Consider the following 57671-nt stretch of genomic DNA (forward strand, 5'->3'; position numbering starts at 1 on the left):
TACCAGTCGAGCGCCTCCTGCCGGTAGTCGAGCAGGGAGGTGGGGTGCGAGTCCTGCTCGCTCGCCCACCAGGACTCCCAGTCGTAGAGGATGCCGACGGAGGCGGTCTCCCGCTCCGAACCGGCCACCGGGGCCAGGGCCTTGAGGGTGGCGCCGAGCTCGGCCACCGCGCGGAAGACATCGCTGTCCCGGCCGGCGTGCGGGACCATCGCCGAGTGGTACTTCTCGGCGCCGGCCGCCGACTGGCGCCACTGGAAGTAGCAGACCGCGTCCGCGCCGTGCGCCACGTGCAGCAGCGCGTCCCGGGCCAGGTCGCCGGGGCGCTTCGCCACGTTGACCGGCTGCCAGTTGACGGCGCTGGTGGAGTGCTCCATCAGGAACCACGGCCGGCCGGCCGCGATGCCGCTGGTCAGGTTGGCGGAGAAGGACAGCTCGTCGCGGTCCTGCGGGCCGGGGTGGACGTAGTGGTCGTTGGAGACGAAGTCGATCTCGTCGGCCCAGTCCGGGTAGTTCATGCCCTTGGTGTTGCCCATCACCATGAAGTTGGTGGTGACCGGGATCCCGGGGGTGATCTCCTTGAGGATCTCCCGCTCGGCGATCAGATGGTCCTTCAGGGCGTCCGAGGAGAACCGCTTGAAGTCCAGCTGCTGGGTCGGGTTGGGGTGCGAGGCGGCCAGCCGCGGCGGCAGGATCTGCTCCCAGTCGCTGTAGCGCTGCGACCAGAACGCGGTGCCCCAGGCGTGGTTGAGGGCGTCCAGCGTGCCGTAGCGGGCGCGCAGCCAGAGACGGAAGGCGCGGGCCGCGTCGTCGGAGAAGTCGTAGACGTTGTGGCAGCCCAGCTCGTTGGAGACGTGCCAGGCGACGAGGGCCGGGTGGTCCTGGTACCGGGTGGCGATCTCCCGGACCAGCCGCAGGGCGTGCTCGCGGAAGACCGGCGAGGTGGGCCGCCAGTGCTGGCGGGCGCCCGGCCAGAGCGTCTCGCCGTTCGCGGTGACCGGCAGGATCTCGGGGTGGGCCGTGGTCAGCCACGGCGGCGGGGAGGCGGTGGCGGTGGCCAGGTCGACGCCGATCCCGCCCGCGTGCAGCAGGTCCATGACCTCGTCGAGCCAGCCGAAGTCCCAGGTGTCGGGACCCGGCTGGATCCTGGCCCAGGAGAAGATCCCCACGGAGACGACGGTGACGCCGGCCTCCTGCATCAGGCGGACGTCCTCCTCCCACACGTCCCGGGGCCACTGCTCGGGGTTGTAGTCGGCGCCGTAGGCCAGACGCGGAGCGGGGTCACCGTCCGCCCCGCGCAGCATGCGGGACTGGAGGGTGGAGATCATGGCGGTCCTTCCGAAGGTGGTGCACGGGGGCGGCGCGGCCCGGGTGCCGCGCCGCCCGGCGTTTGTTCCTGCGTGCCGGCGACTGGTGCGCGCCGGCTGCTGTCCGTCGTCTACTTCTCGACGGTGAAGCCCTGCTCCTCGCCGTACTTGATCGAGGCGTCCTGCCAGGCCTTCAGACCCTCGGCCAGCGTGGTGCCGGAGACGTAGGCCTTGCCGACCGTGTCGTTGAAGATCGAGTTGGCGTACGGCTGGAACGGGAGGTACGACCAGTCGCTCGCCACGTTCGCGGCGGACTCGGCGAAGATCTTGTTGGCTTCCTGGCCGCCGAAGTAGTCGAACTTCTTGCTCTGGAACGCGGGCGACTCCAGCTCCGCCTTGGTGGCCGGGAAGGCACCCTCGCCGACACGGGTGGCGACACCGTCACCGGCGTTGGCGTACTCGGTGAAGGCGTAGGCGAGTTCCTTGTTCTGGCTCAGCGCCGGAACCGTCAGCGAGCTGCCGCCGTTCTCCGCGCTCGCCTTGTCGCCCTGGGTCCAGGCGGGCATCGCCGCGGCGCGCCACTGGCCCGTGGCGTTCGGGACGCCGGAGACGAAGTTGGCGGGCATCCAGGCGCCGGTGGCCAGGGTGGCGATGGTGCCGTCGCCCAGACCCTTGTACCAGTCGTCGGTCCAGCCGCTGACCGGGGCGAGCAGCTTCTCGTCGATCAGCTTCTGCCAGACCGTCTCGAACTTCTTGGCGCCCGCGTCGTCGAAGTCGATGGCGACCTTGGTGCCGTCGACCTTGTAGGGGCGCGAGCCGGCCTGCCACAGCAGGGAGGTGGTGAAGCCCGCGTCACCGAGGTCGTTGGCGATGTAGGCCTTCGGGTCGGCCTTGTGGAGCTTGCGGGCCGCGTCCAGGTACTCGTCCCAGGTGGTCGGGACGGCGATCTTGTACTTGTCGAAGACCGTCTTGTTGTAGAACAGCGCCATCGGGCCGGAGTCCATCGGCAGGCCGTAGACCTTGTCACCGTCGCTGACGGCGTTCCACGGGCCCGGGGTGTACTTCGAGGCGAGCTTGTCCGCGCCGTAGGGGGCGAGGTCGCTCAGGCCCTTGGTGAGGGAGTACTGGCCGAGCGCGAAGTACTCGACCTGCGCGACGTCCGGGACGCCCTTGCCGGCCGAGATCGCGTTGGACAGCGCGGTGTAGTGCTTGTCGCCGGAGCGCTCGCTGACCAGGTTGACCTTGACCTTCGGGTACTTCTTCTGGAAGTCGGCGGCCACCGTCTTCAGGGTGGGCTCCCAGGCCCAGACCGTGATGTCGCCACCCTTGTCCAGGGCGGCCTGGATGTCGCCGGCGGAGACGGCCTTGGTGTCGGAGTCGTCGTCCGAGCCACCGCAGGCGGTGACGCCCAGGGCGAGGGTGGAGACGAGGGCGATGCCGCGCAGGATGCGGCTCGTTGTTCTGCGCATGGGGCTTCCACTTCTTCGTGGGTGGGACAGGTGAGGGTGGGGGTGGTGCCGGTGGTGCTCAAATGTGGGGCTTGGGGGCGCGGCCCTCGTCACTCCTTGACACTTCCGGCGGCGAGGCCGGACTGCCAGTACTTCTGGAGGAACAGGAAGGCGGCGATCAGGGGAAGGATCGTGAGCAGGGACCCCGTGATCACCAGGTTGAAGATCACGTCACCGCCGATGGTCTGTGCCTGGGAGCTCCAGGCGCTCAGACCCAGCGTCAACGGGTACCAGTTCGGGTCCTTCAGCATGATCAGCGGGAGGAAGTAGTTGTTCCAGGTGGCGACGGTGGTGAAGAGCAGCACGGTCACGATCCCGGGGGCCAGCAGCGGCAGCGCGACCTGGAAGAAGGTCCGCACCTCGCTCGCCCCGTCCATCCGGGCCGCCTCCAGCAGCTCGGTCGGGATCGCCTCCGCGGCGAACACCCACATCAGATAGAGGCCGAACGGCGAGACCAGCGACGGGATGATCACCGCCCAGGGAGTGTCGGTCAGGCCCATCTTGCTGAACATCAGGAAGGTCGGCACCGCCAGCGCCGTACCCGGCACGGCGACCGCGCCGATCACCACGGCGAAGATCGCACGCTTGCCGGGGAAGGCGAACTTGGCCAGCGCGTACCCGCCGAGCACGGCCAGCAGCGTCGCGCCGCCCGCGCCGAGCACCACGTACAGCAGCGTGTTCAGCAGCCAGCGGCCGAAGATGCCGTCGTGGTAGGTGAACGTGTCCCGGATGTTGTCCCACAGGGCGAAGTCGTGGGCCAGCCACAGGCCGTTCGAGTCGGCCAGGCCCGCCTGGGTCTTCGTGGAGTTGATGACCAGCCAGATCAGCGGCACCACGGTGTAGAGGACCATCAGGGCCATCAGCGCCGTGAGCAGCACATTGCGCTTCGGCTTGCCCGGGGTGTGCTTCTTGCGGGGGGTCCGCAGCTTCGGGCCGGTGCTCTTCGCGGGGGAGGCGGTGACAGAGGTGCTCATCGGGTCACGCTCCCTTGCGCATGCCGCGCAGCTGGACGGCGTAGGCGACGATCATCGTGATGAGGCCCATGATGATGGCCACCGTCGCGGAGTAGTTGTGCTGCTGGCCGTTGAAGGACAGCGAGTAGGTGTAGAAGTTCGGCGTGTAGTCCGTGGTGATGGCGTTCAGCGCCAGCGGACGCAGGATGCTCGGCTCGTTGAAGAGCTGGAAGCTGCCGATGATCGAGAAGATCGTCGCGATGACGATCGCGCCCCGGATCGCGGGCAGCTTGATCGAGCGGATGATCCGCCACTGACCGGCGCCGTCGATCTCCGCCGCCTCGTACAGCGAGGTCGGGATGACCCGCAGCGCCGAGTAGAAGATCAGCATGTTGTAGCCGACGAACTCCCAGGTCACGATGTTGCCGATGGAGGCGAGCACCCAGTCGGGGGAGAGCAGGTCGGGCAGGGTGACACCGAACGCGGAGTTGATGTCTCCCACCAGGCCGTACTTGGTGCCGTACATGAAGCCCCACATCAGGGTGGCGACCACGGCGGGCACGGCGTACGGCAGGAAGATCGTGATCCGGAAGAAGCTCTTGCCGTAGAGCCGGCCGCTGTCCAGGGCCAGCGCCACCAGCAGGGCGATGCCCAGCATGATCGGCACCTGGACGGCCAGGAAGAGTGCCACCCGGCCGACCGCCGACCAGAACGCGTCGTCCTGGAGGGCCCGTGTGTAGTTGTCCAGGCCGACGAACTGGTTGCCGCCGATCAGCTGGTCGCGGAAGAGGCTCAGATAGATCGAGTACGCGATCGGGGCCAGGAAGACCAGGGCGAACACGGCCACGAAGGGACCGATGAAACCCCACCCCGTCCAGGAGCGGCGGTCCCGTCGCGACGGAGGGGGTGCCGGCCGCGGCTCGGCGGCCGCCGGCGGTTGCAGCGTCGTCATGTCGTTCCTCGCTCGTGCGGTCCTGGAACCCGGCGGTGGTGCGCCCGGCTGTCCGAGCGCCTCACCGCCACCCATGATGTTTACGTAAACATCAGCCACGCAAGAACCCTGAGCGAGCTGTTATGTTTACGTAAACATCTGATGGCGGCATGTCTACACTGCCCTGATAACGATGGTCAAGGGTCCTCTGCGGAGACCGTGACGCCTGCGCGGACAGAGAGGTGGGGACACCCGTGGACATGGCTGAAAGAACCCCGGTGAAGGGGCCCAGACGGCCGCGGGCCACCGCCTCCATGGCCGATGTGGCCCGTCTGGCGGGAGTCTCCTCGCAGACCGTCTCCCGTGTCTCCAATGGTTACGCCGGGGTGAACGAGGAGACCCGCGAGCAGGTGCTCGCCGCCATGAAGGAGCTGGGGTACCGGCCCAACAGCGCCGCCCGCGCCCTCAAGCGTGGCGAGTTCCGGACCATCGGCGTGATCACCTTCTCGCTGTCCAGCACGGGCAATGTGCGCACCCTGGAGGCCATCGCCACCTCGGCCGCCGCCGAGGGCTACGCGGTGACCCTGCTGCCGGTCGCGGTCCCCACCCAGGACGAGGTCCGCGGCGCGTTCAGCCGCCTCGAGGAACTGGCCGTCGACGCGGTGATCGTCATCATGGAGGTCCACCTCCTGGACGCCGCGACCATCATGCTCCCGCCGTACGTGCAGGTCCTGGTGGTCGACTCCGACGCCGGCGAGCACTACACGGTCGTCGACACCGACCAGGCCGGCGGCAGCCGTACCGCCGTCGAGCATCTGCTCGGCCTCGGCCACCACACGGTGTGGCACCTGGGCGGACCCGAGGACTCCTTCGCCGCGCAGCGCCGCACCGACGCCTGGCGCGCCGCCCTCGCCGAGGCCGGCCGCACCCCGCCGCCCCTCATCCGGGGCGACTGGTCCGCCGAGTCCGGCTACCGGGCCGGCCTCGAACTCGCCGCCCAGCAGGACTGCACGGCCGTCTTCGCCGCCAACGACCAGATGGCCCTCGGCCTGCTGCGCGCCCTGCACGAACGCGGGCGGCGGGTCCCCGAGGACGTCAGCGTCATCGGCTTCGACGACATCCCCGAGGCCGGCTCCTTCCTGCCCCCGCTCACCACCGTCCACCAGGATTTCGCCGAGGTCGGCCGGCTGTGTGTGCAGGCCGTGCTGCGCAAGGTGCGCCAGGACGACCCGGAACGCGGCACCACCCTCGTACCGACCCGCCTTGTCATACGTGAGAGCACGGCGCCGCCGTCGTCGCCGGGTCGGTAGGTGTGCGGAGCGGGTGGATCTCCGGACCGGTGGTTCCGTCGGCCGGTGGTTTTCCGGTACGGGGGGCCGGAGTTACGACGGAAGCCGCTCGCCCACCGCACGGGCCGCCGTGCGCCAGGCGGTGGTGACCGCGCTGCGCGCGGCGGCCGTGCCCCGGTCGGTCTCCGCGGGCAGCCGCAGCGGCGCACCCAGATGGACATGGCAGTGCGGCCGCCGGACCGGGGCCGTGAGCGTGCCCGCGAGCTGCTTCGCCGCCGAACCGGAGGCGATCCGCCGGGCACCCGCGTGTCCCACCGGCACCACCAGCGCGCCGGACGTGCGCGCCAGGCGGGCCAGTCCGGTGCGGAACGGCTCGGGCGCGGCGGCCGCGGCGTCCCTGCGGCTCGGCAGCTTCCCCTCGCCGTACAGCAGCACGTGCCGGCCGCCGGCCAGCGCCTCGGCGGCCGCGTCCAGCGCGAGCGCCGCGTGGGCCGTGCCACGCGAGACGGGTATGTGTCCCGCCCGGGTCAGCGCCCGGCCGAACAGCGGGATCCGCCACAGCCCGGCGGCGGCCAGCACCACCGGCTCCAGGTCGTACCGGCGCAGCGCGGCCATCACGACGGCCGGGTCCGCCAGGGAGTCGTGGTTGGCGACGAACAGGGTCCCCGCGGGCAGCCGCAGCTTGATCTCGCTCGTGGTCGTGAGCCGGCCGAAGAACGGCGTCAGGGCGATGACGGTACGACTGAACACGCTCGGGCCTCCCTGGGAACGCTGATGTGCGCCCAGTCTCGCCGCCACGGGTACGGCGGCACCTGAGTACGGATACTCAAACCTTGTCCGGTGCGGGAGTTCACGCCCCGGCGGGCCCTCGCGGGCCCCCGCCGCGGCGGGGGAAGATGGACCGGCAAGCCAATGGTCAACCGACATGGAGGAGCGGGCACATGCAGCACGAGCGAGCGGGCCGCCCGGCCGGCCCCGAAGACCTCGTCGACGTCGCCCGGCTGGTCACCGCGTACTACGCGCTGCACCCCGACCCGGCCGATCCCGCCCAGCGCGTGGCGTTCGGCACCTCCGGGCACCGCGGGTCGTCGCTGAACACGGCGTTCAACGAGGACCACATCGCCGCGACCAGCCAGGCCATCTGCGAGTACCGGGCGGCGCAGGGCACCGACGGCCCGCTCTTCCTCGGCGCCGACAGCCACGCCCTGTCCGAGCCCGCCCGGGTCACCGCCCTGGAGGTGTTCGCGGCCAACGACGTGACCGTGCTCGTCGACGGCGCGGACGGCTACACGCCCACCCCGGCGGTCTCGCACGCCATCCTCGGCCACAACCGCGGCCGCGCCACCGGCCTCGCGGACGGCGTGGTCGTCACCCCCTCGCACAACCCGCCCGCCGACGGCGGCTTCAAGTACAACCCGCCGAGCGGCGGCCCGGCCGGCTCCGCCGCCACCTCGTGGATCCAGGACCGCGCCAACGACATCATCGCCGCCGGCCTGAAGGACGTGCGGCGCGTTCCGTACACCCGGGCCCTCGCCGCGCCCACCACCGGCCGCCACGACTTCCTCGGCACGTACGTCGCCGACCTCCCGAGCGTCCTCGACCTCGACGCGATCCGCGCCGCCGGCGTCCGGATCGGCGCCGATCCGCTCGGCGGGGCCTCCGTCGCCTACTGGGGCCGGATCGCCGAACAGCACCGCCTCGACCTGACCGTGGTCAATCCGCTCACCGATCCCACCTGGCGTTTCATGACGCTCGACTGGGACGGCAAGATCCGCATGGACTGCTCGTCGCCGTACGCGATGGCCTCGCTCATCGGACAGCGGGACCGGTTCGACATCGCCACGGGCAACGACGCCGACGCCGACCGGCACGGCGTCGTCACCCCCGACGCGGGCCTGATGAACCCCAACCACTACCTGGCCGCCGCCATCGCCTACCTCTACGCCCACCGTGAGCGGTGGCCCGCCGACGCCGGCGTGGGCAAGACGCTGGTGTCGTCCTCGATGATCGACCGGGTCGCCGCCGACCTCGGCCGACGGCTGGTCGAGGTGCCGGTCGGCTTCAAGTGGTTCGTGGACGGCCTGGTCGACGGCTCGCTCGGCTTCGGCGGCGAGGAGTCGGCGGGCGCCTCCTTCCTGCGCCGCGACGGCTCCGTGTGGACCACCGACAAGGACGGCATCATCCTGGCGCTGCTCGCCTCCGAGATCACGGCGGTCACCGGGAAGACGCCGTCCGAGCACTACACCGCCCTCACGGACCGTTTCGGCGAGCCGGCCTACGCCCGGATCGACGCCCCCGCGACCCGGGAGGAGAAGGCGCTGCTCGCCCGGCTCTCGCCCGCGCAGGTCACCGCCGACACGCTGGCGGGCGAGCCGGTCACCGGGGTGCTCACCGAGGCACCGGGCAACGGCGCCGCCGTCGGCGGTATCAAGGTGACCACCGCCAACGCCTGGTTCGCGGCCCGGCCCTCGGGCACCGAGGACGTCTACAAGATCTACGGCGAGTCGTTCCTCGGGGCCGAGCATCTCCGGCAGGTCCAGGACGAGGCCAAGGACGTGGTCATGGCGGCGCTGGGCGGCTGACGGAGCGTGCGGCCCCGACGGGGTCCCTCGGCTTCGGGGGACCTTTCGGGCTCGGGCGACGGCGAACCGGGACGCGCCGTCGCCCCGTCTGCGTCCGCCGTCGCTCGCCCGTCGGTGTCTGGCGGCGCCCGTCGCGCCCGTCGCCCGTCGGTGTCCGGCGGCGAGGGCCCGGCCGCCACTCGATCGCCCGCGCGCGCCGGAACGGCCCGGCGTACCCGGACGGTCCGTGCGTGCACGGCCGCCGGTTCGTGCGTGGACGGCCGCCGGTTCCGCCCGCGCACGGTCGTCGGTCCGCCCGCGCACGGCCTCGTGCCCGTCCCGGTCGGGCCGGGTGCCGCGGGGCGCGGACCGGGACCGGGGGACCGGGCGGGGATCGGTGGCCGACGGGGCACGTCCGGCTCTCGCTATGATCCTCTCAGGCTGAAATAAGAGTTTTGCCTGAAATGGATGCCTGTCGCTGTCACGAGACGGCCGTGTCCGCCCCGAGGCCGCCGTTCCCGCCGGAGTGATCCATGTCCCGCAAGCGCCCCCCGGACGAGGGCGACGAGCTGCTGGCCAGGCTCGGTTCGCTGACCGCCCAGGCGCGCGAGCGCGCGGAGCTGCAACGCTCCCGCGTCGAACTGGCCCTCGCCCTCCAGCGCGGCATGCTGCCCAGGGACCTGCCCGTCGCCCCCGGCTTCCGGCTGGCCGTCCAGTACGCCCCCGCCTGCCACGGCCTCAACGTGGGCGGCGACTGGTACGACGCCTTCACCATGCCCGACGGCCGGATCGGCCTGTCCATCGGCGACGTTCAGGGCCACAACATAGAGGCGACCGCGTTCATGGGTCAGGTACGGGTCGGCCTGCGCGCCCTCGCCTCCGTCACCGGCGAACCCGGAGAACTCCTCGCCCGCACCAATGACCTGCTGCTCTCCCTCGGCAACGACCTCTTCGCCACCTGCACCTTCATGCGGCTCGACCCCGCCACCGGGGTCCTGGAGAGCGCCCGTGCCGGACACATCCCGTGCGTCTGGGCCACGGCGGACGGCAAGTCCGGCATAGCCGAGGACGAGGGCGGACCGCCGCTCGGTGTCGTGGCGGGCATCGACTACCCGGTCACCCGCTACCGCCTCACCAAGGGCGGGGTGTTCGTGCTGCTCACGGACGGGGTGGTGGAGGGGCCGTCGCTCTCCGTCGACGAGGGGCTCGACCAGGTCGTACGGCTCGCCGGTATCGCCGCCGTCGCCGGCCTGGCGGCGGGCTCGCTCGCCGCCGCCGTGATCAAGGGCGCCGAACAGGTCGGACACGAGGACGACGCGGCGGTCCTGGTGGTGGGACACGACGGACTCCTGACGCAGGGGGCGGCCGGGTCCGGCATCGGGTCCGGTATCGGGTCCGGCATCGGGGCCGGGGGAGAGCGGCCTCGGATTCAGCCATAGGGCCGGACGGCGGGCCTCCCGCCTCGCCGTGGGCGGCGGGGCGGTGTCTGATGGCTGCTGTGGTGGGTACCCCGGATCCGGAGCTGCGGCGCACGGCCGTCTTCGCCCTCCAGACGCTCGCGGTCGCCGTCGGCTACTACGTCGCCGGGCGCCTGGGGCTGGTGCGGCAGCTCGTCGTCGAGGGCGCGGTGTTCACCCCGATCTGGCCGCCCACGGGTGTGGCGGTCGCCTGCCTGCTGATCTTCGGGATCCGGTCCTGGCTCGGTATCGCCCTCGGGGTCCTCCTCGTCATCCTGTCGATCACCCCGCTCCGGCCCGTGGCGCTGGTGATCGTGGCGGGCAACACCCTGGCGCCCGTCTGCGCCTATCTCCTGCTGCGCAGGGTCGGCTTCCGTGCCGACCTCGCCCGGTTACGCGACGGGCTCGCCCTGGTCTTCCTGGGCGCCCTCACCGCGATGCTGGTCAGCTCGACGGTCGGCGTGGGCCTCCTCGTCCTCACCGACCGGCTCGCCGCGGGCAGCTTCTGGGCGGTGTTCCTGGCCTGGTGGGTCGGCGACGCCATGGGTGTCCTGATCGTCACCCCGGTCCTGCTCATGTTCCACCGGGCGCAATGGTCCCAGCGGCCGACCCGGTGGAAGGAGGCCATGGGCCTGGCCCTCATCTCCCTGGCCGCCGTCCCGTTCGCCACCCGCAGCCCCATCAGCCTGCTCTTCCTCGTCTATCCGCTGCTGATCTGGGCGGCGCTGCGCTTCCAGCTCGCCGGCAGCATGCTGTGCGCGCTGTTCACCTCGGTCATGGCCACCGTCGCCGCCACCGACGCGGTCGGCCCCTTCGCCCGGATGAACCGGGTCGAGGTGATGATCAAGCTCCAGGCCTTCAACGGGACCATGGCCCTGACCGCGCTGCTCCTGTCCGCCGTGATCATGGAACAGCGCAACACGCGGCGCTCCGTGGAGCGCGCCTGCCAGGAACTCGTCGAGGTCCTGGAACACCTCACCGCCGACGACAACCGCCCGTCCCCCTACGATCCGCCCCCGTTCGGCCGGGACGGCCCGCACAAGCGGGACGGCTTCCCCTGACGCGTCACCCGTGCCCGTGAGGCTTCGGTCGAACGTTCGGATACGGCAGTTTTCCGGTTCAGGAACGCCGGCCTCCCCTTCTCGCGGACCATGGGCAAGCCATGACCGCGCACCCACTCCGCCGTGTCCGGCCCGGCCTGCCGCACCGTGGCGGAGCGGCGACCGGGGCCGCAGTGCTGCCCGCAGCCTCCTTCGCCGCCGTGGCGACGGCGCTGGCGGCGGCCGGTCACCATCTGGTCTTCGCCGGTACGGCCTCCGCCGCGGAGTGCCTGGTGGCGGCGGTCCTCCTCTTCGGGGGCGCCCTGCTGCGCGGGCCGGGCCGCGGATCCCTCCCGGGGGACCTCGTCGCCCTCGTCCTCGCGCAGGTGTCCGCCTGCGGCTGGTTCACCGGACTCAGCCCCGCCCCGACAGCGCCGGGCGCGGCCCTGCACGGTGAGCTGGGCGGCGCGCTCTACCTCGCGATGACCCTGGTCACGGCCGGCGTGCTGCGTGCCGCGGCCACCTCCCGCTCCCCGCTGTCCCTGGTGCTCCAGGAGCGGCTGCGGGCCTTCGCGCACCGGCTCCGCGCCCTGATGTCCGTGCGGATCACCGCCGGCCCCGCCGCAGCCTCGGGCCGGTCCGCCGGCGGCCGTGGCGGCAGGGACGAGGACCCCTGCTCGGAGGCGCTGGTGACGGGCACGGTCGGCCGCCGGGGCCCTCCCTGACGCGCATGGTTCCCCGTACCTGAGACCCGTCACGTCGGCGACCACCGGGCGCCGACGCCCCACGCCCCGTGCCGTCGCCCCGACCCCCAATCCGAGCCCGAATCCGAGTCGAGCCCGAATCCGAGCCCCAATCCGCGCCCGAGTCCGCGCCCCAATCTGCGCCCGAGTCCGCGCCCCAATCTGCGCCCGAGTCCGAGCCCGAGTCCGCGCCCGGCTCCCCGGCCGTACGCCGGCGCGCGCCCTTCGCCACGCGGCCGGGCCGCTTTCCCCCCACCCGCCCCTCGCGACATCTGGAGCCCCCATGACCGCACCACGCATCGACATCGTGCACCCCGCCGATCTGACGCCCACGGACCTCGACCTGTGGAACGACCTGCGCAGCGCGACCGCCACCGCGGCCAACCCCTTCATGAGCGCACAGTTCAGCCAGGCCGTCGGCCGGGTGCGGCCCGACACCCGGGTGGCGGTCCTGCGCCGGAGAAGGAAGACCGTCGGCTACTTCCCCTACCAGCGGGGCCGATGGGGCTGCGGCCGGGCGGTCGGCCTGGGCGTCTCCGACTGCCAGGGCGCCGTCCTGCACCCCGGACTGCACCTGGACCCCCGTCACCTCATGAGCGCCTGCTCCCTGAACGCCTGGGAGTTCAACCACCTCGAGAGCGGCCAGGACCTCTTCCTGCCCTACGCCACCGGCCAGTTCGCCTCACCCGTCGTCGATCTCACCGGCGGCTTCGCGGCGTACGAGCACCACCTGCGCGACCACGCCCGCGGCTTCCTGAAGGCGGCACGCGCCCAGGAACGCCGTATGGCCCGCAACATCGGCCCGCTGCGCTTCGTCTTCGACGACCCGGACCCGGCAGCCCTGCGCGCCCTGGTCACCTGGAAGTCCGCCCACTACCGCCGCACCGGACGCCGGGACCCCTTCGCCCAGCCCTGGATCGCCCAGCTCGTCGAACTGCTCTCGGCGACCTCCGCACCGGACTGCTCGGGCATCCTGTCGGTGCTCTACGCGGCCGACCGGCCGGTCGCCGCCCACTTCGGCCTCCGCTCCCGGACGGTCCTCTCCTGCTGGTTCCCCTCCTACGACCTGACCGTCGCCACCTACTCGCCCGGCCGCATCCTCTACCTGCACATGATCGAAGCCGCCGCCGCGTCGGGCATCGACCTGGTCGACTTCGGCAGGGGCGAGGCCGCCTACAAGAACTCCTTCAAGACCGGAGACCTCCTCGTCCACGAAGGAGCCCTGCGCACGGCGGGTCCCGGGGGCGCCCTGCACTGGCTGCGCCGGGAGCCGATGCGGGCCGCCCACCGGCTGGTGCGGGACCATCCGACGCTGAAGAACGCGGCCGTACGCGCCCTCAGGACCGTCGGCACGATCCGGGCGCGCTGAGCGGCCGTCCCGTACTGCAACCGGGGGAGGAGGGGCGAGGCGGTTGCCGTGCCGCCCCGGCGCACCCCGCATCCTGCATCCTGACGTCCCTCCCGCGCGGCCGCCCGGTGATGTCCGGCGAGGCCGCCCCACCAGCGCGGTCCCCGCACCGCCCGGCCCCTACGGAGAACCATGGCCGACCCCGGTCCCGAGGCCCGCGCCGCCGCCCTGCTGCGCCGCCCCCAACTGTGGCTGGTGCCCACGGTCCTGACGGGCCTGCTCGCCCTGCTGCTGTCCCTCCTCTACATGGGCGGCATCGTCAACCCCAACGGCGACCTGCGCGATCTGCCCATCGCCCTGGTCAACAGCGACACCGGCAAGCCACCCGCCGGGCAACGGCAGAACATCGGCACCGAGATCAGCGCGGCCATCGCCACCGACACGGCCGGCGGCAAGGCCGACTGGCGCACCCTCACCCGTGCGCAGGCGCAGGACCAGCTCGACTCCGGCAGGGTGTACGGCGCCCTCGTCATCCCGGCCGACTTCACCGACTCCGTCACCGCGCTGGCCACGACCGGCGCCACGAAGCGGCCGACGATGACGGTGCTCACCAACCCCGGCAAGGGCAGTCTGGGGTCCTCCCTCGCCTCGCAGATCACCACCCAGGCCGCGCGGCAGTCGTCCGTGGCCCTGGGCAAGCGGCTCGACGCGGCCGTCACCACGGCGGACTCCACGACCAAGGTGCTCCTTGCCGACCCGGTGGAGGTCGTCACCCAGGTCGGCCACCCCATCGGCACCCACAGCGGCCTGGGCCTGAGCGCCTTCTACTACACGCTGCTGCTGGTCCTGGCCGGCTTCATGGGCGGCAACGTCATCAGCAACGGCGTGGACACCGCGCTCGGCTACGCCGACAACGAGATCGGCCCCTGGCACACCCGCCGGCCCACCGTGCCGATCAACCGCACCCAGACCCTGCTGCTGAAGATGGCCATGACGGCGGGCATCACCCTGGTCAGCGCCTCACTGGTGCTGCTGGCCTGCGTCGGCATCCTCGGCATGGACGCCTCCCATCTGCCGCTGCTGTGGATCTACTCCTACTGCGCGGCCCTCGCCGTCGGCCTCGGTGTGCAGGCCATCAACGCCGCGTTCGGCGGGATCGGCCAGCTGGTGTCCATGTTCGTGTTCATCGTCCTGGGCCTGCCGTCCTCCGGCGCCACCGTCCCGCTCCAGGCGGTGCCCGACTTCTACCGCTTCCTGTCCCACTTCGAGCCGATGCGCCAGCTCAGCGACGGCGTGCGGGCCATTCTCTTCTTCGACGCGCGCGGCGACGCGGGCCTCACCCACTCGTGGATCATGATCGCCGTCGGCACGGCCCTCGCGCTCGCCTTCGGCTTCGGGATGACGACGTACTACGACAGGAAGGGCCACAAGCGCCTCACCCCCCAGCCCGCGTGACCCCTGCTACGAGCGGGCGGGCTGGTCGGCGATCAGCAGAGTGAGGCCGGCGGGGCGGAAACCCAGGCGGGCGTAGATCCGGGCGACGGAGTCCTGCGCGTAGGCGAGGAAGACGGTGGTCACACCATGCTCGCGGGCGTCGGTGACCAGGGCCGCCGTGACCGCGGCGGCCAGCCCCTGCCGACGGGCGGTGGGCAGGGTGCCCACCCCGCCGATCTCGGTCGTGCCGCCCGCCGGGTGGTAGTGACCGGCGGCCAGCGGGACCCCGTCCGGGGCGAAGGCGGCGAGCAGCCGCTTGTGCCCGGCCGTCAGGGTCGGCCGGACCGCCGCCACCGTGCCGTCCGCGAGCAGCTCCCCGGCCACGGCCGACAACGCCTCGGCGCCGCCGGTGCTCCCCGGTGCGAAGGCCAGCCGGGGCAGCGCGAGGACGGCGGGCAGCGCGGGGTCGTCGGCGTCGACCGCCCGGATCGTCACCCCGTCCGGCAACGGCCGGGGCTCCATGGGCCGCTGCGGATCCAGGATCATCAACGGCCGTTCCGCCACGGTCAGTCCGGCGGCCTCGATACGTTCCCGCAGGTCCGGCGCCGCCTCGGCCAGCCATTCGAACGCCTCCGGCACGCCCAGCTCCCGCTGCCGGGCCCGCACCCGTGCGACATCGGCCCCGGTCACCCGCCCGGCCGCGGCCCCGACGGGCTGAGCATGCCCCGGACCGCCGTAGTACGGCGCACCCGGCTCCTTCCGTACGAACAGCCGCAGCGGCCCGAACTCCTCGGCGTCGGAGAACAGCAGGGGAACGGTGGCGTAGTACCGCTCGATGCGTGCGTGCAGCGATTCGCTCATGCGGGGCATCCCACCACGGCGGGCCGGGGCACCGCACTCGCGGGTTAATTCCGGGGATAAATCCGTGGCTGATCATTGCTAGTCTCCGAGGTGGAGGTGGCCTGTGGCGACGGAGGAAGAGCTGTTCACGGCGGTGGACGAACTGCTCGCGGGAGAACCGGAGCTGCCGGAGCCCGAGGAACGCGCGCGGCTGCGGGAGGCGGCCGGGGTGACGCAGGCCCGGCTGGCCCAGGTGCTGCGGACCACCGCGCAGACGGTGAAGAACTGGGAGAACGGCCGCTCCGAGCCACGCCCGCCGCGCCGCCAGGCGTATCTGCGGCTGCTGACGGGGTGGGCGGCCAAGTATCCGGTCGAACAGTCGGTCGAAAGCCCGATCGCGCACCCGGTCGAGCAGCCGATCGCGCACCCGGTCGAGCAGCCGGTCGGGCAGCCGGTCGGGCATCCCGCCGGGGCCGAGGTCGAGGCCGAGGTCGAGGCGCGGCCCCCCGTTGCGAACCGCCCGGCCCCCGATGCCGTCGCCCCGGACACCGTCACCGCGAACGCCCTGCCGACCCCGCCCCCGGCCCCGCCCACGCACCCCGGCGCCGCACGGCCGAGCCGCACCCGCACACCGTCGTCCACCTCCCGACGCCCCACCGCTCCCACCGCTCCCGCGTCGCCCGCCGACCCCCGGTTCACGAACGGCCCGCTCACCGTGGTGGACGGGGACGGCACGGCCCACTGCCTGGGCGGAGTGGTGCTGGAGTGCCCGGCGACCACCCTCCCGCAGCTGGTGGAGTGGACGCTGGCCGAGTCCGGGGTCGGCGCGCCGCGCCTGCACCGGCACGGGAAGGACTCCGACCCGCTGGTGGTGCTGACGGCCTCCGCCGCCGTCCGGTTCGGACTGCCGGAACGCCTGGAGGACCGCCGGGGTCTGCGGCTCGCCCACGACCACCCCGTCGTCAAGCAGCTGACGCGCGCCAAGTGGCAGCTGACGCAGCGCGGTTTCGGCCCGTGGGCGCGGATCTACCGGCCCGCGCAGCACGGCCGGCGCCAGTGCGTCCAGCTGGCGGTCCTGCCGTGGGAGGCACTGGACGCGCGGACCTGGGGGGAGGCGGACCGGCTGCACCCGGCCGATCTGGCCCGGGTCCTCGGCGTGTTCGCCTCCCGGGTGCTGACCCCGCGCGGTTCGTCGGCGGTGACCGGTCTGGAGCTGATGACCGCGCTGCGGCCGCCGACCCGCCCGGTCAAGGACGAGGCGACCGGCGAGTGGGTGTCCGGCCCCAACCCGGGCGCGCTGAGCAGGCCCGTGGACCCGGCGCCGCCGGAGGCCCCCGCCGAGCATCCGGTCGCCCAGGGCTGGCGGGGCGGCTTCCTCGACGAGGAGGCCTGGCAGTGGGGGCGCGAGGCGGATCTGCTGTCCGACGAGGAGTGCCTGCTGCCCTGGGCGGTCGGCATCGACATCAACACGGCCTTCCTGGCCGCCGCGTCCCGGCTCACGGTCGGCCTGTCGGAACCGGTGCACGTCGGCGCGCCCGCGTTCGACAAGAAGACCCCGGGCAGCTGGCTGGTGGACCTCTCCGATTTCGAGCTGGACCCGCGACTGCCGAACCCCTTCACCCCGACCGGCCTGCGCCCCGAGGGACCCGCCTGGTACAGCACCCCGACCCTGGCCTACGCCGAGGAACTGGGCTGCGCCGTCCGCCCGTCCGAGGCCTACGTACGGCGCGAGACCGGCGCCTACCTGGACCCCTGGCACGACCGGCTCAAGGACGCCTACCTCACCACGAGCGCGGACATGGGCATCCCGGTCGCGAAGGACGCCGATCCGGCCGGGTACCTCGACGCCATGGCCCTCCACCGCACGTACGCGGCCGCCGACGAGGACGATCTCGACGCGCTGCGCGCGGCCCTGCTGCGGCTGCCCCTGCACCACGGCCGCCCGGCCGAGGCGGGCGACGCGCGGCTGGTGGCCGCCGTGCGCCGGCACCGGCAGGGCGCGATGGTGCTCTCGGCGATCAAGGCGACGGTCAAGGGCGGCATCGGGAAGCTCCGGGAGCGGCCGCAGGGCCACACCTACCGGGACGGCGAGCGCTGGCCCGCTCTCGAACGCCCCACCTGGAGCCCCCACATCCGCGCGGCCGTCATCGCCAAGGCGCGGGTGAACACCCACCGCAAGATGGTCCGACTCGCCGCCCTGACGGGCCGGTACCCGCTGGCGGTGCTCTCCGACTGCGTCGTCTACGCCGCCCCGGGCCCCTCCCCCCTGGACTTCCTGCCGACGAACGACGACGGCACGCCCGTCCACGGCACGTTCCGTATCGGCGTGAGCCCCGGCCAGTGCAAACTCGAGGGCGTCCAGGAGACCGCCTGGGCCGTGGACCTGCTCGAACAGGGTCACAACCCCGCCCGTCACATCAAGGGCGGCGACGCCGTCGTCGACGAAGGAGAGTGACCGGTGCCGGGAGAGATCGACGACGCCCTGGAACGCGGCGGCCGGGCCCATGTCACCAAGCCGCCGCCGAAGAGCGCGTCGGCCCAGATGCGGCTGCTCGTCCGGGCGGAGAAGGGCTCCACGAAGGCGGTGGCCCGCCGGCTCGGCATCTCCCAGCGGCAGGTGGAGCGCTATCTGGCCGGGACGGCCAGACACCCCCGGCCGGCGCTGCGGGGGGCGCTGGAGCGCGAGGTCGCCAAGGCGTGGCAGCCGCGGGTGCGGCAGCGGGCCCGCAGGAAGGCCGCCGCCCACACCGGCATCACCATCGAGACCCGTGCCCGGTTCGGCTACAGCGCGCCCGTCGGCACCACCGACGACCCGCGCATGCGACGCCTGACCGTCCATCTGCCGCCGGAGTACGCCCGACGCCTCTTCGACGCGGCTCAACAGGGCGCGGGTGACGCCCGGTTGCGCGGCATCGTCGCCGAAGGGCTGCGGGACGTCTACTTCCGCGACGGCGGCCGCCGTGCCGGGAACCTCGACGTGGACCTCACCGACATCGACTACATCGACGTCTCCTTCTGAGCCTCCCGCCCTCCGGAGCGGCATCGTCGCGGTGGCCGTGGCGCCCGCCGCCGCGTTGTCCGAGGCCTCGGCTAGAGTCTCGCCTCATCCTCGGTCGGTCGTTCTGCCCCGGGGACGCGCTGGGGGTACGGCAGAGGGAGCCCGACGAATGGAACTGCCCGGTTACGAGATTCAGGGTGTCCTGGGCCAGGGGGGATTCGCCACGGTCTACCGGGCCCGGCAGCTGGCCGTGGGCCGGGAGGTCGCGCTGAAGGTGGACAGCAGGCTGCTGGCCACACCGCGCGACCGGCAGCGCTTCCTGCGCGAGGTCACGGCGGCCGGGCAGCTGTCCGGGCACCCGCACGTGGTGCCGGTGTACGACGCCGGGGTCCTCGCCGACAACCGCCCCTACATGGTGCTGGAGTTGTGCCCCGGCGGTTCGCTGGGCGAGCGGCTCGTCCGGCAGGGCGCCCTGCCGCCGAAGGAGGCCCGCGACATCGGGGTGGGCCTCGCGGACGCGGTGGCGGCCGCTCACGCCGCCGGGGTGCTGCACCGTGACATCAAGCCGGGCAACGTCATGATCAACCGGTACGGCGGGGTGGCCCTCACCGACTTCGGGCTGGCGGCGATGCCCCGGCCCGGACAGGAACTCTCCGTCACCCGCGAGGCGCTGACCCCAGCGTACGCGCCGCCCGAGGCCTTCCACATGGCCGAGCCCGGCCCGGCCGGTGACGTCTACTCGCTCGCCGCCACCCTCTACGCCCTGCTGCGGGGCCGCCCGCCGCACCATCCGGACGACGGCACCCAGCTCAGCCTCGCCGAACTGATCGTCCGGCACACCTGGCCCTACCCCGACCTGCCCGGCATGCCGGCCGCCCTGAACGCGGCGCTCCGGCAGGCCCTGGCCCCGGACCCGGCGGAGCGCCTGTCCGACGCGGGCGCGTTCCGGGACGCCCTGGCGGCGGTCGACCTGTCCGCCCCCGTCGGCTTCGGACCGGCGCCCACCGTGGCCACCGTGCCCGCGCATCGAGACGCGGCCCCCGCGACGGTGGTTCCGGGCCCGCCGGGCCGGGCGGCCGGCGGGACGACCGCGGTCGTCGCGCCCGGCGGCGACGGCGGCGGGGCCGCGGGACGGCGCCGTCCCGCGCTGATCGCGGCGCTGGCCGTGGTGGCGGTCTCCGTGAGCGTCACCGTCGGCGTCGTGACGTACCGGAACGGGCAGCGGGACGGCGGGGACACGGACTCCCGCTCGGCCGCCTCGTCCTCCGCCTCGTCCTCCGCCACGGCGGACGGCGGCGTGTCCGGCTTCGGGGTGGCGACCCGCACCGAGAACTGCCCCGCGACGGGCGTCGCCGGTGTGGGCGGCCGGTGCGTCGCCACCCCCGAGTGCTGGAGCGGGATCACCGACATCTCCGGGATCATCACGGTCAGCCGTGCCGACTGCCAGACCAGGAACGTGTGGGAGACCTTCGCGATCGCCCCGCTGCCGAAGGACGGCATGACGAACAACGCGCGGGACCTGATCAGGCATCCCGACGTGAAGGCGCTCTGCTCGCAGTCGGTGATGTCCGAGTCCATGAGCGCCGACGGCCGGGCCGTCGCCGACGAGTGGAACGTCGACATCATCCCGCCGACGGCGTCCGAGTGGGACAAGGGGCTGCGGGTCTTCCGGTGCGTGGCGGCGGCCGTCACCGAGGACGGGGAGAAGACGGGGAGCCAGTTCGCCGTACAGGGCTGACGGCGGGCACGGGCGGGCACAGCAGGCCGGACCGGCCGGACCGGCCGGTCGGCCGCCCGCCACGCTCGCCTCAGTCCGTCGGCCAGGTGTGCGCCGGAGCGTTGAGGTGCATGTAGTCGATGTACAGCTCGGTCATCCGGCGCAGTGCCTCGTGGCGGTCCGGGTGGGTGGCGGCGAGGCGGTGGAAGGTCTCCTTCTGCCAGACCGCGCCGTTGCGGACGGTCACGCAGCGCTGCTCGATGACGCCCAGCAGCGGTTCGCGCCACGCGTCGTCCATCCCGGACAGCTCCAGGCCCCGGTGGGCCAGCGGGAGGAGGCGCCGCAGGACCAGCTCGGGCACCGGCACCTCGCCCATGCCCGGCCAGTACAGCTGGCTCTCGATGCCGTACCGGGCGGCCGTGTGCAGATTGTCCTCGGCGGCCTGGAAGGACATCCGCGACCACACCGGCCGTTCCTCGTCCACCAGGGCGCGGGTGAGGCCGTAGTAGAAGGCACCGTTGGCGAGGGTGTCGGCGACGGTCGGGCCGGCGGGCAGACAGCGGTTCTCCACCCGCACGTGCGGGGTGTCCTCGGAGACGGCGTAGACGGGGCGGTTCCAGCGGTAGATCGTGCCGTTGTGCAGGGTGAGTTCGCCCAGCTCGGGGATGCCGCCCTCCTCCAGGGTCCGGGCGGGGTCCTGCTCGTCGAGGAGCGGCAGGAGCGCGGGGAAGTAGCGCAGGTTCTCCTCGAACAGGTCGAAGACGCTGTTGATCCACCGTTCCCCGAACCACACCCGGGGCCGTACGCCCTGCTCCTTGATCTCCTGCGGGCGGGTGTCGGTGGCCTGCTCGAACAGCGGGACCCGGGTCTCGTGCCAGAGCTCCCTGCCGAACAGGAACGGCGAGTTGGCCGCCAGCGCCACCTGCACGCCGGCGATCGCCTGCGCCGCGTTCCAGTAGCGCGGGAACTCCTGCGGGGAGACCTGGAGATGGAACTGGGTGCTGGTGCACGCGGCCTCGGGGGTGATCGTGTCGGCGTACGTCCGCAGCCGGTCCACGCCGTCGATGTCGAGCCGCAGATCCTCGCCACGCGCCGCGAACACCTGGTCGTTGAGCAGCCGGTAGCGCGCGTTCTCGGACAGCGCCGACTCGTCGACGTGCTCCTGCCGCAGGGTGGGCAGGATGCCGACCATGATCAGATGCGCGCCGACCGAGCGGGCGCGTTCGTCGGCGTGGTTGAGCGCGTCGCGGATCGCGGACTCCCAGGCGTCCGGGCCGCCCTCCGTCAGCCGGCGCGGCGGAACGTTGATCTCCAGGTTGAACCGGCCCAGCTCGGTGGACCAGGCCGGGTCCGCGATCGCCTCCAGCGCCTCGGTGTTGCGCATCGCCGGCTCGGCCCGGTCGTCGACCAGGTTCAGCTCGATCTCCAGCCCCACCCGGGGCCGCTCGGACGCGAACCGTGACTCGCGCAGCATCTGCGCGAACACCTCGAGGCACTCCTGCATCTTGATCCGGTACCGGCGGCGGTCCTCGCGGGTGAAGACCAGCGCCGGGACATCACGTCCCATCGGCCCTCCCGGCTCGTTCCATCTCGGACGCTCCTCCCTCCAGCGTCGCACCACCGGGCACTCCCGACCATGCGGGGGCCCGAGGTGCGGGCCGGGCCGCACCGGCGGACCCTGGGGGCATGCGGCGCAAGGGTCCCGGGGACGGCGGACCGCAGGACGTGGAGACGGTCCTCGACGGCCTCTACACGACACCGCCGCCCGCCTTCGTCCCCCGCCGTGAGGAGCTGGCCGCCGCGGCCAGGACCGCCGGGAACGCGGACGACGCCCGTCGGATCCATGCCGCCCGCCGCCCCATGCTCGCGGCCTGGGCGGCCAATCTGCTGCTGCGCGCCGCACCGCAGGAGAGCCGGCGGTTCCTGGAGCTGGGGACGGCGCTGCGGGAGGCCTACCGGACCCTGGACGCCGACGGGGTGAAAGAGCTGTCCGACCGGCGCAGGAGCATCGTCGCCGCGCTGACCCGGCAGGCCGTCGTCCTCGCCGAGGGGGCCGGGCACCGGCTGTCCGGCACGGCCCGCCAGGACGTCGAGTCCACGCTGCGCGCCGTGCTCGCCGACCAGCGGGCGGCGGACCGGTGGGCCACCGGGCGCCTCGAAGGCCCCCTCACCCCACCGGCGGACTTCGCCGCCGGCCCGGCGGCCGCCGTGACCGGGCCCGCCCCGGCGAAGACCGCGTCGCCGGCGCCGGCCGCCCGGGCCGCGGACGACCTCGCCGAGCGGCGCCGCCGCCGACGGCGGGAGCAGGCGGAGCGGGCCCGCCGGGAGGCCGAGGCCGCCGACCGACGGCTCCGCGACCGGCGGGCGCAACAGGAGGACGCCGCCGCGGACCTCGAGCGGGCCCAGGAGCGGGTGTCCGAGGCCGAGCGCCGCGTGGAGCAGGCACGCGAGCGCCTCGGGCGGGCCGAGGCGCAGCGGCAGGAGGCCGAGGACCGGCGGCGCGCCGCCGCCGACGCCGTGGCCGGCGCGGAACGGACGGCCCGCGAGGCCACGCGGGACGCCGAGCGCCTGGCCGCCGCCGTCGAACCGTGACGCCGTCCCGGACCGGGCCGGCCCCCGCTCGTTCACCAGCTGGGTCGGGCGGCATCGCCGTAGGACCGGCCGGGGCCCTTGGACAGCTCGAGGTGCAGGTGCGGTCCGGTCGAGTTGCCCGTGCTGCCGACCTCGCCGAGCTGCTGTCCGGCGGTCACCTTCCGACCGCCGAACGGACGTTGGACAGGGCGGCCATGGCGGCTCGGTTCCCTTTCTCAGGTCCAGGGGGTGACGGTGAGCCGGACGCGCGCGTCGGCGCCCAGGATCTTCCAGGTGGTCTCGGGCAGCGCGATGTCCGCGACCCACTCGCCGAGATCGGGGTCCTGGTCGGTGAGCACCGAACCGGTCGGGACGTACTCGCTGATGGGACCGTCGATGGTGGAGTTCCAGGTGGACCGCAGCGCCGGTGCTCCGTTCTCGGAGCCGATGTCGACGACGAGGATGTCGTCGAAGTCCGCGGTCTGCTCGATGTGGTCGCGGAAGTCCAGGAGACCCCCGTCGCGGGTCCGCAGGGACAGGATCCGCAGGTGCAACGCGTAGCGCAGGGCGCCGGAGCCGTTCGCGCCGGCCAGGTTCTCGCACAGGAAGGTGTGCACCAGCGGCACGGCACCGTTGGGGGGCGTGCTGTCGCCCAGCTGGATCGGGCACCACTGCGCGCTCTTGCGCTCGTGCATCACGATCGGCAGACCGCGGATCGACAGCGCGATCTCCGCCTGCCAGGCGGTGTCCTTCTCCCGCGGCAGCCGGTGGTCGACGAGGGCGGCCTCGACCTTGAGGTCGCCGAACAGGAACCGCCGCAGATTCTGGTAGCCCTCCTCGGAGTTGACCAGTCCGTAGCGGCCGCTGTGGCTGCGGTGCACATAGGCGCGGTGGGCGCCGGGGACGTAGGCGTTGTCGATCTGGACCAGGCCGTCACTGCGGGGCCCGACGACGGCGGACGAGAGGCCGGCCGCCGCGTCGTAGTCGGTCGGGTCGGTCCCGACCAGGCAGAAGACCTGGTTGAGGGGGAAGGCGAACTCGCCCTGATCGGGCATCACGCGGGGATCCCAGCCGTCCGGCGGGCTGTCGTCGTCGGAGGCGCCCGGTGTCAGGTACTGGTACATCCGGTCGGGGCCGAAGATCTCGGCGCCGTTGATGCCGATCTCGTCGCGCAGCCTCTCCAGCAGCCCGAAGCCGAAGTCGAAGGTGATGCCGCCGTGCGGGGTGCCGTAGGTGAAGAACTTGGCGACGCGGTCCGTCGGCTTCTCCCGGCGCTCCGGAAGGACCTTCTGCAACAGACAGCGGCAGACCAGCCCGCCCATGGAGTGGGCCACCAGGTGGACCCGCTCGACCTGCGCCTTCCGGCAGACCTTCGTGATCAGCGCCAGCAGGCTCTCGGCGGCGGCCTCCATGCTGAACTCCGTGGGCGTGCCGCCCCAGGTGCTCGCCGAGGGGTCGTAGAAGCGGTGGATCCAGATGCTCTCCCGCGGAATCCGCTCGGCGGTGTCCAGAAAGCGTTCCTGGCTGCCGCCGACGAGGATCTGGTACTGCTCGTCGCCGTGCAGACGCAGCAGGGGGCTCTCGAACTGGTAGAACGCCGCTTTGTTGTCCGGCCCGATCCGGATGTGGGTCGAGCCCGCGTTGAAGCCGTAGAACGGGTCCGCCGCGGCCTGGTCGATGCCCGACTGGCCGCCCGCGAAGCCCCGGACGTAGATGATGGGCAGCTTCTGGTTCTCGGACATGGGGTCCGCCTAGGGGGAGCGGGGAGCGAGCGGTGGGTGGTGGGTGGTGGGTGCGCACGGTGGGCGGGCATCGGCCGCGATGCGACGGAATCCGCAGCGGCCGTCGCCAATAAGGTAAGGATCCGCCGTCAGCACAGCGTCATTCCGTCGTCATCCGTGCGCGGAGCACCACCTTGCGGAGTTGCAGGGCGGCATCGGGCGACCGAGACTGGGAAGGGCGGTCCTCCCGGCCTCGGTGAGGCCGGACCGGCCCCGTGGGTACGCTCGCGCACACCTCAGTGAGCGGGGCGATCGACTTGCTGTCTCCACCTCTGCGGTTGCGGCTGCTCGGCCAGTTCCGGCTCGAACGCGGCACCGAGAACCTCGAACTCTGCCGCAACGGCCAGCGGCTGCTGGCGTTCATGGGGCTGCGGGGACGGGTCTCGCGCACGATCCTCGCCGGCACGCTGTGGCCGGAGGTCACCGAGGAACACGCCAGAGGCAGTCTGCGGACCACCCTGTGGAAGCTGCCGCGCGGCGAGCCGCCCCTCGTCCGCTGCTGCGGCGACACCCTCGTGGTCACCCCGGCGCTCCGCGTGGACGTCGACACCCTCACCAAGGCCGCCTTCGGCGTCCTCCAGGGCTACGGCGCACCGGCCCATGTCCCGCCGCCGCTCGGACTCCTGACCGTCGAGGACCTGCTGCCCGGCTGGGACGAGGACTGGGTGCGGGTGGAGCGCGAACGCCTGCGCCAGCTGCGGCTGCACGCCCTGGACGCGCTCGCCGAGACCCTCGTCCGGGAGGGGAAACCCGCTCTGGCGCTGGAGGCGGCCTGGGCGAGCGTCCGCACGGAACCGCTGCGGGAGAGCGCACACCGGGCCGTCGTGTCGGCGCATCTCGCGGAGGGCAACGTCAGCGAGGCGGTACGCCACTACCACGCGTTCCGGGCTCTGTTGAACGAGGAACTGGGCGTCGAGCCGTCCCCGCGGTTCGCCCGCATGCTTCCGGTCCGGCCGCCGGAGCGGGCCGCGGCACACGACCCGGGCGGCCTCCTGGGATGGTCCGGCTGACCCGCGCCGAGGGCATGAATCCGACGAGGGCTGGAAACGATACGGGGGCGCACACCGCGGGTGCCGGGGCAGCGGACGACGTGCGCGACGGGGCGGGCCGGCGACGGGGGTCCGCGGCCGCCCGCCCGTAGCCGCACCGCGGAGGGGAGCCGAGGGATGGCACGAGAGCGTACGACGGTGAAAACGGCCGAGCAGCGGCCGGCGGGGACGGAGGACGCCTGGCGGATCCTGGACACCGTCCGGGACTGGACCAAGCACGCCGAGACCAAGGCCGCCACCACCCTGGCCGCGTCCGGCGTCCTGGTCGGCGTCCTGTACAGCCTGGTCACCGGCGGCGGCAGCGACGCGCCCGGGTTCGTCGTCGCCGCGGCGGTCACCGCCGTCTGCGCGGTGGCGGCCGGTCTCACCGCCGGCCTGGTGCTGTGGCCCAGACAGCGGATCGCCGACCCCACCCTCCCCACCAGCCTGCTGTTCTACGACCACATCGGCCGCGCGTACGCCACCAGCCACGCCGACTACCGCGACCGGCTGCACGCCTTGCTGCGCGACGAGGAGGCGCTGGTGAGCGCCGTCGCCGAACAGATCTGGGCCAACGCGCTCGTGGCCCGCCGCAAGTACCGCTGGGTCGGCCGCAGCATCGGGCTGCTGCTCGTCGCCCTGACGGCCCTGGCCGTGGCCGCCGTCCTCAGCGCCGCCGAGAGCATCCACTGACCTCGCCCCCCACCCCGCACGAGAGCACCTGGCACGAAGGGTGAACACGTGGACCACTCACCGGCCTACGACCCCGAGAACCCGCAACTCGACGCACTGCCCCGGATGTTCACCGCGCTGACCCGCCCCGACGGCCCCGACGGCGAACGGCGCGAGGCACTCGCCTGGTTCCGCACGGCCTGGCCCGAACTGTCCGCCGCAGTACCGGCGTTGCCCGACCGGCGCCTCCTGGACGCCGTCGGCCGGCTCGTCCCGTTCCTGCTGGCGGTCCACGACTGGGAGGCCGTCGCCGACACCAGCCGACGCGGGCTCGCCGCCGCGACGCGTCTCGGCTCCGCCGCGGACCGGATCGACTGGTCCCAGAGCCTCGGGGCCGCCCTCCAGCGCATGGACCGCGACACCGACGCGCAGGAGGCGTTCGGGCAGGCCGCCGCGCTCGCCGCCGAGACGGGCGACCAGCGCGCCCGGGCGGCCGCACTGGCCCACCTGGGACAGCTGCACCACCGCCGGGGCGACCTGCCGGAGGCCACCGCCCTGCTGCAACAGGCCGCGCTCGCCTACCGGAGCGCCGGCCATGTGCTCGGCGAGGCCCGCACCCTCGGGGACCTGGCACCCTTGCTGCACCGGCTCGGCGAGCCCGCCGAGGCCGAACGCTACGCGCGCCGGGGCCGGGAGCTGTTCCACGACGTCGGGGACCACGTCCAGGAGGGCCGCGCGCTGCGGCTGGTCGCGGCCGCCGAGGCCGAGCGGGGCGCGGACGAGGACGCGCTGCGCTCGCTCGACGACGCCGTACGGCTCTTCGACGCGGCGGGGGCCCTGCCCGAGGCCGTCGAGGCGCTGCACACCGCCGCCCTCGTGCACCGGGGCGGCGGGAATCCGTCGGCCGCGCGGGCCGCCGCCGAGGGGGCGCTGGAGCGGGCACGGGCCGCGGGCGACGTGGACGTCACGGAGATCGAGCAACTGCACGCCGTCGTCGAGGCCGAGGAGGCGCTCGCGGAGCTCCTGGCCGCCCGCACGGAGGAGGAGCGCGCGGCGGCCGTCACCCGCCGGCCCGCACTGCTCGGGGGCCTCGCGCTCCAGATGCTGATCAACCTGCGCGACGCGGCCGACGCCCTGACCGGCCCCGGCCCCGGCGGCGGAGCCGCGGCCGTGCTGCGTGACCTGCTGAAGGAACGGGAGCGGGAGGGGGGTCCGCCGGCCGGGGACGCCGTGCACGCGCACCTGGCACGGACGGCCGAGCGCGCCGAGGCCATGGACGCCGCCCTGGACCACCTCGCGCGCCGCCCGGACGGGGCGCTCGCCGAGTGGTGCCGCATCGACCTGGCGGAGACCCGCAGGCTCGCCGGCGACAGCGCCGACCGGCTGCCGCCGCTCCTGCCCGACCTGCTGCGGCGCCTGCTGACCACCGACCGGCCCGAACGGCGCGAGCCTTTCCTGGAGGAGCTGCTCGACCTGGTGCCCGCCGACCGTTTCCCCGCCGTGCACGGCCTCCACCTGGCCGAGCTGGCCCGGCTCCACGCGTCCGGGGCCCGCACCGGCGTCCCCGACCACGAACGGGCCCTGCGGCTCGCCGAAGCCGCGCTGCCGCTGCTCGACCGGCCCGAGGCGCGCGACAAGTGGGCGGCGACCCAGACCTTCCTCGGCTCGGTCCTGCGCGCCCGCAGCCACGGCGACAAGAGCGACAACATCGCCCGCGCCCAGCACGCCTTCCGCGCGGCGCTCACCCACTACCGCCGCCGCACGACCCCCGTGGAGTGGGCGGCCACCCTGGTCAATCTGGCCAACGCCTACTGGGAGTGCCCGCACGACCGGGCGCGCAACCTGCGCCGGGCGCTCAACCGCCACGGCGCCGCCCTCACGGTCTTCACCCGGCGCGACCACCCGGACCGCTGGGCCGCCGTCCAGAGCAACATGGGCCTCGTCCTGTCCGACCCGGCGCTGGCCGCCGACCCCGACTCCCTGGAACTCGGCCGGCGCCGGCTGGAACAGGCCCTGAGCACACGGGAACTGGGACCGGCCCAGCGGGTCGCGGCCCTGATCAACCTCAGCCGCTGCCACCGCCTGCGGGTGCGCGGCGACCACGACGGCAACCACGCCACCGCGCTGCGCCACGCGCGCGACGCCTTCGCCCTGGCCGAGCGGCTCGGCCTGCGCCACGACATGGCGAACGCCGGCACCGCCGTCGCCGACGCCCTGGCCAACGCCGCCCTCCGGGACGACCGTGCCGCGCTGGACGAGGCGGTGAGCTGGTACCGGCGGGCCCTCGACCTCGCCCCCGCCGACGAGGACCCGCTGCTGCACGCCGCCATCGCCGACAACCTGGCCAACGCCCTCGTCCAGCACGCCGATCCCACCCCCGAGGATCTGCGCACCGCCGTCGGTCTCCACGAGTCGGCCCTGGCGGCGTACGAGACCCACGGGGACCGGCTGGAGGCGGCCCGCGCCCGCTACAACCTGGCCGCCACCCTGCGCCGGGGCGACCGCCCCGACCCGGACCGCGCCGTCGCACTGCTGGAACGCAGCCTCGAGGCGCGCACCGTGCGGACGGTGCCGCTGGAGTGGGCGGAGTCCGCCACGGAACTGGCCAGGGCCTGGCTGACCGGGCCCGACGACGGGCACGGCCCACGGCGCTTCGCCCGCGCGGCCGCCCTGCTGCGCGAGGTCGTCCCCGTGGTCGGCGCGGCCGGCGCGGCCGGTCACGCCCGCCGCGCCTGGGGGCTGCTCGGCGACGCGGAGGCGGAGTGCGGGCGGTGGCCGGCCGCGGCCGACGCCTACGAAGAGGCCCTGGTGGCCGCCGAACGGCTGTACGAGGTCGCCGTGCTGCCCGGCGGAAAGGAGGCCGAACTCGAGGCGACCGCCGACCTGCCCCGGGAGGCCGCCCACGCCATGGCCCGGGCCGGCCGCCCCGAGCGCGCGGTCGCCGTCCTGGAGCAGAACCGGGCCCGGGCTCTCGGCGACCGGCTCCAGCGCGACCGCGCGGAACTGGCCGCGCTGTCCGCCGGCCGGCCGGACGCCGCCGCGGCCGTCGCCGCGTACCGGGACGCCGTGCGCCGGATCCGCACCGTGGAGGCACGGCAGCGCGCGCCGCGCACACCGGACGACTCGCCCGAGGAACAGCGGCGGCTGCGCGCCGCGATGACCGACGCCCGGGCCCAGCTGACCGCCGCCGTCGAGGCGATCAGGGCGCTGCCCTCCTTCGGCGACTTCCTGCGGGCGGCCCCCGAGTCCGCCGTCGACGAGGCCGTGGCCTGCGGACCGCCCCTGGTGTACCTCGCGACCACCCGGCACGGCAGCGTCTGTCTGATCGTCCACCGCCCGCCGGGGGAGCCCGCGGCGGTCACCGAGGCGGTACGGGCGCCGCTGACCGAGACCGAACTCCTCATGGTCCTCGCCCGGTACCCGTCGCTGGAGGAGGACGAGCACCTGACGGTGCTTCTCGACCTGCTGGGCGCACGGCTGGTCGGGCCGCTGGCGGAGCGCCTGCGTGCCCTGGGCGCGGACCGCGCGGTGCTGGTGCCCACCGGACTCCTCGGCGTCCTGCCCGTCCACGCCGCCCGCTACCCGGTGGACGGCACACCCCGGAACCTCTTCGACGACGTGGCCGTGTCCCACGCGCCGTCCGCACGCGTTCTCGTGGCGGCCCGCGCCGGCACCGCCGACCCCGCCCGCACCGACCCCGCCCGCACCGACCCGGCGTGTCTGCTCGGTGTCGCCGAACCCCACCCCTGCGACCCGCCGTTGCCCTGGGCGGGCGCCGAACTGGGCGCCGTGCAGCGGCTGTTCGGCGGGCCCACCGTGGCCCTCGTCGGCCCCGCCGCCACCCGGGACGCCCTGCTGCGCGCCCTGCCGGACGCCACCCATCTGCACTTCGCCGGACACGGCTCCTACGACCCCGACGAACCGCTGGCCTCCCATCTCGCGCTCGCCGGCGGCGAACTCCTCACGCTGCGCGACCTGTTCGACGGGAACGCGCTGCGCGGCGTGCGCCTGGTCGTCGCCTCCGCCTGCCGGACCGCGGTGACGGACATGACCCGGCTGCCGGACGAGTCGGTGGGCCTGCCCGCCGGGCTGGTGCAGGCCGGGGCCACCGCCGTCGTCGGCAGCCTCTGGGAGGTCAACGACCGGTCGACCGCGCTGCTGGTGGCCCGGATCTACGACCTCCATCTGCACGGCGACCCCGAACGCGGCGAACCCCCGATGCCGCCCTCGGTCGCCCTGGCCCGCGCCCAGGCCTGGATGCGCGACGCGACCCCGCCCGACCTCGAAGCGTTCGCCGCACGGGTCGGCCTGAACCGCCGCAGGAGCCGCGTCCGCTACACCGAACGCCCGTCCCACTGGGCGCCGTTCGTCCTCGTCGGCGACGGCTGACCGCGACGACGGCACGGGAAGGAACCGGCGCCGCGCGCCGACACCGGACGGAACCACGGGAGCCGCGACCCGGCGGACACAGTGTCATCGGATGGATACAGTGGGTGAATGCCGTCGCGTACGGCGGAGAGGGGGGCGCACATGTCCGGTGGGGTTCCGATCGACGACGAGGCCCGCGACGACGCCGCGGACGTCCTGCGGTACCTGCTCGAATGGCAGCTCGCGCCGCAGCGCTGGGAACGGGTCGACGCGATCGTCGGCTCGCTCGCCGAGGCCCTCGCCCAGGAGGACGGCGACGCCCTGCGCGAGGCCACCGCCGAACTGGAACTGGCCGGGCCGGTCCGTGTGACCCGGATCGGCACCAACTCGCTGATCCCGGCGCCGGAACCCACCAGGGACCGCGCCAACCACCTGGTGCACACGCTCGGCCGGCCGCGCCAGGAGCGGCCCGACGACACCCCGGACCGCCCGGGAGGTGACGGTGACGGCACCCGTACCCCCGCTCGCTGACCAGGAACTCGTCGTCCACGTCTACGCACCCACGGACGGCCCGCAGGCCAAGGCCGCCTACCGGCAGATCCAGGGCGTCTGGGACCGCTGCCGCGACCGGCTGGGCATGGTCCACGAGATACCCGCCACGGGGCTGCCGGCCACCCTGCCGCCCGACGCCGACGCGCTGACGCCCGGCCGGCCCGCGGCGGCGATCGAGGACCGGGCGGCCGACCACCAGGCCGTCGTACGCCGGGAACACGACGTGGTGAACCTGTCCCTCGTGTTCGCCGCGCCCCAGGGCACCGCCACCCGCCGGCTGCGCATCGGCTCCGCCTCGCCGCCCGGCTGGGTCGAGTTCGACCGCTGGTGGGCCGAGCTGGCCGCCGACGGCACGGACGCCCTCCTCGGTGTCGTCCACGTCTGCCAGGCGAAGTTCGACGGGGAACAGGCCCCCTCCCTCGACGTGCTGGCGCACGAGGTGCGCGCGGTGCTGCCCGGCGCCGGCCACGCCCCGCACTGGTGGCGGCGCGGCACGACCACCGTGGACGGGTTCGCCCTCTGGGAGGTGTCCCCGGACGACGAGCGGGCCGGGCGGCGGGTCGTCGTCCTCGCTCCCGAGGACCGGGACGCCGAGCTGAGCGCCTGGACCTGGAGCCAGGGAGACCCGGCCATGCCCCCGCTGGCCCGCTATCTGATGCACGCGGCGAAGCTCCGCCACCAGGCCCGGGTGCGGGACGAGGGCGAGCCGCGGCTCAGACGTCTCGTCGGCGAGGTGAACGACCATGCCGAGCAGGTACGGGCCGCGCTCGCCCGGGACGCGGCCGACCCCGCCGCCCTCGCCCGGCTGAGACTGGACGAGGCCGACCTCACGTCCGCCGCGCGGGACCTGCGCGCGATGCGGCGCACCGTGGAGATCGCCGCGCACAACATGACCGCCGCGCTCGCCGAGCCGTGGCGCGGCGACGGGCGGCTCGCCGAGTGGCTGGCCGGCCAGCTGGGCGACGACACGGAGTACGTGGACGCGGCCCGCGAACTGGCCCGGGACTACGGCCGCCTGGCCCGGCGGGGTCCCGTCGAGAGGGAGCCCGACCCCGGCGGCCCACCGGCCGGCGCGGACCGGGACCGCGGTCCCGCGTCACCGTCCGCCGTGGGCGGAGCGGACCGGCACCGCGTCAGCCTGCGCGTGGGCTTCGCCGTCGACGTCGAGCGCTACAGCAGCCGCAGCTCCCCCCAGAAGCTCGGCGTGCAGCAGCGCCTGGCCGCCCTGACCGAGGAGGTGCTCGACGACCTGGGCCATCGTATGGAGGAGACCGACCACCAGGGGACCGGTGACGGCATCAACGTCTTCCTTCCGGCGCGGGCCGAACCGCACCGGGTGCTCCCCAGGCTGCTGACCTCCTGGCGGGAGCGTCTCGCGGCGGACAACGCGCGCTTCCGCGACCGTATGCGGCTGCGGCTTTCCACGGGGGTGGGGCCGGTCGGGCTGGCCGCGCTCGGTTTCTCCGGGGCCACGATCGTCGAGGTCAGCCGGATGCTGGACAGCGCCGTACTGCGTGGCGCGCTGGTCGAGCACCCGCAGGCCGATCTCGCCGTCCTGGTCTCCGACCAGCTGTACGCGTATGTCGTCGGCGAGGGCTATCCGGGGCTGGACGCCGCGCAGTTCGCCGCGCGCACGGTCGAGGTCAAGGACTTCCGGCGGCCCGCCTGGCTGTGGGTCCCGCGGTGACGCCCCCGCGGTCCTGCCGCACCTCGGGAACCCGGGAACCGTGCGGGCGGGGCGAGCGCCCCGAGAGTGCCGCGACGTAGTCGGACAGGGCGGCCGCGGTGCCGTCGAGCGGGAAGCGGGCGCCGAGGTACCCGTCCGGGCGGACGACGAACCCCGTCGGGCCGTCGGGCCGGTGCAGCCGGGCGAACTCCCCGGCGGAGTCGCGGTACGACGGGACGGCCAGCGTGTCGGCGGCGCCCGGTGGGGTGTCGCGGGAGAGGACGGCGACGGTCAGGAGGGCGACACCCGGGCTCGCCGCGCTCGCCGTGACCGTGGCCTCGGCCGCCGCGCGGGCCAGATCGGTGACATCGGCCCCGTACAGCAGCGCCACGTGTCCCGGGCGGCCGCGCAGGACGTCGAGCAGGCGCAGCGGGTAGGCGGCCGCCGGTGCGGTCAGTCCGACGCAGTCCGGCACCCGGTCGCCGGGCTGGGGTGCGTCGAGGGGCCCGTACGGGTGGCCGGCGAGCGGTCCGTCCCGGTAGCCGACGAGCAGCTGGGCCTCGCGCAGCAGCACGGTGCCCGGGTCGTCGGGGTCGCTCCGGATGCCCTGGGTGGCATGTCGGACCGTGCGGCCGACGACCTCCTCGCCGACCGGGCGGCGCTCGGCGTCGTAGCTCTCCAGCAGGGCGGGCCCGGCCTCCCCGCGCAGGACGAGGGCGAGTTTCCAGGCCAGGTTGCAGGCGTCCTGCACCCCGGTGTTCATGCCCTGGGCGCCGGTGGGCGGGTGGATGTGGGCGGCGTCGCCCGCGACGAAGACGCGGCCCTCGCCGTACCGGTCGACGATGCGGTGGCTGATGCGGAAGACGGAGGACCACCGCAACCGGGAGAGGGTGGCGGGGCGCGGGCCGAGCCGGTCGACGACCGCCTGGATGTGGTGCAGCTCCGGTGCGCGTCCGCCCTCCAGACCGTGCGTCACCTCGTCGCCGTGACCGTCCTTGCGCGTGGACAGCTCCGGCGGGACCAGCATCGACATGCGGTAGCGGCCCGTGCCGGGCAGCGGGATGCAGACCAGCAGGTCGTCGCTGGAGCCGTCGTCGGCGAGGTGCATCGACCGGATGCCGTAGCCGTGCGGCAGGTCCCAGTCGGCCTCGACGTCGCCCAGCATGTACTCCTCGGCGAACGCCGCCCCCTCGTAGGCGAGGCCCAGCGTCTTGCGGACGGTGCTGTGCGCCCCGTCGCAGCCGATCAGACAGGCCACCCGCAGTTCTTCCCGCGCGCCGTAGGGGGTGCGCAGCAGGGCGGTGACCCCGTCGGGGTCCTGGGTGAACGACAGCAGTTCGGTGCCGCGTTCGACGGCCGTGCCCCGGTCGGCGACGTACTCCTCCAGAAGACGTTCCGTCTCGTACTGCGGCAGCGCGGCGAAGTGGTAGGGCACCTCGGGCGGCAGCGTGAGATCGATCCGCGCCTGCTCCCGGCCGTTGACGTAGATCAGCTGCCCGCGCAGCAGCGCGGCGGCCTCCAGCATGGTCCGGGCCAGGCCCATCCGGTCCCAGATCTCCAGGGTGCGCGGCTGGATCCCGACCGCCTTCGCGTACGGCAGGCGGGCCGGCAGCCGGTCCACGATCCGGCACCGCACGCCGTGCCGGCCCAGCTCGGCGGCCGCGCTCAGGCCGACCGGGCCGGCGCCCACGATCAGTACGTCGGTCGTCGGAGTGTGCGCCACGGGTGCCTCCCGGTGTCGGCCCCCCGAACCGCTTCCCGAGGTCCATGCTCGCCCGGCGGCGCGCGGGCGGCGAGCCGGGCAGGCCGGGCACCCCGACCCCCCGTCGCTGTTTGTCACCGGACTGTCACAGAACGGAAGGGCGCCACAACTCCCCGGCGGCAGGCCGGGTCCAAGGGGGCGTCGGCAACAGAACCGGGTCATTGCCGACCATCAGGGAATCGGGGACCAATCCATGATCAAGCGCAAGAACCTCGCACTGGGCGCGGCCGCCTTCCTGCTCGTGACCGGAGCCGGCATCACGGCCGCGCCCGCCGCCTTCGCCGGCACGCCGGGCGGAACGTCCGCGAACGACCGCAACAGCGACTTCGACGGGGACGGCTACGACGACGTCCTGACCGGCGCCCCCGGCGGCACCGTCGGCGGCAAGAAGGGCGCGGGCTATGTCACCGTGCAGTACGGCTCGGCCGGCGGCATCGGCACGGCGAACACCCTGCCGAGGGTCCGTACCGCCGTCCTGAGCCAGTCGACCGCCGGTGTCGCCGGCGCGGCCGAGGCCGGCGACGCCTTCGGTGCCTCCGTGGCCACCGGTGACGTCAACGGCGACGGCTACGACGACGCGGTCATCGGCTCGCCCGGCGAGGACCTCGCCGGAGTGGTGGACGCCGGCCGGGCCAGCGTCCTGTACGGCTCCGCGACCGGCCTGCGGGGCACCGGCAGCGTCTCCCTGGAGGCGGTGCGGCCCAAGCGGGAGGTCGGCTACGGCGGCGCGGTGGCCGCGGCCCACTTCACCTCGGCGACCCCCGGCGACCAGATCGCCGTCTCCGACGACGAGGGCGTCGACCTGTTCTCCGACGAAGGGCCCATGATCCGCGTCACCCGCCTGGAGACCGTCGACGACCCCGGCGACCGGGCCGTCGTCCCGTTCAGCCTCACCACCGGCGACTTCGACGGCGACGGCTACGCCGACCTCGTCGTCTCCGGGCTCAGCCTGGTGGACGAGGAGGGCGTGCGCGGCCGCACGGTGGTCTTCGAGGGCGGCCGGCACGCCCTGGCCCACCTCCGCGACCTGACCGGCGGCCCGTCCGCCGCGGCCGGTGACCTCAACGGGGACGGCTACGACGAACTGGTCACCGGCGACGAGGGCACCCCCGAGTCCGGGGGCACGGTCGCCATCCGCCACGGCGGCGAGGACGGCATCACCGCACTCGCCGACGAACTGACCCAGGACACGCCCGGCATCCCGGGCGTCGCGGAGGAGGGCGACGGCTGGGGCACCGACCTGTCGGTCGCCGACGTGAACGGCGACGGCTACGCGGACCTCGCGGTCGGCGCCCCGGGCGAGGACATCGGCACGGTGCCCGACGCGGGCGCGGTGTGGGTGCTCCGCGGGCAGCAGCGCGGCTGGACACCGGCGGGCGTGCGCTCCTTCGACCAGAACTCGGCGCACGTGCCCGGCTCGGCCGAGGCCGGTGACCTCTTCGGCGCCCAGATCCGGCTGGTCGACACCGACGCCGACGGCCGCGCCGAACTGCTCGCCGCCGCGCCCGGCGAGAACACGGGCGACGGCGTCGCGATCGCCTTCCCGGCCGCGACCACCGGCATCACCGCCGACGGCTCCTGGCTCTACGGCGGCGGCTCGTTCGCCGTCTCGGGGACGGACGCGCGCTACGGCGCGGCGATCGACGAGTAGCGGTCCAAAGGCTCTCGTGCCGTGCAGCCGAGTGACATGTGGCCCGCGCGGGCGTCCGCGCCACGGGAAATCGCGTCGCTCCCTGTTGGATGACCTCAGCTACGAGCGAAGCGAGGGTGCATGGCCGAGAGCAGGGCGGACGCACGTCCACCGGCGCAGGAGGGGTTGAAGGCCGACGCGATCGGGTTCGTGGACGCGCTGGTCATCGGGCTCAACGCCACCTCTCCCGCGTACTCGCTGGCCGCGGTCGTCGGCCCGGTGGTGGTGCTCGTGGGCGTCTACGCCCCCGGCGTGATGGTGGCCTCCTTCGTACCGATGCTGCTGATCGCGTCGGCCTTCTACTACCTCAACAAGGTCGACCAGGACTGCGGTACGACCTTCTCCTGGGTCACCCGCGCCATGGGGCCGTGGGCGGGCTGGCTCGGGGGCTGGGCCATCGCCATGACCGGCGTCCTGGTCGTCGGTTCGCTCGCGGACGTCGCGGTCACCTTCGCGCTGCTCGCCTTCGGCCTCGACAGCTGGGCCGACAACGACGTCCTGCGCCAGACGCTCTCGGTGCTGCTGATCATCGTGATGACCGCGGTCTGCGTCATCGGCACCGAGGTGTCCGCCAGGGTGCAGAACGTGCTCATCCTCGCCCAGGTCGCCTGTCTGCTCGCCTTCGCCGTCGTGGCGCTCTACCGCGTCTACGCCGACACCGGCACCTTCGACTCGGTCGACCCGTCGGTCTCCTGGCTGAACCCGTTCGGCGCCGGGGGAGCGGACCTGACGGCCGCCCTGCTGCTGGGCGTGTTCATCTACTGGGGCTGGGAATCGGCCGTCAACCTCACCGAGGAGACCGAGCACTCCGCCACCGCCCCGGGCAAGGCGGGCGTCTGGTCGACCGTCATCCTGCTGGTGACCTATGTGGCGGTCGCCTACGCCGTCGTCGCCTACGCCGGAACGACCTTCCTGGCCGAGAACGCGGACGAGGAGGAGTTCATCTTCGCCCTGCTCGCGGGCGAGGCGATGGGCGGCTGGGACTGGGTCGTCCTGCTCGCCGTCTCCACCTCCGCGCTCGCCTCGACCCAGACCACGATCATCCCGGCGTCGCGCACCGCGCTGTCCATGGCCCGCCGGCACGCGCTGCCCGAGCACTTCGCCCGCATCCATCCACGCTTCCGCACCCCCGACGTCAGCACCTGGTGGGTCGCCGGCATCGCCATCGTCTGGTACCTCGCGCTGAACCAGATCAGCGCCAACGCCCTGTTCGACTCCCTCACCGCGCTGTCGCTGCTCATCGCCTTCTACTACGCGCTCACCGGCGTGGCCTGTGCCGTGTACTACCGCCGGCATCTGACGGAGAGCCTCCACCACTTCCTCCTGATCGGCCTCGGCCCGCTGGTCGGCGCCGGACTGCTCGCGTGGCTGCTGGTGGAGTCCGTCTCCGACATGGCCGACCCGGCGAACTCCTACAGCGGTGTCTCGTGGTTCGGGCTCGGCCCGCCGCTCGTCATCGGGATCGGCATCGCCGTCACGGGCGTCGTCCTGATGGTCGTATGGCGGCTGATGTCCCCCGTCTTCTGGGCGGAGCGCCCCGGTGTGGCCGATCCCGAACTCGTCCACGGCAAGGAGTCCTGAGATGTCGGTCGTCCTCGGATACGACGAGTCCCCGGGCGCGGTCCGCGCGCTGCGGGTCGCGCTCGAGGTGTCGGCAGCGTTCGGCGAACCCCTCGTCCTGGTCTACGGCGCCGCGGCGCCCGGCGGCATGGGCGAGGAGTACCGCACCCACCAGGCCGCCGTCCGCGAGACCGGCCGGGTCGCCCTCGAACACGCCGTCACGGCGGCCGAGGACGCCGGCGTGTCCACGACGGTCGAGGTCCTCGACCAGAAGCCGGCGCAGGCGCTCCTCGACGCCGCGGCGCGGCACGCGGCCCGCTGCATCGTGGTGGGCAGCTGGGGCGAGAGCCCGGTGCGGGGAGCCCTGCTGGGCTCGACTCCCCACAAGCTGCTCCACCTGTCACCGGTCCCGGTGCTCTGCGTGCCGGTCGCGGAGTGAACGCCCCGGCCGGGGCGGGGTCTACGCCCCGCTGACCGTCGCGGGTTCGGAGGAGTCCGGCACCGGGTCGTCGCCCTCGTGGTGCCGGCCCATCGGAATGACCATCGGGGTCCTGCTGACCGGGTCCTCGCCGACCACGCAGCGCAGGCCGAAGACGTCCTCGACGACCGCGGCCGTGATGACCTCGGACGGGGTGCCCTCGGCCACGACACGGCCGGCCTTCATGGCGACGATGTGGTCCGCGTAGCGGCACGCCTGGTTGAGGTCGTGGAGCACCATGACGACCGTGCGGCCCTGATGCCGGTTCAGGTCGGTGATCAGGTCGAGGACGTCGATCTGGTGCGCCAGGTCCAGGTACGTGGTCGGCTCGTCCAGCAGCATCACCGGGGTGCCCTGCGCGACCGCCATCGCGATCCAGGCCCGCTGCCGCTGGCCGCCGGAGAGTTCGTCGACCGCACGGTGCGCGAGGTCGGTCATCGCCGTGGCCCGCAGCGCCTCGTGGACGGCCTCCTCGTCGCCGGCCGACCACTGCCGCCACCAGGTCTGGTGCGGTGCCCGGCCCCGTCCCACCAGGTCGACGACGGTCAGTCCCTCGGGGGCGACCGGTGTCTGCGGGAGGATGCCGAGCTTCTGCGCGAGGGCCCGGGTCGGTATCGCGTGCACCGCGCGGCCGTCGAGGTGGACGGCCCCCGCCTTGGGGGTGAGCAGCCGCGCCAGCGCGCGCAACAGGGTCGACTTGCCGCAGGCGTTGGCGCCGACGATCGCCGTGATCCGCCCCGGGGGGACCGCCAGGTCCAGCTCGTCGACGACGACCCGGTCGTCGTAGGCCAGCCGCAGTCCGCGTGCCCGCAGGTCGGGGCCGTCGGCGGGCCCTTCGTAGGTCGATGACACGTCCTCAGCCTCCTGAACCGGCGCGGTTGGCGCGGATGAGCAGCCACAGCAGAACGGGAGCGCCGAGCACTCCCGTCACGATCCCGACCGGCAGTTCGGTGTCCGGGACGATCTTTCGGGCGACGAGATCGGACCCGAGCACCATCACGGCGCCGGTCAGGCCCGAGGCGAAGGGGGGCGGGAACGCCGTACCCGCCAGTCGCTGGGCGACCTGTGGGGCGGCGAGTGCCACGAAGGCGACCGGCCCCGCGGTCGCCGTCCCGAACGCCACGAGGCCGACCGAGACGAGCAGCACCGCCACCCGTACCGTCTGCACCCGGGTGCCGAGGCCCCGCGCCACGTCGTCGCCGAGTTCCAGGGTCCGCATCAGCCGCCCGAGCAGCAGTGCCGTCGGCAGCAGCACGGCCAGCGTCACGGCGAGGGGGCGGATCTGGTCCCAGGTGCGGCCGTTGAGGTTGCCGACCAGCCAGCCGAGCGCGGCCTGCGCCTGGAAGCGCTGGCCGCGGGCCATGAGGTAGTCGGTGGCGCTGGTGCAGATCCACGACACGCCGACGCCGACCAGCACGATCCGGTAGCCGGTGGTGCCGCGCTTCCAGGCCAGCGTGTAGACGACCAGCGCCGCGGCCAGCGCGCCGGTCAGCCCGAGGGCCTGGGTGCTCATCCCGCCGTCCGCGCCGAGGACGATGCCGGCCACCACGGCGACGCCGGCGCCCTGGGTGATGCCCATCATGTCGGGGCTGGCGAGCGGGTTGCGGGTCATCGCCTGGAGCAGCGCGCCCGAGACGCCGAACGCGACGCCGACCAGCAGCCCCGCCAGCGAGCGCGGCAGGCGCAGCTCATGGACGATGAGCCGGGTGCCGGCGTCGCCCCCGCCGAACAGGGCGCGTGTCACCTCGGTGAGCGACAGGGACAGGTCTCCCACCGCGGTCTCCGCGCAGAAGGCCAGGAACGCGACGGCGGCGAGGACCAGCGACACGGCCAGCAGCCGGGGCCGCAGCAGTCCGGACACAGGGGGTACGGCGAGCCGGAAGGTGACCCGCCCGGCGGTTCGCCGGGCTGGCGTCCGGTCCCGGGTGCCCGGCCCGCTCGTGGGCCCTTTCGTGTGCTCGGGCCCGTGCCGGCCCGCCGTCGGCGTGAGCTCGGTCGTCATGGCGTGCGGCTCCACTGGTTCGGTCGGAGATGCGGGCGGTGCCGGCGGACGGGGAAGGGGGGTCGACGGTGGCTCCGGCCGCTCCGGCCGCTCGTGCTGCTTCGGGTGCTTCGGCCGGTGGCCCGCACCCGCGGCACCCTCACAGTTCCGCCAGCCGGCGCCGCCGTACCAGCGCGATGAAGAACGGTCCGCCGATGAAGGCGACGAGGACCCCGGCCTGGATCTCGACCGGGCGGTCGATGAGCCGGCCCGCGATGTCGGCGGCCAGCAGCAGGCAGGGGGCGAGCACCGCCGACAGCGGCAGCAGCCAGCGGTGGTCGGGTCCGAGCCCGGCGGACTGGGCGAGGACGCGGGCGATGTGCGGTACGACCAGGCCGACGAAGACCACGGGCCCGATGACGGCGACGGCCCCGCCGGTCAGCAGGGTGACGGCCAGCACCCCCTGCACGCGCACCAGTCCCAGTCTGAGCCCCAGCGAGGCGGCGACGTCGTCGCCGAGCGCGAGGCTGTTGAGGGAGGGGGCGCAGGCGAGGGCGAGCACGGCGCCGACGGCGAGGAAGGGCAGCACCCGCAGCAGGACGTCCGTGTCCTGGTTCGCCAGGGAGCCCGCCGACCAGAAGCGGTAGCGGTTGAGGGCGTCGGGGTCGGTGAGGGCGATCGCGCTGGTCAGCGAGAACAGCACCGAGGTCACCGCGACGCCGGACAGGGCGAGTTTGACCGGGGTGGAGCCGGACCGGCCGACCCCGCCGAGGAAGTAGACCAGCACGCTCGCGCAGAGCGCACCGGCGAACGCGAACCAGATGTAGCCGTACACCGAGCCGATGCCGAGCACGCCGACCGAGAGGACGACGGCGAAGGCCGCGCCCGCACTGACCCCGAGGATGCCGGGGTCGGCGAGCGGGTTGCGGGTCAGTGCCTGCATCAGCGCGCCGGACAGGCCGAGCGCGGCGCCGGTGGCCAGGGCGAGCGCGGTGCGGGGCAGTCGGACCGACCAGATCACGTTGTCCACGCGGGAGTTGGGGGCGTCGCCCAGGAGCGTGTCCCAGACCTGGCGCAGGGGCACGTCGAGCGCGCCGTACGCCATCGAGAGCGCGCACAGGGTCAGAAGTGCCGCGCACGACAACGCGAGCAGCAATGCAGCGCGGGGGCCCGTGGCCGCCCGGACCGTCGAGGTCCCCACGTCAACTTCCTTTGGTCAGGCTTACCTTAACTGTAGGGCGAGATCAGGCTCGTCGCACTCCCCGGAACATCGCCCTGTGTGAGCACTGTGAAATTAGGTAACCCTTACCTTACTATTGCGCCGATCCTCCGGCGCGATGCCGGGACGAAGCCTGGGGAGGCACCAGCGTGTGCGGGTCCGAAGAAATCCTGGCCTTTTGGCGTCGTACGCTCACTCCGCTCCCGGCGGAGACCGCGCTGCCGGTCGACCGTCCCTACGCTCCGGAACCGGGCACCGGCTCGCGGGAGAGCCGTGTCCTGACCGGCCTGCCGGCAGCCTCCGACGCGGAGTCGCTGGCCGCCTTCGCCGCCCTGCTGCACCGCTACAGCTCCGCCGTCGACCTGACCGTGGGTCATGACGGGCTCCCGGTGCGGGTCTCCCTCGACCACGAACCCAACTTCCGCGAGCTGGTGCGGCGGGTGCGCGAGGCCCACGAGGACGCGGTCGCCCACCGGATGCCCGCCTCGTTCCTCGTCGACGAACTGACCCCACGGCCCACCCGGGGCGGCGGCCTCCTGCTCAACGTGGCGTTCGGCACCGAGCGGCGGCCGGCCGGTGAACTGCCCGGCCCGGTCGACCTGTTGCTGGAGACGGCCGCGGGCGAGGTACGGGCGGCCTACGACCCGGCCCTCTTCGACGGCACGACCGTGGAACGGATCCTCGGCCACTACCGGACCCTCCTGGCCGACGCGCTGGAGCGCCCCGGCACCTCCGTCGCCCAACTCGCCCTGATGGACCCCGACGAGTACCGGCAGGTCGTCCTCGACTGGAACGCCACCGAGCACACCGTCCCGGTCCGCACCTGGCCCGAGATGTTCGCCGAGCAGGTCCGCACCCGCCCCGACGCGGTCGCCCTGGTCTTCGGGGACGAGCGGCTCACCTACGCCGAACTCGACGAGCGGGCCAACCGGCTGGCCCACGCCCTGATCGCCCGGGGCGCCGGCCCCGAGCGGATCGTCGCGCTGGCGCTGCCCCGGTCCGTCGAGCTGATCGTCACCGAGGTGGCCGTCCTCAAGTCCGGTGCGGCCTATCTGCCGATCGACCACGACTACCCCGCCGACCGCGTCGCCTACATGCTCGACGACGCCGCGCCCGTCTGCCTCGTGACCGACGAGGAGACCGCCCGCGACCTCCCCGGGCGGACCGGCACCGTGACGCTGGCGCTCGATGCGCCGGGCACGGTCGCGGAGTTGGCGCGGCGCCCCGCCAACGACCCCACCGACGCGGACCGGGGCGCGCCCCTCGGGGTCCTCGGCGCGGCCTATGTGATCTACACCTCGGGCTCGACGGGCCGTCCCAAGGGCGTCGTCCTCGCCCACAGCGGTGTCGCCAAGCTGGTCGCCACCCAGACGGAGCGTTTCGGTATCGGTCCGCACAGCCGGGTGCTCCAGTTCGCCTCACCCAGCTTCGACGTCGCCTTCTGGGATCTGTGCCTCGGCCTGCTCTCCGGTGGCCGCCTCGTCGTCGTCCCCGCCGAACTCCGCGTGCCCGGCGCCCCGCTCGCCGACTACGCGCACCGGCACGGCATCACCTTCATGATCCTGCCGCCCGCCCTGCTCGCGGCGATGCCCGACGACGTCGAACTGCCGCCCACCGCCACCCTGCTGGCCGGCACCGAGCGCGTCTCCCCGGAACTGGTGGGCCGTTACGCCCGCGGCCGGATGATGTTCAACGCCTACGGCCCCACCGAGGCGACCACCAACTCCACCCTCGGCCTGGCCGATCCGGACATCCCGGCCGGCTCCATCGTCCCGATCGGCGTCCCCGACCCCGGCACCCGCGCCTACGTCCTCGACGCCCGGCTGCGGCCCGTCGCCCCGGGCGTCACGGGTGAGCTGTACCTCGGCGGCGCCGGCCTGGCCCGCGGCTACCTCGGGCGCCCCGCCCTGACCGCCGAACGGTTCGTCGCCGACCCCTACGGCGACCCCGGTGAACGCCTCTACCGCACCGGCGACCTGGTGCGCCGGCGGTCCGACGGACGGCTGGAGTTCCTCGGCCGCGCCGACGCCCAGATCAAGATCCGCGGCTTCCGCATCGAACCGGGCGAGATCGAGTCCGTGCTCCGCTCCCACCCGGCCGTCGACCAGGTCACCGTCGTCGTCCGCGAGGACCGCCCCGGCGACCGGCGGCTGGCCGCGTACCTCGTCCCCGCCCTGGACACCCCGCCCGCCGAGGATCCGGACGCAGGCGTCGAGGGATGGCGCGAGCTGCACGAACTGCTGTACCGCGCCGCAGGATCCGAGGGCGCGCCCGACCGCACGGACGGCCTCCGCGAGAACTTCGCGGGCTGGAACAGCATGTACGACGGCCGGCCCATCCCCGTCGAGGAGATGCGCGAGTGGCGCACGGCCACCCTGGACCGCATCCGGGAACTCGGCGACGTCCGCCGGGTGCTGGAGATCGGCGTCGGCAGCGGCCTGATCCTGTCCGCCGTCGCCCCCGAGTGCACGTCCTACTGGGGCACCGACCTGTCGGGCGAGGCGATCGCCGCCCTGCGTGCCCAGGTGGAGGAGTTCCCCGAACTGGCCGCCAAGGTCGAGCTGAGCGCCCGGCCCGCGCACGACACCGACGGGCTGCCCGCCGGCTTCTTCGACACGATCGTCATCAACTCCGTCGTCCAGTACTTCCCGAGCGCGGACTACCTCGCCGACGTCCTGCGCCACGCCGCCGCCCTCCTCGCCCCCGGCGGACGGATCCTCGTCGGCGACGTACGCAACCTGCGGCTGCTGCGCACCCTGCGCGCGGCCGTGGAGACCCGGCGTGCGGCGGGCGGCCACGACCCCGAGGACAAGAGCGCCCTGCGCGAGGCCGTCGAGCGGTCGGTGCGCTGGGAGGGCGAACTCCTCCTGGACCCGGACTTCTTCGCCGACCTCGACGGCTTCGACGCCGACATCCGCCTCAAGCGGGCCGCCCACCACAACGAGCTGAGCCGCTACCGCTACGACGTCGTCCTGCGCCCCGCCGCACCCGCACCCGCGGCCGCCGTGCCCGCCGAGCGGGAGGTCCCGTGGAGCGAGACGGGCGGCAGCCTCACCGGGCTCGCCGGCCTGCTCGCCGGACGGCAGGACCGGCTGCGGATCACGGGGGTGCCCAACGCCCGCCTCACCGACGACCTCGCCGCCCTGCGCGCCCTGGACGGCAGCAGCCGCGAGGCCGCCCCCGGCACCGACCCCGAGGCCCTGCACGCCGTCGCCGCCGCCCACGGCTACCGCGCCGTGACCACCTGGAACGGCGCCTCCGACGACGGCGCGTTCGACGCCCTGCTCGTCCCCGGCACCCCGGCCGCCGGGGAACCCGCTGGCCTTTACCGCACCGCCGGCGACTACGCCCACGCCAACCGGCCCGCCCCCTTCCGGGACGTCACCGCGCTGATGCGGACCCTGCGCGGGCACGCCGCCGCATGGCTGCCCGACCACATGGTCCCGTCCGCCTTCGTGCCCCTGCACGCCCTGCCCGTCACCCCCAGCGGCAAGATCGACGCCCGCGCCCTGCCCGCCCCGGACTACGCGGCGATGAGTTCCGGACGCCCCCCGCGCACCCCCCGCGAGAAGCTGCTCTGCGGTCTGTACGCCGAGGTGCTGGGCCTGGACTCGGTGACGGCCGAGGACGACTTCCTCGCCCTCGGCGGCGACAGCATCACCGCCATCCACCTGCTGGTGCGGGCCCGGGAAGCCGGCCTGCGCCTCACCACCCGCGAGGTGTTCCGGCACCGCACGGTCGAGGCCCTCGCCCGGGCCGCCCTCGCCCGCACCGACGACGACGGCCCGGCCACCGACACCCCCCTCGTCGAGGCGGACGCGGCCGAACTGGCCGAGATCCAGGGCACCGACCCGCTCACCGTCGAGGAACTGCTGCCCCTCACCCCGCTCCAGCAGGGCTTCTTCTTCCACGCCCTGACCGGCGGCACCGGCGGCGACACCTACGTGGTCCAGCAGGTCCTCGACCTCTCCGGCCCGGTCGACGGCCCGACCCTGCGCCGCGCCGCCCAGCACCTCCTGGACCGGCACGCACCCCTGCGCGCCGGGTTCCGCCGACGCTCCGACGGCACCCCCGTGCAGATCATCACCCGGGACGCCGTCCTGCCCTGGCGCGAGATCGACCTCACCGCCCAGGACGCCACGGTCCGCGAGAGCCTCGGCGCGGCCGTGGCCGAGGACGAGCGCGCCGCCGGCTTCGACCTGGCCGCCCCGCCGCTGCTGCGCTGCGCCCTCGTCCGCCTCGGCGCCGGGCGCAGCCGACTGGTCCTGACGTTCCATCACATCGTGGCCGACGGCTGGTCGCTGCCTGTCCTGCACCGCGAACTCATGGCGTACTACGGCACCGACACACCGCCGCTTCCCGACGTCACCCCGTACCGCGCCTTCCTGCGCCGGCTCGCCGAACAGGACCGCGACGCCGCCCGCGCCACCTGGCGCACCGCGCTCGCCGGCCTGGAGTCGCCCACGCGCCTGGTCGCCGCCCCGGCCGTCGAGGGCCCCGTACGGCCCGCGCACGTCCGCGTGGAGCTGCCCGAACGGACCACCGCGCTCCTCGCCGACCGTGCCCGCGAGCACGGCGTCACCCTCGGCACGGTCGTCCAGGCCGCCTGGGGACTGCTGGTGGGCGCGCTCACCGGCCGCGACGACGTGGTGTTCGGCACCACGGTCTCCGGCCGCGACGGCGAGGTGGACGGCATCGCCTCGATGGTCGGCCTGTTCATCAACACCCTGCCCACCCGCCTGCGGTGGGCACCCCGCGAGACCTTCGGCGACCTCCTGACCCGGCTCCAGGACGAGCAGGCACGCCTCCTCGACCACCAGCACCTCGGACTGGCGGAGATCCAGCGGCTCACCGGCCACGCCGGCCGGGGCGAACTCTTCGACACCCTCGTGGTGTTCGAGAACTACCCCGCCGAGGAGGGCCTGCGCGACGCCTCCGGCACCGTACGGATCACCGCCGACGCCTTCAACGACGCCGTCCACTACCCGCTGGCCCTCGTCGTCAAGCCCGGCCGCCGCCTCGACCTGCGGCTCAAGCACCACGCCGAACGCCTCGACGCCGACCGGGTGCGTACCCTCGGCGACCGGCTGGCCCGGGTCCTGGAGGCGATCGCCGAGGACCCGGCCCGGCCCGCCGCCTCGCTCGACCTGCTCACCGCCGACGAGGCGCTGCGCGCCCACCCCCGGGGCGAGGAGCGCGAGGTCCCCGGGACCACGCTCGCCGAGGCCTTCGCGGACCAGGTGCGCCGCACCCCGCACGCCACGGCCGTCGTCTTCGGCACCGAACGGCTCACCTACGCCGAACTCGACGTACGGGCCGAGGCACTGGCCGTCCGGCTCCGCGCGCGCGGAGTCCGGCCCGGCGCGTTCGTCGCGGTCGCCGTGCCCCGCTCGGCGGACCTCATGGTGGCGCTGCTCGGCGTGCTGAGGTCCGGGGCGGCCTATCTGCCGCTCGACCTGGACTACCCGGCGGACCGGGTGGCCCACATGCTCACCGACTCCGGGGCCACGACGGTGATCACCCTGGCCGGGACCGCCGGCCGGCTGCCGGAGGCCGACGGCACCCGGGTCCTCCTCCTCGACACGGGCGACGAGACGCCCGACGCGCGCGAGGAGTCGTCCGACACGGGCGAGGAGTCGTCCGACACGGGCGAGGAGACCTCCGCCCGCCCCGACGACCCCGCCTACCTCATCTACACCTCCGGCTCCACCGGCCGCCCCAAGGGTGTCGTCGTCACCCACCGCGCCATCGTCAACCGGCTCGCCTGGATGCAGGGCGCCTACGGGCTGACCGCCGAGGACCGGGTGCTCCAGAAGACCCCGGCCGGCTTCGACGTGTCGGTCTGGGAGTTCTTCTGGCCGCTCCTCGAAGGCGCCGCCGTGGTCCTCGCCCGCCCCGACGACCATCGCGACCCGGCCTACCTGGCCGCACTCGTCCACGCCGAGCACGTCACCACGATGCACTTCGTGCCGTCCATGCTGGAGGCGTTCCTCGGGTCCGACGAGGTCACCGAGGACCCCTCCTGGGCCGCCCCGCTGCGCCGTGTGCTGAGCAGCGGCGAGGCCCTGCCGGCCGGCGCCGCCGCCCGCTGGCACGCCCTGACCGGCGTCCCGCTGCACAACCTGTACGGCCCCACCGAGGCGGCCGTCGACGTCACCCACCACCCCTACGACCCCGAAGCCGCCGACGAGGGCTCCGCCGTGCCCATCGGCCGCCCGGTGTGGAACACCGGCCTGCGCGTGCTCGACTCCTGCCTGCGCCCGGTCCCCGACGACGTCCCCGGCGAGCTGTACCTGACCGGCGTGCAGCTCGCCCGCGGCTACCACGCCCGCCCCGGTCTCACCGCCGAGCGCTTCACGGCCGACCCCTACGGCCCGCCCGGCAGCCGGATGTACCGCACCGGCGACCTGGTCCGCCGCCGGGCCGACGGCGTGATCGAGTACCTCGGCCGCACCGACCGCCAGGTCAAGCTGCGCGGCAACCGCATCGAACCCGGCGAGATCGAGGCGGCGCTGACCGCTCTGCCCGATGTCGCGCAGTCCGCCGTGACCGTCCGGGACGACGCGCTCGTCGCGTACGTCGTACCGGCGGGGCGGCCCGTCGGGGCCACCGCCCTGCGCGACGCCCTCGCCGGCGTGCTGCCCGCCGCCCTGGTGCCCGGCGCCTGGGTGGTCCTCGACGCGCTGCCGCTCACTCCCAGCGGCAAGCTGGACCGGGCCGCGCTGCCGGCCCCGCAGGCCGTCCGCGCCGAGGCCCGCGCCCCCGGGAACCCGCGCGAACAGCTGCTCACGGAGATCTTCGCCGCCGTGCTGAAGCTCCCCGACGTCGGCGTGGACGACGACTTCTTCCTGCTCGGCGGCGACAGCATCACCTCCATCGCCGTCTCCAGCCGCGCCCGCCGCGCGAGCCTGGCCCTCGACCCGCGTGACGTCTTCGAACACCGCACCCCGGCGGCCCTCGCCGCCGCCGCGACCGCCGCCGCGACCGCCGCCGCGACCGCCGCCGCGACCGTGGACGGGGCCGAGGCCGCGGAGGCCGTGGAGGCCGTGGAGGCTGCCCCCGCCTTCACCCTCACCGAGGAGGAACGCGCCCACGTCGAGCGCCTGGCCCCCGGCCGCATCGAGGACGTGTGGCCGCTCGCCCCCCTCCAGGAGGGCCTGTTCTTCCACTCCACCTACGACGACGGCATCCTCGACGTCTACACCGTCCACGAGTCCTTCGACGTCGCCGAACGCGTCGACACCGCACGACTGACCGCCGCCACCCGCACCCTGCTCGCCCGCAACCCCAGCCTGCGCGCCGGATTCACCAGCGAAGGACTGCGCCAGCCGGTGCAGTTCATCGTGCGCGACGCGGAGATCCCGCTGACCGAGGTCGACCTGTCCGCCCTCGATCCGGCCGCACAGGACACGCGGCTGCGGGAGCTGATGGACGAGGAGCGCTCCCGCCGCTTCGATCTGACCAGCCCGCTGCTCTTCCGCATGCTCCTCGTCCGGCTCGGCGACGGGCGGGGCGACCGACTGGTGATCGGCCGTCATCTGATCCTGTGGGACGGCTGGTCCGCCTGGCTGTTCCTCGACGAGCTGTTCGCCCTGTACGAGAACGGGGGCGACCCGGCGGACCTCGCCGAGCCCGGCTCCTACCGCGACTACCTGACCTGGCTGGAGCACCAGGACGACACGGAGGCCACCCGCGCCTGGCGCACCGCCCTGTCCGGCTTCGAGGAGCCCACCCTGCTGGCGCCTGGCGTCTCCGACCGGGGCCGCGAACCGGTGATCCCCGAGCAGCTGGACGCCGTCCTCGACCCGGAGGTGGGCGAGCGGCTGCGCGACACCGCCCGCCGCCACGGACTCACCCTGAACACGGTGCTCAACGCGGCCTGGGGCCTGGCGCTGGCCGCCGTGACGGGCCGGACCGACATCGCCTTCGGCACCACCGTCGCCGGCCGCCCGAGCGAGGTCCCGGACGTCGAGAACGTCATCGGCATGTTCCTCAACACCGTGCCCGCCCGGATCGCCTTCGACCCGCGCGAACCGGTCCTCGGCCTGCTCCGCCGCATCCAGGGCGAGCGGCTCGCCCTGATGCCGTACGAATACCTGGGCCTGGGCGTCCTCCAGGCCGAGACCGGACACCGCCGGCTGTTCGACACCCTGTTCGTGCTGCGCAACGCCGACACCGACGAGCGGCTCGCCGAGCTGCGCGACCGCCACGGCGCGACGGCCGTCGCCAACGTGGACGCCACCCACTACCCGGCCAACCTGGTCGTCACCCCCGGCGAGCGCGTCCGCGTCACCCTCGCCTACCGGCCCGACGTCCTCGACGACACGTACGCGCGCGGGCTGCTGGACCGGTTCGTCCTGCTGGTCGCACGGCTGGTCGCCGACCCGTCCGCCCCGGTCGGCTCGCTGGACGGACTGCTCCCCGCCGAGGCCGCCCTGCTGGCCCGCGAGGAGGCCGAGCAGCGCCATCCGGTGCCGCACGAGACGATCGCCGACCTGCTGGCCGCCCAGGCCGCCCGCACCCCCGACGACACGGCCCTCGTCTTCGGCACCGCCACCCTCACCTACGCCGAACTCGACGCGCGCTGCAATCGCATGGCCCGGCTGCTGATCGCCCACGGCGCCGGACCCGAGCGGGTCGTCGCCCTCGGCCTGCCCCGCTCCCTCGACACCGTGGTCGCCCTGTTCGCCGTCCTGCGCACCGGCGCCGCCTACCTGCCGCTGGAACTCGACCACCCGGCCGAACGCCTCTCCCTGATGCTCGCCGACGCCCGCCCGCTGCTCCTGCTCTCCCGCCGTGCCGTGTCGGACACCCTCACCGGGGACCTCCCGCGGGTGCTGCTCGACGACCCGGACACCGCCGCCGAACTGGCCGCGCTGTCCGGCGAGGCCGTCACGGTGTCCTTCAGCCTGGACCACCCGGCCTACGTCATCTACACCTCCGGCTCCACCGGCCGCCCCAAGGGCGTCGTCACGCCGTACACCGGTCTGACGAACATGCAGCTCAACCACCAGAAGGAGATCTTCGCGCCCGCCATCGCCGCGGCCGGCGGACGGCGGCTGCGCATCGCGCACACCGTGTCCTTCGCCTTCGACATGTCCTGGGAGGAGCTGCTCTGGCTCGTCGAGGGACACGAAGTGCACATCTGCGACGAGGAGCTGAGGCGGGACGCCATCGCCCTGGTGGCGTACTGCGAGGAACACCGCGTCGACGTGGTGAACGTGACCCCGACCTACGCCCATCTCCTGCTGGAGGAAGGCCTGCTGGAGGGCCACCGGCCGCCGCTGGTGCTGCTCGGCGGCGAGGCCGTCACCGAGACGGTGTGGAACACCCTGCGGGACACCGAGGGCACCTACGGCTACAACCTGTACGGGCCCACCGAGTACACCATCAACACCCTCGGCGGCGGCACCCACGACAGCGCCACCCCGACCGTCGGCAAGCCCATCCGCGCCACCCGCGCCCGCATCCTCGACACCTGGCTGCGGCCCGTGCCGGACGGCGTGGCGGGCGAGCTGTACATCGCCGGCGTGGGCCTGGCCCGCGGCTACCTCGACCGGCCCGGCCTGACCGCCGAACGCTTCGTCGCCGACCCCCACGGCCTGCCCGGCGAGCGCATGTACCGCACCGGCGACCTGGTACGCCGCCGCCCCGACGGCAACCTCGACTTCCTCGGCCGCACCGACGACCAGGTCAAGATCCGCGGCCACCGGGTCGAACTGGGCGAGATCGAGACCGCCCTCGCCCAGCACCCCGAGGTCTCCCGGGCCGCCGTCCTCGCCCGCGACGACACCCACGCCCCCGGCACCCAGCGGCTGGTGGCCTACGTCGTCCCGGCCGAACCCGACGCCGAGGCACGGGAGTCGGCCGAGCGGGAGCAGATCGGCGAATGGCGGGAGATCTACTCCGCCGAGTACACCGAGATCGGCACCGCCCTGTTCACCGAGGACTTCGCCGGCTGGGACAGCTCCTACGACGGCACCCCCATCCCCGTCGAGCACATGCGCGAGTGGCGTGAGGCCACCGTGGCCCGCATCCGCGAACTGCGGCCCCGGCGCGTCCTGGAGATCGGCGTCGGCTCCGGCCTGCTGCTCTCCCGGCTCGCCCCGGACGCCGAGGCCTACTGGGCGACCGACTTCGCCGCCCCCGTCATCCGCAAGCTCGGTGAGGGCGTCCGGACCGACCCCGCCCTGGCCGCCAAGGTCGAACTCCGCTGCCAGGCGGCCGAGGTGACGGACGGTCTGCCCACCGGATACTTCGACACGATCGTCATCAACTCCGTCCTCCAGTACTTCCCGAGCCTGGACCACCTGCACCAGGTGATCCGCGGCGCCCTCGGACTGCTCGCGCCCGGCGGCGCCCTGTTCCTCGGCGATGTGCGCGACCTGCGCCAGGCGCGGGTGTTCCAGGCCGGCATCCAGGCCGCCCGCGCCGACACCGACACGGAACCCGAGGCGCTGCGCCGGGCCGTGGAGCGGGGCCTCGTCCTGGAGAAGGAACTCCTCGTCGACCCGGACTGGTTCACCACCCTCGGCGTCGGCGTCGACCTGCGCACCAAGGCGGGCCGCCACCACAACGAGCTGTCCCGCTACCGCTACGACGTCGTGCTGTACGAGGGCGACGCGCTCGCCCTGGACGGCGCCCCGGCCGTCGACTGGACCGGGCCGGACGCGCTCCGGGCCCGGCTCGACGGCACCGGACCGCTCCGGGTGCGCCGCGTCCCGGACGCCCGCACGGCCGGCGACCTCGCCACCCTGCGCGCCCTGGACACCGGCCGCCCCACCGCCCTCGACGCCACGGGCGTGGAACCGGAGGACCTGCGGGAGACCGCCCGCGCGGCCGGCTACCGGCTGCTGACCACCTGGTCCGACGAACCCGGCCGCTACGACGCCGTGTTCGTCCCCGGCACCGGCACCCCTCGCACGGCCGGCCTGTACCGGGCGCGCGCCGACCGCGAGGACACGCCGTACGCCAACACCCCGGCGGCCGGCCGCGGCCACACCGCGCTCGTCCGGCGGCTTCGGGACGACCTCGGGCAGCGGCTGCCCGGCTACATGGTGCCCGCCGCCTTCGTGGTGCTGCCCGGCCTGCCGATGAACGACAACGGCAAGCTCGACGGGCGCGCCCTGCCGGACCCCGAGCCGGCGGTCGCGCTGTCGGCCGGGCGCGGCCCGCGCACCCCCGTCGAGGAGGTGCTGTGCCGCCTGTTCGCCGAGGTGCTGGGGCTGCCCCGGACCGGCGCGGAGGACAACTTCTTCGACCTGGGCGGCCACTCCCTGCTGGCGACCCGGCTGATCAGCCGGGCCCGTACCGAACTCGGCGCCGAACTCGCCATCCGTGACCTGTTCGAGGCGCCCACCCCGGAGACGCTGGCCCTGCGGGCGGACACCGGGCGGCGCCCCGCCCGTCCCGCGCCGACGCCGGTGACCGCCCGTCCGGCGCGCATCCCCCTGTCGGCCGCCCAGCGGCGGCTGTGGCTGGTCGAGCGGATCACCGGGGGCGGGGTCGCGTACAACTTCCCGCTGGTGTTCCGCCTCCGCGGCCCGCTGGACCTGCTCGCGCTGCGCACGGCGCTCGGCGATGTCACCGCACGCCACGAAGCCCTGCGCACACGGTTCCCGGAGCTGGACGGAGTGCCGTACCAGCAGATCCTGCCGCCGGACGAGGCCGAGCCGGAGTTCTCCGTCGACGACGTCGCCGAGGACGAGCTGGCCGCGCGGATCGCGGCCGCGCAGCGCCGCCCGTTCGACCTCGCCACCGGCCTGCCGGTCCGCGCCGAGGTGCTGAGGGTGGCCCCGCAGGACCACGTGGTGGCGGTGGTGCTGCACCACATCACCACCGACGAGTGGTCGGACCGGCCCTTCCTCGCCGACCTCACCACCGCCTACGAGGCCCGCCGGGCCGGCCGCGCCCCGCGGTGGGAGCCCCTGCCGGTCCAGTACGCCGACTACACCCTCTGGCAGGGCACGCTGCTCGAGCAGGTCGGTGACGAGCAGCTGGCCCACTGGAAGCGGGCCCTGCGGGACCTTCCCGAGGAACTGACCCTGCCGCTCGACCGGAGCCGGCCCGACCTGCCCGGCGGGCGTGGCGGGAAGGTCGGCGTGGAGCTCGCGGCCGGCACCGCGCGGGCCCTGCGCGAGCTGTCCGGCGCCACCGGAACCAGCATGTTCATGCTGTTCCAGGCCGCCACCGCGGCCCTGCTGCACCGGCTCGGCGCCGGGGACGACATCCCGCTGGGAGCGCCCATCGCGGGCCGCACCGACGACCGGCTGAACGACCTGGTCGGCTTCTTCGTCAACACCCTCGTCCTGCGCACCGACCTGTCGGGCGACGGACTGACGTTCCGCCGGCTCCTGGCCCGGGTCCGGGAAACGTCCCTGGAGGCCTTCGAGCACCAGGACCTGCCCTTCGACCAGGTCGTCGAGGCGCTCAACCCGCCCCGCAAGGCCGGCCGCAATCCGCTGTTCCAGGTCATGCTCGGCTACCACCTGCGCCCCGGCGGCGACCCGGACGTGCTCGGCATGCCGACCGAGTGGTTCGACATGGACACCGGCATGGCCAAGTTCGACCTGCACTTCACGTTCGTCGACGAAGCGGAGGGCAACCGGCTGCTCCTGCTCCTGGAGTACGCCCGCGACCTGTGCGACGCCCCGACGGCCGAGCGGCTCGCCGCCCGGCTGGTCCGGCTGCTGGAGCAGGTCGCGGCGGAACCCGACCGCCCCGTACGGGAGCTGGAGGTGCTCACGCACGACGAGCGGGAGGCCGTCCGCACCCGGTGGAACGACACGGCGCACGACGTGCCGGCGACCACCCTGCCGGAACTGTTCCGTGCCCAGGCGGCGCGTACCCCGGACGCCACGGCGCTGGTCTTCGCGGAACGGCGGCTGACCTACGCGGAGCTGGACGCCCGGGTCGAGCGGACGGCCCGGGTCCTGGCGGGCATGGGGGTGGGCCCGGAGCGCACGGTGGCGGTGGCCCTGCCGCGCTCGGTGGACCTCGTGGTGGCGCTGCTGGCCGTGCACCGCGCGGGCGGCGCCTACCTGCCGCTGGACCCCGACCAGCCGGCGGAGCGGCGTGCCCTCATGCTGGAGGAGGCCCGCCCGGTGTGCGTGATCGAGGGGGCCCTGCCCGAGGGCCCGGCCGGCGAACCGCCCGCCTTCCACGAGCCGTCCGGCCCCGCCTACGTCATCTACACGTCCGGCTCGACGGGCCGCCCCAAGGGCGTGGTCGTCCCGCACGAAGGCATCGTCAACCGCCTGCTGTGGATGCAGGACACGTACCGTCTGACCGCCGAGGACCGGGTGCTGCAGAAGACACCGGCCGGCTTCGACGTGTCGGTGTGGGAGTTCTTCTGGCCGCTGATCACCGGCGCCGCCCTGGTCGTCGCCCGGCCGGACGGCCACCGGGAACCGGCCTATCTCGCCCGGCTGATCCAGGAGCAGGGCGTGACCACGGCGCACTTCGTGCCGTCCATGCTCCAGGTGTTCCTGGAGGAGCCCGCCGCGGCGGCGTGCACCGGCCTGCGCCGGGTGCTGTGCAGCGGCGAGGCCCTGCCCGGCGCGGTGGCCGAGCGCTTCCACCGGGTCCTGCCGGCCGCGCTGCACAACCTGTACGGGCCGACCGAGGCGTCCGTCGACGTCACCGCGACCGAGGTGCCGCCGGGCACCGAACGCGTGGCGATCGGACGCCCCGTGTGGAACACGCGCGCCCATGTCCTGGACGCCGGGCTGCGGCCCGTCCCTCCGGGCGTCGCGGGCGAGCTGTACCTGGCGGGCGTCCAGCTGGCCCGCGGCTACCTCGCCCGTCCGGCGCTCACCGCGGAGCGCTTCGTGGCCGATCCGTACGGACCGCCCGGCGCCCGTATGTACCGCACCGGCGACCTGGCCCGCCGGCTGCCCGACGGCTCGCTCGACTTCCTGGGCCGCACCGACCACCAGGTGAAGATCCGCGGTGTGCGCGTCGAGCCCGGCGAGATCGAGGCGGTCCTCGTACGGCACACCTCCGTCGCCCACACCGTCGTCGTCCCGCACGGCCAACGGCTCGTGGCGTACGTCGTCCCGGCCGCCGGTGAGGTCACGGACCCGGCGGAGCTGGGCCGGCACGCCGCCGCCGCGCTGCCCGGACACATGGTCCCCGCCGCCTTCGTCACGCTGGACGCGCTGCCCCTCACGCCGAACGGGAAGCTCGACCGCAGGGCCCTGCCCGCCCCCGACCTCACGTCCGGCGGGGGCCTCGGCGGCCGGGGCCGCGACCCCCGCGAGGAGATCCTGTGCGGGCTGTTCGCGGATGTCCTCGGCGTCGACCGGGCCGGCGTCGACGACGACTTCTTCGACCTGGGCGGCCACTCGCTGCTCGCCATGCGGCTGACCGCTCGGATCCGCGCCGCGCTCGGCGCCGAGGTGTCGCTGCGCACGGTCTTCGACGCCCCGACCCCGGCCCGGCTCGCCCGACACCTCACGGACGCGGCCGCGGCGGCCCGCCCGCCGCTCACCGCTCGGGAGCGCACCGGCCCGCTGCCGCTGTCCTCCGCCCAGCAGCGCCTGTGGGTGCTGTACCAGGTGGAGGGCCCCAGCGCGACGTACAACATCCCCTCGGCCTGGCGGCTGACCGGGGAGCTGGACGTCGACGCGCTGCGGGCCGCGGTGCACGACGTCGTCGTCCGGCACGAGACGCTGCGCACGGTCTTCCCCGACGACGAGGGCCGGGCCCACCAGCTCGTGCTGACGCCCGACGAGGCCCGCATCCCGTTCGAGGTGACCGACACCGACGACGACCTGCTGCCCGAACTGCTCGCCGAGGCCGGCGCGTACGGCTTCGAGTTGGACCGCGAACCCCCGCTGCGCGTCCAGGTGTTCCGCACCGGCGACGAGGACTGGACCCTCCTGCTGCTCCTGCACCACATCGCCGGCGACGAGTGGTCGGAGGGTCCCCTCAACCGGGACCTGGCCCTCGCGTACGCGGCCCGCACGGCCGGGCGCACGCCCGACTGGCTGCCGCTTCCCGCGAGTTACGCCGACTACACACTGTGGCAGCGGGACGTCCTCGGCGACGAACGGGATCCGCAGAGCCTGTCGGCCCGTCAGATCGCCTACTGGAAGCGGACACTGGCCGGCCTGCCCGAGGAACTGGCCCTGCCCGTCGACCGGCCCCGCCCCCTGGAGTCGAGCTACCGGGGCGGCTCCGCCGACCTGTCCCTCGACGCCGAACTGGCCGCCGGGCTGCACGCGTTGGCCCGGGACAACGGCGTCAGCGTGTTCATGGTCCTCCAGGCCGCCGTCGCCACCCTGCTCACCCGGCTCGGCGCCGGCACCGACATCCCGCTCGGCAGCCCGATCTCCGGCCGCACCGACGCGGCCCTCGACGAGCTCGTCGGGTTCTTCCTCAACACCCTGGTCCTGCGCACCGACACCTCCGGCGATCCGACGTTCCGTCAGCTCCTCGCCCGCGTCCGGGAATCCGACCTCGCCGCCTTCGACCACCAGGACGTGCCGTTCGAGCGGCTGGTGGACGCCCTCAACCCGGCCCGCTCCCTCGCCCGGCACCCGCTGTTCCAGGTGATGGTCGTCCACCTCGCGTCCGGCGGCGACGAGACCACCCTCCCCGGGCTGCGCGCCCACCGGGACGACGTGGCGCAGACCACCGCCAAGTTCGACCTCTCCTTCGACTTCGTGGAACGCGGCGACGGCACCGGCGTGGACGGCGTCCTCGAATACAGCGCCGACCTGTTCGACCCCGCCACCGCCCGGTCCTTCGCCGACCGCCTCCGGCGCGTCCTGCGGGCCGTCACCGCCGACCCGGACCTGGCGCTCGGCCGGATCGACATCCTCGGCCCGGACGAACGGGCCCGCCTCCTCGACGGCTGGCACAGCCGGCCCCTCACCGCGGGACCGACCACCGTGCCCGCCCTCTTCGAGGAACAGGCCCGCCGCCACGGCGACCTGCCCGCGGCGGCCTCCGACGGCGTCGAGCTGACCTTCGCCCGGCTCGACGCGGACGCCAACCGGCTGGCCCGCCTGCTCGTCGAGCGCGGCGCGGGACCGGAGCGGTTCGTGGCCCTCGCCCTGCCGCGCACCGCCCACTTCCTCACCGCCGTCCTCGCGGTCCACAAGGCCGGCGCCGCCTATCTTCCGCTGGACCCCGACGCCCCCGTGGAACGCACCGCCGACATCCTCGCCGACGCCCGGCCGGTCCTCACCCTCACCACCGGCGACCTCGCCGCC

The 57671-nt window shown here is 73.9% G+C and carries 32 protein-coding genes and 1 pseudogene (2 of these 33 cut by a window edge); 20 read left to right on the forward strand and 13 right to left on the reverse strand.

Going from position 1 to position 57671, the window contains the following annotated elements; translation table 11 throughout:
• The 4 genes from IE275_RS02185 to IE275_RS02200 all read right to left on the reverse strand — a co-directional run.
• A protein-coding gene (locus tag IE275_RS02185; protein ID WP_189706828.1) for a beta-galactosidase crosses the window boundary here: on the reverse strand, positions 1 to 1325 show its 5' portion. 724 nt of this gene lie to the left of the window's left edge; the window shows 1325 of its 2049 coding nt (coding positions 1-1325); its start codon is at positions 1323 to 1325; the stop codon falls past the left edge of the window.
• Between the two features lie 110 nt (positions 1326 to 1435).
• A complete protein-coding gene (locus IE275_RS02190) occupies positions 1436 to 2773 on the reverse strand; it encodes an ABC transporter substrate-binding protein (protein ID WP_189706830.1) in 1338 nt (445 codons plus the stop codon).
• 89 nt (positions 2774 to 2862) lie between these two features.
• On the reverse strand, positions 2863 to 3786 hold the full coding sequence (locus IE275_RS02195) for a carbohydrate ABC transporter permease (RefSeq protein WP_189706832.1): 924 nt from the start codon (positions 3784 to 3786) through the stop codon (positions 2863 to 2865).
• A gap of 4 nt (positions 3787 to 3790) precedes the next feature.
• On the reverse strand, positions 3791 to 4717 hold the full coding sequence (locus IE275_RS02200; RefSeq protein WP_189706834.1) for a carbohydrate ABC transporter permease: 927 nt from the start codon (positions 4715 to 4717) through the stop codon (positions 3791 to 3793).
• Between the two features lie 239 nt (positions 4718 to 4956).
• On the opposite strand from IE275_RS02200, the gene IE275_RS02205 reads away from it, so the two are divergent.
• Positions 4957 to 6006, forward strand: coding sequence for a LacI family DNA-binding transcriptional regulator (locus tag IE275_RS02205; protein WP_229870050.1), 1050 nt, complete (start codon positions 4957 to 4959; stop codon positions 6004 to 6006).
• A 72-nt stretch (positions 6007 to 6078) separates the two neighbouring features.
• Here the strand turns inward: IE275_RS02205 and IE275_RS02210 are convergent, their stop codons facing one another.
• On the reverse strand, positions 6079 to 6735 hold the full coding sequence (locus IE275_RS02210) for a lysophospholipid acyltransferase family protein (protein WP_189706836.1): 657 nt from the start codon (positions 6733 to 6735) through the stop codon (positions 6079 to 6081).
• 191 nt (positions 6736 to 6926) lie between these two features.
• Here IE275_RS02210 and pgm point away from each other — a divergent pair, with 191 nt between their 5' ends.
• The 6 genes from pgm (at position 6927) to IE275_RS02240 (ending at position 14589) form a co-directional block, all read left to right on the forward strand.
• Positions 6927 to 8567, forward strand: coding sequence for a phosphoglucomutase (alpha-D-glucose-1,6-bisphosphate-dependent) (pgm, locus tag IE275_RS02215; RefSeq protein WP_189706837.1), 1641 nt, complete (start codon positions 6927 to 6929; stop codon positions 8565 to 8567).
• Between the two features lie 512 nt (positions 8568 to 9079).
• Positions 9080 to 9985, forward strand: coding sequence for a PP2C family protein-serine/threonine phosphatase (locus IE275_RS02220; protein WP_229870051.1), 906 nt, complete (start codon positions 9080 to 9082; stop codon positions 9983 to 9985).
• Between the two features lie 50 nt (positions 9986 to 10035).
• Positions 10036 to 11064: an MASE1 domain-containing protein gene (locus tag IE275_RS02225; protein ID WP_189706839.1), complete on the forward strand. Its 1029-nt coding sequence runs from the start codon at positions 10036 to 10038 to the stop codon at positions 11062 to 11064.
• Between the two features lie 101 nt (positions 11065 to 11165).
• Entirely contained in the window at positions 11166 to 11768 is a 603-nt protein-coding gene (locus IE275_RS02230; protein WP_189706841.1) for a hypothetical protein, read from the forward strand.
• Positions 11769 to 12069: 301 nt separating this feature from the next.
• The gene (locus IE275_RS02235; protein WP_189706843.1) at positions 12070 to 13155 is read left to right on the forward strand and encodes a GNAT family N-acetyltransferase; all 1086 of its coding nucleotides are present in this window, start codon (positions 12070 to 12072) and stop codon (positions 13153 to 13155) included.
• Between the two features lie 171 nt (positions 13156 to 13326).
• Positions 13327 to 14589, forward strand: a complete 1263-nt coding sequence (locus IE275_RS02240) for a DUF3533 domain-containing protein (RefSeq protein ID WP_189706845.1) — start codon at positions 13327 to 13329, stop codon at positions 14587 to 14589.
• A gap of 6 nt (positions 14590 to 14595) precedes the next feature.
• Here IE275_RS02240 and IE275_RS02245 read toward each other — a convergent pair whose 3' ends face one another.
• The gene (locus tag IE275_RS02245; RefSeq protein WP_189706847.1) at positions 14596 to 15429 is read right to left on the reverse strand and encodes a GNAT family N-acetyltransferase; all 834 of its coding nucleotides are present in this window, start codon (positions 15427 to 15429) and stop codon (positions 14596 to 14598) included.
• Positions 15430 to 15532: 103 nt separating this feature from the next.
• Here IE275_RS02245 and tap point away from each other — a divergent pair, with 103 nt between their 5' ends.
• The 3 genes from tap (at position 15533) to IE275_RS46745 (ending at position 20144) form a co-directional block, all read left to right on the forward strand.
• Entirely contained in the window at positions 15533 to 17863 is a 2331-nt protein-coding gene (gene tap, locus IE275_RS02250; protein WP_189706849.1) for a telomere-associated protein Tap, read from the forward strand.
• A 3-nt stretch (positions 17864 to 17866) separates the two neighbouring features.
• Positions 17867 to 18427 carry a telomere-protecting terminal protein Tpg gene (gene tpg, locus IE275_RS02255; RefSeq protein WP_189706851.1) on the forward strand — a complete coding sequence of 187 codons (561 nt, stop codon included), beginning with the start codon at positions 17867 to 17869 and terminating at the stop codon, positions 18425 to 18427.
• Between the two features lie 148 nt (positions 18428 to 18575).
• A complete protein-coding gene (locus IE275_RS46745; protein ID WP_189706853.1) occupies positions 18576 to 20144 on the forward strand; it encodes a serine/threonine-protein kinase in 1569 nt (522 codons plus the stop codon).
• 70 nt (positions 20145 to 20214) lie between these two features.
• Here the strand turns inward: IE275_RS46745 and IE275_RS02265 are convergent, their stop codons facing one another.
• The gene (locus IE275_RS02265) at positions 20215 to 21690 is read right to left on the reverse strand and encodes a glutamate-cysteine ligase family protein (protein WP_189706855.1); all 1476 of its coding nucleotides are present in this window, start codon (positions 21688 to 21690) and stop codon (positions 20215 to 20217) included.
• A 119-nt stretch (positions 21691 to 21809) separates the two neighbouring features.
• Between IE275_RS02265 and IE275_RS02270 the strand changes: the two genes are divergently transcribed.
• Positions 21810 to 22715 carry a hypothetical protein gene (locus IE275_RS02270; protein WP_189706858.1) on the forward strand — a complete coding sequence of 302 codons (906 nt, stop codon included), beginning with the start codon at positions 21810 to 21812 and terminating at the stop codon, positions 22713 to 22715.
• 32 nt (positions 22716 to 22747) lie between these two features.
• Here the strand turns inward: IE275_RS02270 and IE275_RS02275 are convergent.
• Together IE275_RS02275 and IE275_RS02280 are read right to left on the reverse strand one after the other, a co-directional pair.
• Positions 22748 to 22882 (reverse strand): annotated as a pseudogene (locus tag IE275_RS02275) (M23 family metallopeptidase); the annotation flags it as partial.
• A 48-nt stretch (positions 22883 to 22930) separates the two neighbouring features.
• Complete coding sequence (locus IE275_RS02280) at positions 22931 to 24436, reverse strand: esterase/lipase family protein (protein WP_189706861.1); 1506 nt, start codon at positions 24434 to 24436, stop codon at positions 22931 to 22933.
• A gap of 290 nt (positions 24437 to 24726) precedes the next feature.
• Between IE275_RS02280 and IE275_RS02285 the strand changes: the two genes are divergently transcribed.
• The 5 genes from IE275_RS02285 to IE275_RS02305 all read left to right on the forward strand — a co-directional run bounded on the left by IE275_RS02285 (position 24727) and on the right by IE275_RS02305 (position 32782).
• Positions 24727 to 25485 (forward strand): AfsR/SARP family transcriptional regulator, encoded by a 759-nt coding sequence (locus tag IE275_RS02285; protein ID WP_229870073.1) that lies wholly within the window; start codon positions 24727 to 24729, stop codon positions 25483 to 25485.
• A 156-nt stretch (positions 25486 to 25641) separates the two neighbouring features.
• Positions 25642 to 26196, forward strand: a complete 555-nt coding sequence (locus tag IE275_RS02290; RefSeq protein ID WP_189706863.1) for a Pycsar system effector family protein — start codon at positions 25642 to 25644, stop codon at positions 26194 to 26196.
• Between the two features lie 48 nt (positions 26197 to 26244).
• Positions 26245 to 30564 carry a CHAT domain-containing protein gene (locus IE275_RS02295; protein ID WP_189706865.1) on the forward strand — a complete coding sequence of 1440 codons (4320 nt, stop codon included), beginning with the start codon at positions 26245 to 26247 and terminating at the stop codon, positions 30562 to 30564.
• Between the two features lie 141 nt (positions 30565 to 30705).
• On the forward strand, positions 30706 to 31074 hold the full coding sequence (locus tag IE275_RS02300; protein WP_189706867.1) for a CATRA system-associated protein: 369 nt from the start codon (positions 30706 to 30708) through the stop codon (positions 31072 to 31074).
• On the forward strand, positions 31046 to 32782 hold the full coding sequence (locus IE275_RS02305) for a CATRA conflict system CASPASE/TPR repeat-associated protein (protein WP_189706869.1): 1737 nt from the start codon (positions 31046 to 31048) through the stop codon (positions 32780 to 32782). The genes IE275_RS02300 and IE275_RS02305 overlap by 29 nt, the downstream gene beginning before the upstream one ends.
• Here IE275_RS02305 and IE275_RS02310 read toward each other — a convergent pair.
• A complete protein-coding gene (locus tag IE275_RS02310) occupies positions 32739 to 34484 on the reverse strand; it encodes an FAD-dependent monooxygenase (protein ID WP_229870052.1) in 1746 nt (581 codons plus the stop codon). The two genes, IE275_RS02305 and IE275_RS02310, sit on opposite strands and share 44 nt — an antisense overlap.
• A gap of 232 nt (positions 34485 to 34716) precedes the next feature.
• Between IE275_RS02310 and IE275_RS02315 the strand changes: the two genes are divergently transcribed.
• From IE275_RS02315 to IE275_RS02325, 3 genes are all read left to right on the forward strand, one after another.
• Entirely contained in the window at positions 34717 to 36174 is a 1458-nt protein-coding gene (locus tag IE275_RS02315) for an FG-GAP-like repeat-containing protein (RefSeq protein ID WP_189706873.1), read from the forward strand.
• Positions 36175 to 36294: 120 nt separating this feature from the next.
• Positions 36295 to 37794 (forward strand): APC family permease, encoded by a 1500-nt coding sequence (locus tag IE275_RS02320; RefSeq protein WP_189706875.1) that lies wholly within the window; start codon positions 36295 to 36297, stop codon positions 37792 to 37794.
• A gap of 1 nt (position 37795) precedes the next feature.
• Entirely contained in the window at positions 37796 to 38212 is a 417-nt protein-coding gene (locus IE275_RS02325; RefSeq protein WP_189706877.1) for a universal stress protein, read from the forward strand.
• Positions 38213 to 38233: 21 nt separating this feature from the next.
• On the opposite strand, the gene IE275_RS02330 is transcribed toward IE275_RS02325, so the two are convergent.
• The 3 genes from IE275_RS02330 to IE275_RS02340 form a co-directional block, all read right to left on the reverse strand.
• Positions 38234 to 39103 (reverse strand): ABC transporter ATP-binding protein, encoded by an 870-nt coding sequence (locus IE275_RS02330; RefSeq protein ID WP_189706879.1) that lies wholly within the window; start codon positions 39101 to 39103, stop codon positions 38234 to 38236.
• 4 nt (positions 39104 to 39107) lie between these two features.
• Positions 39108 to 40253: a FecCD family ABC transporter permease gene (locus tag IE275_RS02335; protein ID WP_189706881.1), complete on the reverse strand. Its 1146-nt coding sequence runs from the start codon at positions 40251 to 40253 to the stop codon at positions 39108 to 39110.
• Positions 40254 to 40392: 139 nt separating this feature from the next.
• Entirely contained in the window at positions 40393 to 41433 is a 1041-nt protein-coding gene (locus tag IE275_RS02340) for a FecCD family ABC transporter permease (protein WP_189706883.1), read from the reverse strand.
• Between the two features lie 167 nt (positions 41434 to 41600).
• Here IE275_RS02340 and IE275_RS02345 point away from each other — a divergent pair, with 167 nt between their 5' ends.
• Positions 41601 to 57671 carry the 5' portion of a non-ribosomal peptide synthetase gene (locus tag IE275_RS02345; RefSeq protein WP_189706885.1) on the forward strand. Its footprint extends 2883 nt past the window's final position, so the window shows 16071 of its 18954 coding nt (coding positions 1-16071); it begins with the start codon at positions 41601 to 41603; its stop codon lies beyond the right edge, outside the window.

It is taken from the genome of Streptomyces phaeofaciens, assembly GCF_014648915.1.
In the GTDB taxonomy this organism is placed as follows: domain Bacteria; phylum Actinomycetota; class Actinomycetes; order Streptomycetales; family Streptomycetaceae; genus Streptomyces; species Streptomyces phaeofaciens.

Coding starts and splice junctions, on each gene's coding strand:
- IE275_RS02190 (WP_189706830.1), bottom strand. CDS start 2,773: ATGCGCAGAACAACGAGCCGCATCCTGCGCGGCATCGCCCTCGTCTCC.
- IE275_RS02195 (WP_189706832.1), bottom strand. CDS start 3,786: ATGAGCACCTCTGTCACCGCCTCCCCCGCGAAGAGCACCGGCCCGAAG.
- IE275_RS02200 (WP_189706834.1), bottom strand. CDS start 4,717: ATGACGACGCTGCAACCGCCGGCGGCCGCCGAGCCGCGGCCGGCACCC.
- IE275_RS02205 (WP_229870050.1), top strand. CDS start 4,957: ATGGCTGAAAGAACCCCGGTGAAGGGGCCCAGACGGCCGCGGGCCACC.
- pgm (WP_189706837.1), top strand. CDS start 6,927: ATGCAGCACGAGCGAGCGGGCCGCCCGGCCGGCCCCGAAGACCTCGTC.
- IE275_RS02220 (WP_229870051.1), top strand. CDS start 9,080: ATGTCCCGCAAGCGCCCCCCGGACGAGGGCGACGAGCTGCTGGCCAGG.
- IE275_RS02225 (WP_189706839.1), top strand. CDS start 10,036: ATGGCTGCTGTGGTGGGTACCCCGGATCCGGAGCTGCGGCGCACGGCC.
- IE275_RS02230 (WP_189706841.1), top strand. CDS start 11,166: ATGACCGCGCACCCACTCCGCCGTGTCCGGCCCGGCCTGCCGCACCGT.
- IE275_RS02235 (WP_189706843.1), top strand. CDS start 12,070: ATGACCGCACCACGCATCGACATCGTGCACCCCGCCGATCTGACGCCC.
- IE275_RS02240 (WP_189706845.1), top strand. CDS start 13,327: ATGGCCGACCCCGGTCCCGAGGCCCGCGCCGCCGCCCTGCTGCGCCGC.
- IE275_RS02245 (WP_189706847.1), bottom strand. CDS start 15,429: ATGAGCGAATCGCTGCACGCACGCATCGAGCGGTACTACGCCACCGTT.
- IE275_RS46745 (WP_189706853.1), top strand. CDS start 18,576: ATGGAACTGCCCGGTTACGAGATTCAGGGTGTCCTGGGCCAGGGGGGA.
- IE275_RS02265 (WP_189706855.1), bottom strand. CDS start 21,690: ATGGGACGTGATGTCCCGGCGCTGGTCTTCACCCGCGAGGACCGCCGC.
- IE275_RS02270 (WP_189706858.1), top strand. CDS start 21,810: ATGCGGCGCAAGGGTCCCGGGGACGGCGGACCGCAGGACGTGGAGACG.
- IE275_RS02280 (WP_189706861.1), bottom strand. CDS start 24,436: ATGTCCGAGAACCAGAAGCTGCCCATCATCTACGTCCGGGGCTTCGCG.
- IE275_RS02290 (WP_189706863.1), top strand. CDS start 25,642: ATGGCACGAGAGCGTACGACGGTGAAAACGGCCGAGCAGCGGCCGGCG.
- IE275_RS02300 (WP_189706867.1), top strand. CDS start 30,706: ATGTCCGGTGGGGTTCCGATCGACGACGAGGCCCGCGACGACGCCGCG.
- IE275_RS02315 (WP_189706873.1), top strand. CDS start 34,717: ATGATCAAGCGCAAGAACCTCGCACTGGGCGCGGCCGCCTTCCTGCTC.
- IE275_RS02320 (WP_189706875.1), top strand. CDS start 36,295: ATGGCCGAGAGCAGGGCGGACGCACGTCCACCGGCGCAGGAGGGGTTG.
- IE275_RS02325 (WP_189706877.1), top strand. CDS start 37,796: ATGTCGGTCGTCCTCGGATACGACGAGTCCCCGGGCGCGGTCCGCGCG.
- IE275_RS02335 (WP_189706881.1), bottom strand. CDS start 40,253: ATGACGACCGAGCTCACGCCGACGGCGGGCCGGCACGGGCCCGAGCAC.